This is a genomic window from Nonomuraea sp. KM90, from assembly GCF_052246675.1.
GTDB lineage: Bacteria > Actinomycetota > Actinomycetes > Streptosporangiales > Streptosporangiaceae > Nonomuraea.
On sequence record NZ_JBQQCB010000003.1, the window covers coordinates 339,675 to 386,083 of the forward strand.

The window sequence follows — 46,409 nt, forward strand, 5'->3', positions numbered from 1 at the left end:
CCAAGGACGGCGTGGCCAAGATGGCCGACCGCGACCAGACCGTGGGATACGCCATGATCCCGGCCATGGAGCCCGGCAAGGGCCTCAGGGGCCAGGACTTCGTCAGCATGTCGGGCGGCGCGCTGCGTACGGTCAACCCCAACAGCAAGCACCCGAAGGAGGCCTTCGAACTGCTGGCCTTCACGCTCTCGCCGGAGGCGCTGAAGGCGGAGACCGCGAACGGCAACGTCCGCGTCACGCCGCGCACCGACGTCAACAAGGAGATCCTGGCCGGAGAGCCGCTGCTGACGTACATCTCGGAGAAGGTGCTGCCGCTGACGGCCTACCGGCCGCCGGTCGCGGTCTACCCGCAGGTGTCGGTGGCGCTGCAGGAGGCCACCGCCGCGGTCGTGGGCGGGACCGCGCCCGACCAGGCGGCGGCCGACTACCAGAAGAAGCTTGAGGGAATCGTCGGTGGCGCAGGCAATATCGCCTCCTGAGGTCGAGCTCCCGGTAGAGCAGGAGCCCGTTCGCTACAGCTCGGACGCGGCGGGCCTGGGGAGGTGGCGGGCCGGGGTCTTCGTGGCCCCCGCCCTGCTCCTCATCGCCGTCTTCCTCGTCTTCCCCGCGCTCTGGGTGCTCTACCTCGGGCTCACGAACTACCGCCTGACCGGCATCGCGGCCGCGGAGCCGCAGTTCGTGGGGCTCGACAACCTCCTCGACGCGGTCTCCAACCCCGCGTTCTGGGACTCGACGTGGCTGACCACGCAGTTCGTGCTGGGCTCGGCCGTCATCGGACAGGTCGGGCTCGGCTTCACCATCGCGTGGCTGCTGCGCGACCGGCGCGGCCCGCTGAAGCGGCTGGTCGAGGGCCTGGTCATCCTGGCCTGGATCCTGCCCAGCGCCATCGTGTCGTTCCTGTGGGTGGCGCTGCTCGACCGCGACGGCGGCACGCTGAACGCGCTGCTGGGCATCCCCGGGTTCGCCTGGCTGCTCGACCACCCGATGTTGTCGATCATCGTGTTCAACACCTGGCGTGGCACGGCGTTCTCGATGATGTTGTACGGCGCCGCGCTCGGGAACGTGCCCCCGTCGCACCTGGAGAGCGCCCGCCTGGCCGGGGCCTCCGGCTGGCAGCAGCTCAGGGACGTGGTGTTCCCGCACATCAGGGGCCACATCCTGACGAACCTGCTGCTCATCAGCCTGTGGACGTTCAACGACTTCACCCCCTTCCTGCTCACCGCGGGCGGCCCCGACGGCAAGTCCGAGGTGCTGGCCGTGCACGTGTACAAGGTCGCGCTGCAGGGCGGCGAGCTGGGCTACGGCGCCGCCGTCTCCACGATCATCCTGCTGATCAACCTGGTCGTGGCGGTGTTCTACCTGCGGCTGCTGCGGAGCAAGAAATGACGCGTTTCGTCCTGGGCCGGATCGGGTTCTGCACGCTGATCGCGGTGCTGCTGGCGTTCTTCACGATCCCGCTGCTGTGGCTGGTGACCGCGCCGTTCACCTCGGACCCCACGTACGAGGTGAACGTGCCCGACTTCACCCTGGACAACTTCCGGGCGGTGCTGGAGCACCCGTACGCGCTGCCGTCGTTGTGGAACTCGGTCGTCCTGTCGGCCGGCACCGCCGTGCTGGTGGTCGTCCTGGCGGCGCTGGCCGCCTACGCCCTGAGCCGGGTGCGGCTGCCCGGGCGGGACGCGCTGCTGTACGCGTTGCTGCTGCTGTCGTCGATCATCACGGGGACGGCGGCGATGGTGCCGCTGTTCCAGCTCGCGGTCGAGCTGAACCTCATCGACTCCCAGTTCGGGCTGATCCTCATCCTGACCGGCGGCCTGCTGCCCGCGGCGATCTTCATGCTCAAGGACTTCATGGACTCCACCCCGAAGTCGTACGAGGAGTCGGCGCGGGTCTTCGGGGCCACGCCGCTGCAGATCGTCCGGCACGTGGTCGTCCCCCTGGTACGCCCCGGTCTGGCGACCATCGCCGTCTGGGCCGTGGCCAACGTGTGGGGGAACTTCCTGATGCCGTACCTGCTGCTGAGCGACGTCGAGAAGCAGCCGGCGGCCGTGATCACGTACACGCTGTACACCGAGGGCGGTCAGGCCAACCTGAGCATGTTGTCCACGTTCGGGCTGCTGTACTCGATCCCGGTGGTGCTCATGTACCTGTTCGTCAGCAAGAAGTACGGCTTCCGCTTCCACGGAGGGATCAAGCGTTAATGGCCGCCATCGAACTACGCGGGCTGACCAAGGTCTACCCCGGCGGGGTGAAAGCGCTCGACGCGCTCGACCTGGCCGTCCCCGACGGCGAGTTCTTCGCCCTGCTCGGGCCCTCCGGCTGCGGCAAGACCACGCTGCTGCGCACGATCGCCGGGCTGGAGACCGCCACCGGCGGCGCCGTGGTGATCGGCGGGCGGGACGTCACGGGCGTGCAGCCGGGCGGCCGGGACGTGGCGATGGTGTTCCAGGACTACGCGCTGTTCCCGCACATGGACGTCACAGAGAACATCGCCTACCCGCTGCGGATCAAGAAGGTCCCCAAGGGCGCGCGCCGCGACAAGGCCGTCGAGGTGGGGGCGCGGCTCGGGCTCGAACACCTCATGGACCGGCGGCCCGGCCAGCTGTCCGGCGGGCAGCAGCAGCGGGTGGCGCTGGCCAGGGTGATGGCCACGCAGGCGCAGGCGTACCTGTTCGACGAGCCGCTGTCCAACCTGGACGCCCGGCTGCGGCTGGAGGCGCGCACGTTCCTCAAGAAGCTCCAGCGCGAGCTGGGCGTCACCACCGTCTTCGTCACCCACGACCAGGCCGAGGCGCTGGCCATGGCCGACCGGATGGCGGTCATGGAGGCGGGCCACATCCGGCAGATCGGCACGCCGGCCGAGGTGTTCCAGCGGCCGGCCAACACGTTCGTCGCCGGCTTCATCGGCTCGACACCCATGAACCTGCTGGACGGCACCGTACGAGGTGACACGCTGGAGGTGGCCGGGTGCAAGGTCGCGGTCCCGGCCTCCGCGGAGGGGCTGCTGTCCGACGGGGAGAAGATCGTGTACGGCGTTCGGCCCGAGTACATGACCTACTCCGCCGAGGCCGCGGAGGGGGCGTTCGGCGGGAAGGTGGCGATCGTGGAGAACCTGGGCGCGTCCCATCTCGTGACCCTCGACGTCAACGACACGACCGTGCAGGCCGTCGTGCCTGAGGGCAGTGAACCCGCCGTGGGGGATGACGGTTATGCGCTGCCCCGGCGCGACCGGGCACTCGTCTACCGGAACGGAGAGCTGGTGTGAGAGGGCACTGGTCGCTGGACGACCGGCTGGAGCGGATCCTGCGGGAGGTGCCGTTCGAGGTGCCGCCCGGGGCGGCCGCCGTCACCGTGAAGCTCTCCTACGACAGGTCCCAAGGGGTGATCGACCTCGGGTGCGGCTCCCCCGACGGCTTCCGCGGCTGGTCGGGAGGCGCGCGCGACGAGTACACGATCACCCGCGACTGGGCCACCCCCGGCTACCTGCCGGGCGAGCCGGAGGCCGGGACCTGGCACGTGTGGCTGCGCCTGCACCGGATCCCGTCGCAGGGCCTGGACTACACCCTCGACATCTCGTTCGAGAGCGTGCCCGAGCCCGTCGCCGGGGAGCCGCCGCACGGCGAGCGCCCGCCCCGCCGGGACATTCCCGACGTCGACGGCCTGCGCTGGTACGCCGGTGACTTCCACGCCCACACCCTGCACAGCGACGGCAGCCTGACCATCGCCGAGCTGGCCGAGCTCGCCCACGGGCGCGGGCTCGACTTCCTGGCCGTCACCGACCACAACACCGTCAGCCACCACCCCTGGCTGGGCAAGATCGACCGCGACGTCACGCTCATCCCCGGCCAGGAGGTCACCACCGACCGGGGCCACGCGAACGTGTTCGGCGACGTCGGCTGGGTGGACTTCCGGCAGCCGGCCGACTCCTGGGTGGAGCACGCCGAGCGCGAGGGCGGGCTGATCTCGATCAACCACCCGCTCGGCGGCGACTGCGCCTGGCTGCTGCCGATCAGCCGCCGGCCCCGGGTCGCCGAGGTGTGGAGCTCCGGCTGGTGGGACCGCCGCTGGGGCGCGCCGCTGGCCTGGGCCGACGCCTGGCGCGACGACGTGATCGCGATCGGCGGCAGCGACTTCCACCGCCCCGGCTCCGACGGTCTGCCCGGCGCGCCCACGACCTGGGTGCTGGCCGAGGAGACCGGTGCCGTGCTGGACGGCGTGCGGGCCGGCCGCACCGCCGTCTCCACGGGCCCCGACGGGCCGTTGCTGGTCAGGCTGGGCGATGAGCTGCTCGCGCTGGACGCCGACGGCCTGGTGCTGGTCCGCCCCGACGGCACCCGGCGGGTGGTCCGCGGCGAACGGGTGCTGCTGCCGGCGATCGACGGGCCGCACCGGTTGGAAACCTACGAGAACGAGGTGATCGCCCTATGCGCGTGAGGAAAGTCGCCAACGCCCCTGTGAGCTTCGGCGTGTTCGAGCTGAGTGACGCGCCGCCGCCGCTGACCCCCGACGAGATGGTCCGCGCGCTGTCCGAGGCCGGTTACGAGGGCATCGACTCCGGCCCGATCGGCTACCTGGGCACCGGCTCCGAGCTGGCCGACCGGCTGGCCGGGGCCGGACTGCTGCTCGCGGGCGGCTGGGTGGACCTGCGCTACGGCGACGCCGAGGCGTACGCTCGCGGGCTGCCCGCGCTGGAGGCCGCGCTCGACGTGTTCGCCGCCGCCCCCGCCGGTGACCTGGCGCCGCGGCCCACGCTGGCCTGCTCGGGCTCCCCGGAGCGGTTCGCCCGCCCGGGAGGGAGCGCTCCAGGGCTGGCCGCCTCCGACTGGCCCGCGTACGCCGCCCGCGTCCAGGAGGCCACCGACCGGTGCCGCGAGCGCGGGTTCGAGCCCGCCTTCCACCACCACCTCGGCACGTACGTCGAGACCCCCGAGGACGTCGAGCGCCTGCTGGAGCTGACCGACGTGCCGCTCTGCCTGGACACCGGGCACCTGCTGCTGGCCGGGGGAGACCCGGTCGCCTGCCTGCGCGCGTGGGCGGACCGGGTCGGGCACGTGCACATCAAGGACGGCGACACGAAGATCCTGGCCCAGGCCCTGTCGGACGGCGTGGACCTGCGCGAGCTCATGGGCCGCGGCGGGTTCGCCCGGCTCGGGGAGGGCGAGCTGGACCTGCCCGGCGTCGTGCGGACGCTGGACGAGATCGGCTACGCCGGCTGGATCGTCATCGAGCAGGACACCCTGCCCGGGCGGCGCACGGTCGCCCAGAACATCGCCGATCAAGCGGCCAATCGCCGGAAGCTGAAGGACTTGGGACTTTGAGAATCGCTCTTGTGGGTTGCGGGGCCGTCACCCAGGCGGTCTACGTGCCGCTGCTGTCGAGGCGGCGCGACCTGTTCGAGGTGGTGGCGGTCTGCGACCTGTCGCGCACGCTCGCCGACGTGGTCGGGGACCGGCTGGGCGCCTCCCGGCGCTTCACCGATGTGGCGGAGATGCTGGCCGACGGCGGCTTCGAGGCCGTCGTCGTGCTGGCCTCCGGCTCCCACGGCGAGACCGTGCGGCAGGCGCTGGCCGGCGGGTACGCCGTGTTGTGCGAGAAGCCGCTGGCGCTGACCAGGGCCGAGGTGGCGGCGCTGCCCGAGGGGCGGCTGATGGTCGGCTACATGAAGCAGTACGACCCCGCCGTGCGCCGGGCCGAGGAGCTGCTGGCCGGGCTGGGCGGGCCCGAGGTGATCAGGGCGGTCGAGGTGACGGTGCTGCATCCGAGCGGGGAGTCGCAGCTCGCGTTCGCGAATTTGGCGCAGGCCCGCGACGTGGACGCCGGGCTGCTCGCCTCGCTGCGCGCCGCGGAGACCGATCTGGTGTCGCGGGCGCTGGGGGAGTCGGCGCCCGAGGCGGTGCGGAACCTGTACGGGGTGGCGTTGGGCTCGATATGCCACGATTTGTCGCTCTTGAGGCGCTTTACTGGCTCGCCTACGGAAATTTCGCACGTTGAGACGTGGGGGCCCCCGCCCGGCTCCATCGAGATCTCCGGGCCGCTGCCGATCCGGGGCCGGTTCTCCATCCGCTGGCACTATCTGGAGGACTATCCCGCCTACCGCGAGACCGTGGCCGTCCACCATGACCGGGGCTCGCTCCAGCTGGTCTTCCCCTCGCCTTATCTGATGAATGCCCCGACCAGGCTCACCGTGGTTTCCGACGGCGAGAGCCGGACGCACTGGCGGGACGTGACTGAGGCATTCGAGGTACAACTCGTGGCCTTCCATGCTTACGTGAACGATGGCAAGCCGCCGCTGACCGACGTGGTCGGCGGGCTGGAGGACATCGTCACGGCGCAGCGGATCGCGGCCCGTTACGCCGTACAGCATGATCTGCCCATTGGAGGGGAGGCAGCGTGAGCAAGGAGATCGTCGTCGTACCGCACACGCACTGGGACAGGGAGTGGTACGAACCGTTCCAGCGTTTCCGGCTGCGCCTGGTGGCGCTGCTGGACGAGGTGCTCGACACCATGGAACGTGAGCCGGCCTACCACTTCACCCTGGACGGGCAGCTCGCCTGCGTGGACGACTACCTGGAGGTGCGCCCGGAGAACCGCGACCGCGTGGCGGCTCTGGTGGAGTCGGGGCGGCTGGCGGTGGGGCCGTGGCAGATCCTGCTCGACGAGTTCCTGTGCTCCGGCGAGAACATCATCCGCAACCTGGAGCTGGGCATGGACCGGGCGGACAAGCTCGGTGGCGCCATGCCGGTCGGCTACCTGCCGGACATGTTCGGCCACACGGCCCAGATGCCGCAGATCCTGCGCAAGGCCGGTCTGCTGCACGCCTGCGTGTACCGCGGGGTGCCGTCCTCGGTCACCACCGACGCGTTCGCCTGGGTCGCCCCCGACGGCACGGCGCTGCGCACCCAGTACCTCCCGGCGGGCGGCTACGGCAACGGGGCCCACCTGTTCTACGACGCGCAGGGGCTGGAGGAGCGGGCGGCGGCGTTCGTCAAGACCATGCGGGAGTGGCACGGTCCCGAGGGGTCGCTGCTGGCGATGTACGGGACCGACCACTCGGCGCCCGTGCGCGGGCTGCCGGAGATGGTGACGGCGATCGGCGCCCGCATGGACACCTTGTCCGGATATATCGGCGCCTATTCGGGTGAAGTGGATGGCCTGCCCGAGGTGCACGGAGAGCTCCGCTCCCATGCCCGGGCCAACATCCTGCCCGGCGTCATCTCCGTCCGCGCCCACGTCAAGCAGGCCATGGGCCGCGCCGAGCGGATGGTCGAGCGCTACGCCGAGCCGCTGGCCGCCCTCTGGGGCGACAAGTGGCCGGGCCGCTTCCTCGACATGGCGTGGTGGCGGCTGGTGGACGCCAGCGGCCACGACTCGGTGACCGGGTGCGGCGTGGACGAAACCGCCCAGCAGGTGGCCGCCCGCATCGCGGAGGCCGAGCAGCTCGGGCAGGCCGTGCGCGACATGGTGACCGCCCGCCTGGCGCGGACCGTACCGTCCGACGGGGTGCTCATCGTCAACCCGACGCCGGACGCGCGGGGCGGGGTCGTGATCGTGGACGTCGCCGGGATGGACCCGTTGGTGGACCCGTGGGGCCGGCCGGTGCCCACGCAACCCCTCGAGTACGCGGCCACGCTGCTGCTCGACGAGGAGATGGACCCCGCCACGGCGCTGACCTTCATCCACGGCACCGAGCTGTACGGCCAGCACATCACCGACTGGACGGTCGAGGGCGACACGCTGGTCTTCACCGTGGCCCGCGAGACCTCGGTCGTCTTCGACGTGGACGACCTGCGGGGCGCCCTCGACGGCGTGACCCGCGTCCGCATCGTCGCCGAGCCCCGCCGCACGGTCGCGGCCCTGGTGGAGGCCCCGCCGCTCGGCCACACGAGCATCCGCCCCGTCCCCCACGACCGGGTCTACGGCCCCGCCCGCACCGAGCGGGTCCACCCCATGCTCGGCGAGCACCACCCGTCCTGCTGGCTCCGCTCCGACTCGGCGGCCCTGCCGGTGCGCGGCGACCACGAGGTGCTGGACAACGGCCTGCTGCGGGTCACCATCGAGCCGGAGGGCACGCTGACGCTGGTCGGCCAGGACGGCACCACGGTCACCGGCGCGGGCCGCATCGTCGACCGCGGTGACGTGGGCGACACCTACAACTACGCGCCCCCGCTGGCCGACCTCCTGGTGTCGGAGCCGGAGCGGGTCGAGGTGGAGCTGCTCTGTTCGGGGCCGCTGGTGTCGATCGTGGAGGTGCGGCGTACCTACCGGTGGCCCGTCTCGGGCGAGGGTGTGGACGGCGCTCCGGAGGTGCCCGCCATGACGCGCAGCTCCCAGATGGAGGACATCACCGTCACCACCCAGGTCGAGCTGCGCGCGGGCGAGCCGTTCGTCCGCCTGCGCGTCGAGTTCGACAACCGCTGCGACGACCACCGGGTACGCCTGCACGTCCCGCTCCCGTCGGCGGCCACGCACTCGTACGCCGAGGGCCAGTTCGCGGTCGTCACCCGTGGCCTCACCTCGGAGGGCGGCTGCGGCGAGACTCCGCTGCCCACCTTCCCGGCCTCCTCCTGGGTGGCCGCCGGAGGCGTGGCGGCGCTGCTGGAGCACGTGACGGAGTACGAGGTCGAGGACGGGGAGCTGGCCCTCACGCTGCTGCGCTCGGTCGGCTACCTCTCCCGCAACCGCAACGCCCTCCGCCCCGAACCGGCCGGCCCCCAGCTGCCCACTCCGGCGGCGCAGTCGCGCGGGGTGCGGTCGGTGAACCTGGCGCTGATGCCGTACCAGGGCTCCTGGGAGGAGGTGGTGCCGCAGGCGGAGTCCTTCCGGCACGACCTGCTCGTGGTGCCGGGGCAGGGCGAGCGCTTCCTCCCGCTGCCCTCACCCGCGGCCGGGCTGTCGGTGACGGGCGAGGGCGTGGTGATGACCTCGCTGCGGGACCGGGACGGCTGGAAGGAGCTCCGGGTGGTGGCCCTCACCCCCGAGCCCACCGAGGCGGTCATTTCCGGCGACCTGGTCGAGGCCCGGCAGGCCGACCTGCGCGGGCGTCCGGGAGAGCCCGTGCAGGTCAGGGACGGTGTGGTGCGGTTGCCGCTGGAAGCGTGGGAGATCGCGACCATCCAGTTCCGTCAGCAGTGAGCGATTGAGGTTGGTCGCCGGGACGGCCCGCTAAGGTCCGAGGAGGCCGAGCTGGCGGGCGGCTCGGATGGCGAGCCAGACCTCGGCGAACGCCGCGCTCGACGACAGGTCGCGACCCGTGAGGGCCGCGAAGCGGCGTAGGCGGTAGGCCAGGGTGTTGGGGTGGACGTGGAGGGCGGATGCGGCGTCCTCCACGTGACGGTTGCGTTCCATCCACACCCGAACCGACATGAGCAGCTTCGAGTCGTGCGCCTCGTCGTAGCTCAGCACCCCGCCCAGCACGTGGTCCACCAGGGCCGAGAGGGTCGCCGGGTCGTCCGGCAGCCAGCGGCCCGTCGTGTCCTCGCCGTAGTGGACCAGGGCCTTGCCCGATTCGGCGGCGTGGGTCACCGCCCACACCGCCTCCCTCTGCGCCACCTGCAAGGACTCCCCGGGCGGGAACGGGCGGCTCAGGCCCGCGGCCGCGCCCGGGGCGGCGGCGACGGCGGGGCCGAGGGCGGGCGGGCCCAGGACGTAGTGGTCGTCGCCACGGCGCAGCATCAGGTGGGGCAGGGGGTCGAGGGCGCGGCGGAGGGCGTCGTCGGGGACACCGCGAACCACCAGCAGGACGGTGTCGGCGTCCATGGGCAGGCCGAGCCGGGCCAGGCGGCGGCGGGCGGCCGGCGGGTCGAGGAGGTCCTGGAGCAGCTCGGCCAGCGTCTCCGCGCCCTCCCTGCGCAGCGTCTCCCGTTCGTGCCGGGCCATGGCCACCTGCAGCGCCGCGACCGTGGCGATGTGCTGGACGACGGCCAGGCCCGCCGGGCGGGCGCCCTCGCGCTCGAAGGCCACCAGGTAGCCCGCCGGGCCCCCGGGAGCGGACACCGGGACGACGAAGCCGCCGGGGATCGTCGGCGGCGCGTCGGGCTGGCCGGGAAGGACGTCGAGAGGCGGGACGGGCACGCCGGGCAGCAGGGGACGGCCGTGCCGGGTGGACAGGAAGACGTCGTAGCCGGACAGGCGTTCCAGGCGTTTGAAGAGCGTGGCCGTGTCGAGGTCTTCCGCGGCCAGCCAGCGCAGCGCGCCGAAGACCTGGAGCTGGGCGCCCAGGCGGTGGCTGGCGTCCTCCTGGAGCGCCGCGGCCACCTCCTGGGCGATCGCGATGAACGGGACCGCCAGCGGCACCTCCAGCACCGGCATGCCGCGCTCCTCGGCGGTCTCGAAGAAGGCCGGGTGCAGCGGCGGGACGTGGAGCTGGGCCGACAGGGCGAGGGCCGAGACGCCGGCGTCGTCCAGGCGCTCCAGGTAGGCGCGCTGCCGGGCCGCCGTCCGGGGGACGCCGATGCCCGTGGTCATGATGACCTCGGCGCCCAGCAGCCAGGGGGTGGGGTCGTCCAGCTCGCTCACATGGGCCCACGAGACCGAGCGGGGCAGGCCGGACTCGCCCGCCAGGACGCGGAGCTGCAGGGCGGGGGAGCGGATGAGGTCTTCGACCGTCAGCTTGTGGTCAGCCACAACACACACCGTAATACTTTGTGGTGACCACAATTGTCGCAGGTCAGAGCCATGACGAACACTGTCCGCATGAACACAGGCCCCGTCGACTCCTCCAAGGTCCCCCGCTTCGCCGGGCCCGCCACGTTCGCCCGGCTGCCTCGCCTCGACCAGGTCGGGCGGGCCGACGTGGCCGTGGTGGGCGTGCCCTTCGACACCGGCGTCTCCTACCGGCCGGGCGCCAGGTTCGGTCCGGCCGCGGTCCGGGAGGCGTCCCGGCTGCTCCGGCCGTACCATCCGGGGCTGGACGTCTCCCCGTTCGAGCGGGTGCAGGTGGCCGACGCCGGTGACATCGCGGTCAACCCGTACGACATCGGCGCCGCCATCGAGACCATCGAGGGCGCGGCCGACGAGCTGGACGCCCGGCTGGTCACCATCGGCGGCGACCACACGATCGCGCTGCCGCTGCTGCGGTCGGCGGCCAGGAAGCACGGTCCCGTGGCGCTGGTGCACTTCGACGCGCACCTCGACACGTGGGACACCTACTTCGGGGCCGAGTACACGCACGGCACCCCGTTCCGGCGGGCCGTCGAGGAGGGGATCCTCGACACCGAGGCGCTCAGCCACGTCGGCATCCGGGGCTCCCTCTACGGCAAGAAGGACCTGGAGGAGGACCGGCGGCTCGGGTTCGGCATCGTGACCGCGGCCGACGTGCTGCGGCGCGGGCTGGACGAGGTGATCGACCTGCTGCGGCAGCGGGTCGGCGACCGGCCTCTCTACGTCTCGGTGGACATCGACGTGCTCGACCCCGCCCACGCCCCCGGCACGGGCACGCCGGAGGCCGGCGGGCTCACCAGCCGGGAGCTGCTGGAGATCCTGCGCGGCCTGGCCGGCGCCAACCTGATCGGGGCCGACGTGGTCGAGGTGGCCCCGGCCTACGACCACGCGGAGATCACCTCGATCGCCGCCTCCCACGCGGCCTACGACCTCGTCAGCCTGCTGGCGATCCAGGAGAAGACATGAGCAGCGGCTCCATCACCGAGATCGAGACGTACGGCGTCGAGCGCATCCCCGACTCCGACCGCACCGCCCGCCCGGTCGACCTGTTCCGGGTCGCCTTCGGGGGCGCGAACACGTTCGCCACCTGCGTGCTGGGGGCCTTCCCCATCCTGTTCGGTCTGTCGTTCTGGCAGGGACTGGCCGCCACCGTGCTCGGGCTGGTGGTGGGCGCGCTGATCCTGGCGCCGCTGTCGCTGTTCGGGCCGCTGAACGGCACCAACAACGCCGTCTCCTCCTCGGCCCACCTGGGCGTGCACGGCCGGGTGGTGGGCTCGTTCCTGTCGCTGCTGACCGCGATCGCGTTCTTCTCGATCTCGGTGTGGTCGTCGGGCGACGCGCTGGTGGGCGGCGCGCACCGGCTCGTGGGGCTGCCGGACACCGACCTCTCGTACGGCGCCGCGTACGCGATCTTCGCCGTCCTCGTGCTCGTGGTCTGCGTGTACGGCTTCCGTTTCATGCTGTTCGTCAACAAGATCGCGGTGGCGGCCGCGTCGCTGCTGTTCGTCCTGGGCGTCTTCGCCTTCGCCGGCGACTTCGACCCGTCCTATCCAGGTGCGCTCCCGCCCGGCGCCCCGTTCTGGCCCTCGTTCATCGGCGCGGCCCTGATCGTGCTGTCGAATCCGGTCTCCTTCGGCGCCTTCCTGGGCGACTGGTCCCGCTACATCCCGGCGAACACCCCGCGCCGGCGGGTGATGGCGGCCGCGTTCCTGTCGCAGATCGCCACCATCCTGCCGTTCTTCTTCGGCCTGGCCACCGCCTCGATCATCGCCGCCAAGGCCGCCGAGTACGTGGACCCGGCCGCCCCCAACTACGTCGGCGGCCTGCTGGCCGTCTCCCCCGGCTGGTATTTCGTGCCCGTCTGCCTCATCGCCCTGATCGGCGGGATGTCCACCGGCACGACCTCCCTGTACGGCACCGGCCTCGACTTCTCCAGCGTCTTCCCCCGTTTCTCCCGGGTGCAGGCCACGGTCTTCATCGGCACGCTGTCGATCGTGTTCATCTTCGTCGGCCGGTTCGCCGCGAACCTCACGCAGAGCATCTCCACGTTCGCCACACTGATCATCACGTGTACGGCACCCTGGATGGTGATCATGATGCTCGGCTACGTCACCCGGCGCGGCTGGTACGACCCCGAGGCGCTCCAGGTGTTCAACCGGCGCCAGCGCGGCGGCCGCTACTGGTTCGCCCACGGCTGGAACTGGCGCGGGCTGAGCGCCTGGCTGGTCTCCGCCGGGCTGGCGCTGATGTTCGTCAACCTGCCCGGCCAGTTCGTCGGGCCGCTCGGCCACCTGGCCAGCGAGGTGGACATCTCGCTGCCGGTCGGGCTGGCCGTGGCCGGGTTGCTCTACCTGGCGCTGCTGGCCGTCTTCCCCGAGCCGCGCGAGGTCTACGGTCCCGACGGGCCGCGCCTGGTGCGTTCGGCCGACACCCCGATCCTGCCGATCGTGGACTCCGCGGCGGGCCGGGCGGCGGAGCCGGTCGCGTGAGCGAGCTCGTCGACCTGTCGGTGCCGATCGAGACCGGGATGCCCGTCTACCCGGGCGATCCGGAGGTCTCGGTCGGCCCGGCGCTCACCGTGGCCCGCGACGGCGTCAACGTGCTGGCCCTGCACCTGGGCTCCCAGTCGGGCACCCACGTGGACGCGCCCGTCCACATCGACGACACGCTGCCCGCGCTGGACGAGCTGCCGCTGGAGCGCTTCTGCGGGCCCGCCGTGGTGGTGGACGCGCGTGGCCTGGCGCCGCGCTCGGCCATCGGGGCGGCGGCCTTCGAGGGGGTCGAGGAGGTCAGGGCGGGGACGATCGTGCTGGTCGCCACCGGGTGGTCGGCGTACTGGGGGAGCGCGGACTATCCGGCGCACCCGTACCTCAGCGAGGAGGCGGCCGGGCTGCTGGTCGAGCGGGGCGTCCGTACGGTCGGGATCGACGCGCTGAGCGTGGACCCGACGCCCGCCGAGGACTTCCCGGCGCACCGGGTGCTGTGCGGCGCGCACGCCGTGATCGCGGAGAACCTGACCGGCCTGGACCGGCTGCTGGAGGTGCGGGGGAGGCCGATCGAGGTGTTCCTGCTGCCGCTGCGGCTCCCCGGCGCCGACGGCGCGCCCGTGCGCGCGGTCGCGAGGGTGGGCTAGCGGGTGCCCCAGGAGTACGTCTGCTTGCGCAGCTTCAGGTACACGAACGACTCGGTCGCCCGCACGGCCGGGATGGCGCGGATCTTGCTGAGGATCTCCAGCAGGTGACCGTCGCCCTCACAGACCACCTCCACGATCACGTCGAAGGAGCCCGCCGTGAGCACCACGTAGTCGATCTCCTCGATGGCCGCCAGCTCGTCGGCCACCGACTCCAGGTCGCCCTCGCAGTTGACGCCGATCATGGCCTGCCGGGGGAAGCCCAGCGTGAGGGGGTCGGTGACGGCGACGATCTGCATCACGCCGGCGTCCTGCAGCCGCTGGACCCGCTGGCGCACCGCCGCCTCCGAGAGACCGACCGCCTTCCCGATCGCCGCGTACGGCATGCGCCCGTCAGTCTGGAGCTGTTCGATGATCTGCTTCGACAGGTCGTCGAGCACCACGGGGCCGGAGTTGGCGTGATTTCGGCGTACGCGCGGCGGCGTCGTCATCGAGAGGTTTCCTCCTACCGGTCCGGCGTTACGGGGGCGTTCCCGGTGGGTTGCCGTCCTGGTGCGACATGTTGTCAGTTCTTCGCGGTCTGTCAAGCGAATTCGTAGCAATTTGATATCTTCACCACGAAATCCCTTGTCCGGATGCCATTGCTCTGTCAGAGTCGCGGCATCTCAGCCCACCTCACGAGGAGGTCATCACCTTGACGACCACCCGTCTGCAGAACTTCATCAACGGTGAGTTCGTGGACGCCAAGAGCGGCCGATTCTCCGACATCATCGATCCCTGCACGGGCGCGGCCTATGTCCAGGCCCCGGTGTCGGGTGCCGAGGACGTCGACGCCGCTTTCGCCGCCGCGGCCGCCGCGTTCGAGTCGTGGGGCAGTACCACCCCTGGTGAGCGGGCCAACCTGCTGCTCAAGGTCGCCGACGCGATCGAGGCGCGGGCCGACGAGATCAACGAGGCCGAGTGCCGCAACACCGGCAAGCCCCGCGCCCGCATGGCCGAGGACGAGACGCCGGTCGCCGCCGACCACTTCCGCTTCTTCGCGGGCGCGGCGCGCACGCTGGAGGGGCCGACGGCCGGCGAGTTCCTCGCCGAGCACACCAGCGTGATCAGGCACGAGCCGATCGGCGTCATCGGCCAGGTCACGCCGTGGAACTACCCGATGATGATGGCGGTCTGGAAGATCGCCCCCGCGCTGGCGGCCGGCAACACGATCGTGCTCAAGCCCTCCGACACCACTCCCGTCTCGACGCTCAAGCTGGCCGAGATCCTCGGTGAGGTGCTGCCCGCGGGCGTCTTCAACGTGGTCACCGGCGACCGCGAGACCGGCGCCCTGGTCGTGAGCCACCCGACGGCCGCGATGGTGGCCATCACCGGCTCGGTCGGCGCGGGCATGTCGGTCGCCAAGAGCGCCGCCGACGACCTCAAGCGGGTGCACCTGGAGCTCGGCGGCAAGGCGCCGGTCGTGGTCTTCGACGACGTCAAGGACCTGGGCAAGGCCGCCGCCGACATCGCCACCGCGGGCCTGTACAACGCCGGCCAGGACTGTACGGCCGCCTGCCGGGTGCTGGTGCACGAGAGCGTGCACGACGAGTTCGTGGCCGCCCTCACCGAGGCCGCCGCCGGCACGGTCACCGGCGACCTGGACAACGAGGAGGCCCTCTACGGCCCGCTCAACAACGAGAACCAGCTCGCCAAGGTCCAGGGCTTCATCGACCGGGTCCCCGCGCACGCGAAGGTCCTCACCGGCGGTCACCGCGTCGGCGACCAGGGCTACTTCTTCGCCCCGACCATCGTGGACGGGCTCAGGCAGGACGACGAGATGGTGCAGAACGAGGTCTTCGGGCCCGTGATCACCGTCCAGACGTTCTCCGACGAGGCCGACGCGCTGGCCAAGGCCAACGACGTGAAGTACGGCCTGAGCGGCTCGGTCTGGACCTCCGACCACGGCCGGGCCATGCGCATGTCGAACCGGCTCGACTTCGGCGTGGTGTGGGTCAACACGCACATCCCGTTCGTCTCGGAGATGCCGCACGGCGGCTTCAAGCACTCCGGGTACGGCAAGGACCTCTCGGTGTTCGGTCTGCACGACTACACCAGGGTCAAGCACGTCATGCACTACATCGGCGACTAGCAAGGAAAAATCCTGGATATGACCGGGCTGAGTGCGATTGAGCTTGAAGACGTCGTCAAGGAGTATCACTCGCATGGCGAGGTCGTCCAGGCGGTCAAGGGAGTGACGCTGGACATCGCCGAGGGGGAGTTCTTCTCCCTCCTCGGCCCGTCCGGCTGCGGCAAGACCACGACCATGAGAATGATCGCGGGCTTCGAGGCGCCCTCGAAGGGGCTGGTGAAGCTTCACGGCCAGGACGTGACGAACGTCCCGCCGAACAAGCGCGACATCAACATGGTCTTCCAGTCCTACGCGCTCTTTCCGCACATGAGCGTCTGGGACAACGTGGCCTTCGGCCTCAAGCAGCGCAGGACGCCGCAGGAGGAGATCAGGCGGCGGGTCGGCGAGATGCTGGAGATCGTCGATCTCGGCGGCCGGGAGAAGCGCATGCCGCGCGAGATGTCCGGCGGCCAGCAGCAGCGCGTGGCGCTGGCCAGGGCGCTGGTCAACCGCCCGCGGGCGCTGCTGCTGGACGAGCCGCTGGGCGCGCTCGACCTCAAGCTCCGCCAGGCCATGCAGATCGAGCTGAAGCGCATCCAGCGCGAGGTCGGCATCACGTTCGTGTACGTCACGCACGACCAGAACGAGGCGCTGACCATGAGCGACCGGATCGCCGTCATGAACGACGGCCTGGTCGAGCAGCTCGCCGGTCCGCGCGAGATCTACGAGCGGCCCGCCACGCCGTTCGTGGCCGGCTTCATCGGCACCTCCAACCTGCTCGCCGGTGCCGCGACCGGCGGCGAGCTGAAGGTCGGCGGCGGCCGGGTGCTGGTGCCGGGGCGCGACGGCGACGTGACGGTGACCGTGCGGCCCGAGAAGATCACCATCGGCACCGAGGAGCCCGGCCGGGAGCTGAGCGCGGTGCGCGGCACCGTGGGTGAGGTCGTCTACCTGGGCACCTACAACAGTTACGCCGTGAGCCTCCCGGACGGGGCGGAGATCACGGTGTTCCAGCAGAACGCGCACGACGCCACGGCGACGGCGGAGCGGGGCGACTCCGTGTGGCTGTCCTGGCAGGCGCAGCACTCGTATGTGATTGGAAGTTGATAGCACCTCATGAACCCCTTCATGCGTGGAATGACCCAGCCCCGTACCCGTCGTGACGTCTTCAGGCTCGCCGGTTTCTCCGCCGCCGGCCTCGCTCTGGCCGCCTGTGGCGTGCAGGGGCAGAAGGCCGCGCCGCCGAAGGCCGACGCCGTCGCCGACTTCTGGGCCAAGCAGAAGCAGAACGGCAAGGTCGTCTTCGCCAACTGGCCCGAGTACATGCCGGAGGACAAGGGGCCGCTGGAGAAGTTCAAGAAGGACACCGGCATCTCCTACGAGTACAAAGAGGTCATCCAGGAGAACGCGGAGTTCTTCGGCAAGGCCGACCCCGTGCTGCGCGCCGGGCAGCCGCTGGGCTACGACATCGTCGTCATGACCAACGGCATCCAGCTCCAGCACATGATCGAGCTCGGCTACGCGGTGACGCTGGACCACTCCAAGCTGCCGAACTTCCAGGCCAACGCCGGGCAGAAGTACAAGGAGCGGTCCTACGACCCGGGGAACAAGTACACGATCCCGTACACGTCCGGGGTGACCGGGATCGCGTACAACACCGACTACGTCAAGGACGACATCACCAGCATCGAGTCGCTGTTCGATCCCAAGTACAAGGGGCGGGTCGGCATGATGGCCGACGCCCAGGAGATCGGCAACTTCGGGATGTTCGCGCTGGGCATCGACCCCGAGAAGTCGACCGAGGCGGACTGGAAGAAGGCCGGGGAGAAGCTCAAGGCGCAGCGTGATGCCGGACTTGTCCGGAAATATTACGATCAGTCGTATATTGATGCCGTGTCCAAGGGTGACGTCTGGCTGACCATGGCCTGGTCCGGCGACGTGTTCCAGCGGCAGCTCGCCGGCGAGCCCGTGAAGTTCGTGGTGCCCGCCGAGGGCGGCACGATCTGGACCGACAACATGCTCATCCCCAAGGGCGCGGCCAACCCGGTGGACGCCCTCATGCTGATGGACTACCTCTACCAGCCGGCCGTGGCCGCCGAGCTGGACGAGTACATCCAGTACGTGACGCCGGTCCCGGCCGTGCAGGACCTGCTGCGGGAGAAGGCCAAGACGGCCAAGGGCGATGACAAGAAGGCCCTGGAGGACATGGTCGACAGCCCGCTCATGTTCCCCACCGAGGCCGACTACGCCAAGCTGCGCAGCTACACCCAGCTCACCACCCAGCAGGAGCAGGTGTTCAACCCGATCTTCCAGTCCATCACCCAGGCATAAGCGATGAGGCGGCTCACCCCCTACCTGCTCGCGTTGCCGAGCTGGATGTGGCTGGCGATCTTCCTGGTCGTGCCCATGGTGGCGATGGCGTCGGTGTCGCTGCAGACCGGCAACGCGATCGACGGCTTCGCCATGACGTTCAGCTTCTCCAACTACAGCGACGCGATCGGCCGCTACAGCACCCAGCTCGCGCGCTCGCTGCTCTACGGCGGGCTCGCGACCGTGGCCATGCTGCTGATCGGGTACCCGGTGGCGTACTGGATCGCCTTCAAGGGCGGCCGGCGCAAGTCCATGTACCTGTTCCTGCTCCTGCTGCCGTTCTTCGTGTCGTTCGTGCTGCGGACGATCTCGTGGAATTTCCTGCTGGCGGACAACGGCATCCTGTTCGGCACGCTGAAGGACTGGGGGGTGCTGCCGGCCGACTTCCACGTGCTGGCCACGACGGTGGCCGTGGTCGGCGGCCTGACGTACAACTTCCTGCCGTTCATGATCCTGCCGATCTACGTGTCGCTGGAGCGGGTGGACCCGCGGGTGGTCGAGGCGGCCCAGGACCTGTACGCGACCCGGGCGGCGGCCTTCCGCCGGGTGGTGCTGCCGCTGTCGCTGCCCGGGGTCTTCGCCGGGGTGCTGATGACGTTCGTGCCCGCCACGGCCGACCCGATCAACGCCGCGATCCTGGGCGGGACGGGCAACACGATGATCGGCAACATCATCCAGACCGAATACCTGACCAACCTCCACTACCCGACCGCCTCGGCGCTGTCGTTCACGCTGATGGCGGTGCTGCTGGTGGGGATCTTCATCTACGCCAGGGTGCTCGGGACGGAGAACGTGCTCGAGGCGGCGGCCCGATGAGAGGGACGAGGCTCGGGGACCGCCTGCTGCACATCTACACCTGGGTGATCATCGTCTGGCTGTCGTCGCCGATCGCCGTGATGATCCTGTTCGGCTTCAACGACAAGCAGAGCAAGTCCAACACCACCTGGCAGGGCTTCACGCTGCGCTGGTACGCCGAGCTGTTCGACATCTCCGACCTGACCGTGGCGCTGCGCAACTCGCTGGTCATCGCCCTGGTCAGCACGATCATCACGGTCGTGATCGGGACGATGCTGGGCCTGGCGCTCGGCCGGCACCGCTTCCGCGGCAAGGGCGTGACGAACTTCCTGGTCTTCGCCGCCATCTCCACGCCCGAGCTGGTCATGGGCGCGTCGCTGCTGTCGTTGTTCGTCTCGGGCAACGTGCCGCGCGACGCGAACACGATCATCATCTCCCACGTGCTGTTCTCCCTGTCCTTCGTGGTGGTCACGGTGCGGGCCCGGGTCGTCACCCTGGATCCGTCGCTGGAGGAGGCCGCCAAGGACCTGGGGGCGTCGGCCTGGGGCACGTTCCGCCAGGTGACGCTGCCGTCGATCATGCCGGGCGTGATGGCGGGGGCGATGTTGTCGTTCGCCCTGTCCGTCGACGACTACGTGGTGACGAGCTTCGTCAACGGCTCGACCGTCACCTTCCCGCTGTGGATCGTCGGCGCGGTCAAGACCGGCATCCCGCCGCAGGTCAACGTCATGGGTACGCTGATCTTCGGCGTCGGGGTGCTCATCGCGATCGCCAACGCGGTCGCGGCGCGCCGCCGTACCTGAGAGCATTCATCCGGCTTCCCCTCCGCAGGTCGCGGAGGGGTTTTCCACCTGCCCGAGAACCAGTCAAGAACAGGGAGGCGAGATCGGATTCCGGCGGGGGGAACCCGCGCGTGATCACCTATTTGGTCCCGCAATTTCAAAACTCAGACTTTCGTAAGGGAAGTGGGATTTGTGGATCCGCTGAAGGCGCTGGCTGATGCGGAGCGCAAGCCGTACTGGCTGGACAGCCCGGCCAGACCCGAGCCGCGACCGCGGCTCTTCGGAAACACCACCGCCGACCTGGTCGTCGTCGGCGGGGGCTTCTCGGGGCTGTGGACGGCCCTGATGGCCAAGGAGCGCGACCCCTCGCTCGACGTGGTCCTGCTCGAAGGCCGCAGGATCGGCTGGGCGGCCACCGGCCGCAACGGCGGGTTCTGCATGGCGACCCTCACCCACGGCCTGGCCAACGGGCTGGAGCGGTGGCCGGAGGAGATCGACCGGCTGGAACGCATGGGCGTCGAGAACCTCGACGAGATCGAGGCGACGCTGGAGCGCTACGGCGTGGACTGCTCGTTCGAGCGCACCGGCGAGCTGCACGTGGCCACCGAGCCGTGGCAGGTCGAGGGCCTGAGCGAGCACCTCGACCTGATCTCCGACCTGGGGCTCGACTACCTGCCGCTGGATCAGGAGCAGGTGCGGGCCGAGGTGAACTCGCCGACCTACCTGGGCGGGCTCTGGGAGCGCAGCGGGTGCGCCATGCTCGACCCGGCGCGGCTGGCATGGGGCCTGCGCGAGGCGTGCCTGCGCCTCGGGGTGCGCGTCCACGAGCGCAGCCCGGTCCGCTCGATGCACGACGACGGCACGACGATCAGCCTGCGCACGCCGCACGGCGCGGTGGGCGCGCGCCAGGTGGCGCTGGGCACCGGGGTGTTCCCGCCGCTGCTGCGGCGGCTCAAGCACTTCGTGGTCCCGGTGTACGACTACGCGCTGATGACCGAGCCGCTGACCGAGGACCAGCTCGCATCGGTGGGCTGGCGCAACCGGCAGGGAGTGGGCGACTCGGGCAACCAGTTCCACTACTACCGGCTGACCGGCGACAACCGGATCCTGTGGGGCGGCTACGACGCCGTCTACTACAACGGGGGCCTGGTCAAGCCGGAGTACGACCAGCGCGACGAGACGTTCGTCAAGCTCGCGCGGCACTTCTACGACACCTTCCCGCAGCTCGCCGAGGTGCGCTTCACCCACAGGTGGGGCGGCGTGATCGACACCTGCAGCCGGTTCAGCGCCTTCTACGGGCAGGCGCACGGCGGCCGGCTGGCCTACGCCGCCGGCTTCACCGGCATGGGCGTCGGGGCCACCCGGTTCGGCGCGAACGTCATGCTGGACCTGCTGTCGGGCGAGCCCACCGAGCGGACCGAGCTGCGGATGGTGAAGGAGAAGCCGATCCCGTTCCCGCCGGAGCCGGTGCGGTCGGGGGTGATCCAGTTCACCCGCTGGTCGATCGCGCAGGCCGACCAGCACCAGGGCAAGCGCAACCTGTGGCTGCGGGCGCTCGATCGGATGGGGCTCGGGTTCGACTCATAGCGCACACTTGTGCCTATGAGAGTTGAGTTCGTCGCGGACGGCCTCACGCTGGCCGGGGACCTCCGGGTGCCGGCCGGCGCGGGGCCGTGGCCGGGGCTGGTGTTCACGGGGCCGTTCACCGGGGTGCGTGACCAGGTCACGGGCCTGTACGCGGCCCGGCTCGCGGAGCGGGGATACGCCACGCTGGCCTTCGACCATCGCAACTGGGGCGAGTCGGACGGCCAGCCGCGCCGCCACGAGGATCCGCAGGGCAAGCTGCACGACCTGCGGGCGGCGGTGTCGTTCCTGCGGTCGCGATCCGAGGTGGACCCGGAGCGGATCGGGGCCGTCGGGATCTGCCTCGGCGGGGGATACGCACTGAAATTTGCTGCCTTCGAGCCCAGGGTGCGGGTGTTCGCGGGCATCGCGGGGGCGTACAACAACCCCTACGCGATGCGGTCCGGCATGGACTACCAGGCCGCGCTGCGGTCCTTCGCGGAGGTGCAGGAGCGGCGGGACCTCGGCGGGCCGGTCGAATACCTGCCCGCCGTCGCGGAGCGGGGCGAGGCCGCGATGCCGGGCGACGAGCCGTACGCCTACTACGGCACCGAGCGCGGCCTCTCGCCGCTCTGGTCCAACGAGGTGACCAGGGCAAGCGTGCTGGAGCTGCTCACGATGGACAACATGATGGGCAGCGACTTCCTGTCTCCGAAGCCGGCGCTGATCGTGCACGGGGTCGTGGACCGCTTCTGCACGCCCGAGGGGGCCGAGGAGGTGTTCAAGCGGCTCGACCAGCCGAAGAAGATCGTCTGGGTGGACGCCAAGCAGCACATCGACCTCTACGACCGCGAGCCGTACGTCACGCAGGCCGTGGACGCGACCGCCGACTTCCTGGCCGAGCACCTCTGAGCGCGGTCGGCAAGGTCGTGCTGAAGGTCTGACCAGGAAAGCGCCTGGTGCGATGGGCCCGGCCGCCGGTCCGGGCATGATCCGTACGACCCCCGACGACATCTCGGGGGTTTGCGGGTGCGTGCGAAGTGGATGCTCTGGGCAGGGCTGGCACTGGCGACGGCGTGCGGGGCCGAGCGGGCGCCGGTCGTGCCCGTCGCGGTGCGGGCGCCGGTCAAGGTGGCGCGGTGCCTGCTGAAGTTCCCGGACAACCGCGCCGGGAGCGTGGCCCGCGCCCGGCTCGAACGCGACATCGCCCGGTACGTGAGCCGCCGCCCGGGCCGCGTCGTCTACGGCGCGCTGGACCTGGTGACGGGGGCCAGGCTGGGCCACGGCGAGCACGAGCACGACATGATCACCGCGAGCGGGGCCAAGGTGGACATCCTCGCCGCGCTGCTGCTCCAGCGGGACGGCCGCCTCGGCGAGGGCGAGCGGGACCTGGCGGCCCGCATGATCAGGGAGAGCGACAACAGCGCCGCGGACGCGCTGTGGTCGCGCGTCGGGGGTGGCGGGGCCATGAGCTCCTTCTACCGCAGGATCGGGCTGAAGGAGACCACGCCGGGGCCGAGCAAGTTCTGGGGCGGCACCAACACCAGCCCCGCCGACCGGATCCGGCTGCTGAAGGTGCTGGTCAACGGGGGCAAGGGGCTGACCGCGGCCGATCGGGGGATGGTGCTCGGGCTGATGGGGCGGGTGCAGAGGGACCAGGCGTGGGGCGTCAGCGCGGCCGCCCGGCCGGGGGACCGGGTGGCGCTCAAGAACGGGTGGACGCCGCGGCCGTTCATCCACAACACGTGGGCCGTGACCAGCTACGGCCGGGTTGAGGGGCCGGGGCGGGACCTGCTGCTGGCGGTGCAGACGGACCGGCAGCCGGGCGAGGGGACGGGGATCCAGACCATCGAGGGCATCGCCCGCCTCATCGGCGCCCGGCTCGACGGCCTCTCCCCGACGACCACCCGCCCCTGCCCGACGAACCCCATCGCCTGAGCCCCGTCGCCTGAGCCCCGTCGCCCGAGGCTCAGGAGCGCGCCGCGGTCAGGACCTCCTCCGGGATCTCCTTCGGCACGCCGCGCAGCCCCACCAGCGCGAGCACGGTCACCACGGCCAGCAGGCCCGCCGTGACCACCGACGTCAGGTGCATGCCCGCGAGGAAGGCGTCCTGCGCCGCCCGGACGAGCTGCCCGCCCTGCTCGGCGGGCAGCGCCGCGGCCGTGCTCAGCGCCCCGGCGAGCGACTCCCGCGCGGCCTCACCCGGCACCGCGGCGGGCAGCTCCAGGTTGGCCCGGTAGGCGCTGGTCAGCACCGTGCCCAGGATCGCGATGCCGAGCGCCCCACCCAGCTCGAACGCCGTCTCCGACACCGCCGCGGCGGCCCCCGCCCGCTGCCTCGGCGCGGTGGCCAGCACGTTGTCGTTGTTGACGGTGAAGGCGAACCCGACGCCCATGCCCTGGATCACCATCACGGGCAGCAGCATCAGGTAGTTCAGCTCGGCGCCGAGCGTGGCGTAGTAGAGGAACCCACCGGCGTTCATGGCCATGCCCAGCGCGACCACGCCGTTCCTGCCGATGTGCTGGATGAGCTTCGCGGCCAGGACCCCGCCCACCGCGCCGCTCAGGCCGCCGGGCAGCTGGGCCAGCCCCGCCTGCAGCGGCGACCAGCCGAGCACGAGCTGCAGGTACCAGGCGAACATCAGCATCATCGCCGACATGGCGAAGATCGCCAGCAGGTTCGTCAGGATGGACGCGCTGAACGCCCTGCGCCCGAAGAGCCGCACGTCGATCAGCGGCTCGGCCAGCCGCGTCTGCCGCCACACGAACAACGCCAGCAGCGCGATCCCGGCCGCGCCCGCCCCCAGCACGTCGGCGTGCTCCAGCCCCTTGTGCGCGGCCTCCTTGATCGCGTAGATGGTGGTCACGATGCCGGCGACGGACAGGGCCACGCTGACCAGGTCGATCCGGCCCGCGTGCGGGTTTCTCGACTCGGGCAGCATCGCGATGCCGCCGACGATCACCAGCACCATGATCGGCACGTTGATCAGGAAGACCGAGCCCCACCAGAAGTGGTCGAGCAGCAGGCCGCCGACGACCGGGCCGATGGCGAAGCCGGCCGCGCTCATCCCGCTCCAGATGCCGATGGCGGCGGTCCGCTCGCCGGGTTCGGTGAACACGTTGCGGACGATCGACAGGGTCGAGGGCATGATCGTGGCGGCGGCGACGCCCAGCAGGGCCCTGGCCGCGATCAGCAGCTCGGCGCTCGGCGCGTACGCGGTGACCACCGAGGCGGCGCCGAACGCGGCCGCGCCGATCAGCAGCAGGCGCTTGCGGCCGATGCGGTCGCCCAGGTTGCCCATGGTGACCAGCAGGCCGGCCAGCGCGAAGCCGTACATGTCGCCGATCCACAGCAGCTGCGTGGAGGTCGCGCCGAGATCGGCCACCAGGCTGGGCAGGGCGAGGTGCAACACCGTGAGGTCGAGCGAGAGCAGGAGCGTGGCCAGGCAGGCGATGGCCAGGCAGGACCATTTGTTCTTCATGCCGCCCACTCTCGGGAGGGCGGCTGACGGCGGGCCTACCGTTCGCTGACGGCCCGGCTGACCTCCGCCAGCGCGGCCGTGATGCGGGCGCGGGTCTCCTCGGTGCTGTACCAGCCGACGGGGCACGTCTCGCGGGCCAGCGTGAGGAGCTCGTGCGCCTCGTCCAGGTCGCCGCGGGCCAGCGCCACCTCGCCCAGGCCGAGGTAGGCCCAGGCCAGGTTCTCCGTCGAGCCGTTCCTGCGCGCCAGCTCGGCCGCGCGCTCGTAGTCGGCCCGCGCGCCCTCCGTGTCGTCCAGGTGGATCAGCGCGTCGCCCCTGCGGCACAGGCCCTCGGCGATCTCCGTGTTCGCCCCGAGCTCGCGGGCCAGCGCGAGCGCCTCGTTGGTCAGCGCGTGCGCGGCCCGGTAGTCGCCCTGCAGCTGGCGCAGGGAGCCGAGCCCGGACAGGATCAGCACCATGCCCCACCGCTCCCCGATGGCCTTGAACGCCGCCAGGCTCGACTCGAACTGGGCCACCGCCTCGTCGAGCCGGCCGATGACCTGCAGGACGAACGCCTGCCCGCCGAAGGCCAGCGCCTTCTGCCAGGGTGGCAGATCTCGCACCCGCTTGTGCTTGAGCAGCTCGTACGTCATCTCGAAGTCCGCGGGCGGCCCGGTGAACATCGACAGCAGCATCATGAGGAACTCCACCCGCGCCGGCAGGTAATCGATCGGCAGCAGGTGCCGCACCTCGTCCAGCCGCGCGCGCAGGAGCTCGTCCAGCCCTCCGGTCCACGCCGAGACGAGCACGCACATGACGTACTCCTCGTCGAGCGCCGGAAAGCGGGTGTCGCCGAGCGCGGCCAGCAGCCCGGTGGCCAAGTTCGCGCTGGTGACGCGGTGGCCGCGCATCCACCAGTAGCAGGCGCTGTGCGCCAGCAGCCGCAGCCCCAGCTCGAACCGCTCCGTCTCGGTCGCCCAGCGCACGGCCGCGTCGAGCTCGCCGCTCTCCTCGTCCAGCCGGGCCAGCCACTCCAGCTGGTCGGCGGTGCGCAGCTTCGGGTCGGCCGTGAGCAGCAGGTCGAGGTAGTACGCGGCGTGCGCGTCGCGGAGCGTGTCCCCTTCGCCCGACTCCATCAGCCGCTCCGCGCAGAACGCCCGGATCGTCTCCAGCATCCGGAACCGGCCGTCCACGAACTCCACCAGCGACTTCTCCGCCAGCGAGAACAGCAGCTCCTCCGGCAGCCCGCACACCCGCTCGGCCGCCTCGGCCCGTGCGCCGCCCGCGAACGCGGTCAGCCGCCGGGCCATCCGCTGCTCGTCCTCGTCCAGCAGGTCCCAGCTCCACGCGACGACCGCGCGCAGCGTCTGGTGCCGCGGCAACGCCGTACGGCTGCCTCGGGTCAGCAGCCGGAACCGGTCGTCGAGCCGGGCCGCGACGTCGGACACCGGCAGCGTCCGCAGCCGCGCCGCCGCCAGCTCGATCGCCAGCGGCAGCCCGTCGAGCGCCCGGCAGATGCGTACGACCTGCGCGCCGTTCCCCGCGTCCACGGCGAAACCCGGCCGGACGGCGGCGGCACGGTCGGCGAACAGCCGCACCGCCGGGTAGTCCAGCGGGTTGACCGTCTCCGGCGGCGGCAGCCGCAGCGGCGCCACGGGCAGGATGGACTCGCCCGTGATGCCCAGCGCCTCCCGCCCGGTCACCAGCACGCGCAGCCCCGGGCACGTGGCCAGCAGGTGGTCGGTCAGCTCGGCGGTGGCCGCGACGAGATGCTCGCAGTTGTCCAGGACCAGCAGCAGCTCACGCCCGGCCAGCGCGGTGACCAGCCTGGTCACGGGGTCCAGGGTGGGCCGGTCGGGGGCGTGCAGGAAGGCGTCGCGGATGTCGAGCGCGGCCAGCACGGCGTGCGGCACGCCCTCCGCGTCGGAGACGGGCGCGAGCGGCACGAAGCACACGTCGCCCGGCGCCCGGGCGGACGCCTCGATCGCCAGCCGCGTCTTGCCCGCCCCGCCCGGCCCGATCAGCGTGACGAGCCTGTTGTCCCGGAGCCGGTCGCCCAGCCGGGCGAGCTCCTCGGTCCGGCCCACGAAGCTGGTGAGCTGGGCCCGCAGCCCCTGCCGGGAGCGTTGCCCGGACGCCGGGGGTGGCGGGGCCCCGAGCGCCGGGTCGGCCCTGAGCACGGCCAGGTGCGCGGCGGCCAGCTCGGCTCCCGGCTCGACGCCCAGCTCCTCGTCCAGCAGCTTCCTGGCCTCGTCGTAGACGGCCAGCGCCTCGGCCTGGCGGCCGCTGCCGTACAGGGCGCGCATGAGCTGGGCGCGCAGCCGCTCGCGCAGCGGGTGGGCGGCGATGAGCCCGCGCAGCTCGGCCACCAGATCGCGGTGCCGGCCCAGGTCGAGGTCGGCCTGCACGCGGTCCTCCGTGGCGGTCAGGCGCAGCTCCTCCAGGGCCGCCGCGGCGGCCTCGGCGTGCGGGGCGTCGGCCAGCGGCGCGCCCCGCCACAGCTCCAGCGCCTCGCGCAGCAGCGTCGCCGCCCGCCCCGGTTCGCCGCCGGCCAGCGCCTGCCGGCCCTCCCGGGCCAGGAGCTCGAACCTGCGCGCGTCCACGTCCCGGGGATCGGCGACCAGCCGGTATCCGGCCGGATGGAACTCCACCAGGTCCCGGCCCAGCGCCCGGCGCAGCCGGGACACCTGTGACTGCAGCGCGTTGGCCACGCCCTCGGGGGGCCTGGGGCCGTACATGCCGTCCACGAGCTGCTCCGCGCCGACGATGCGGCCGGCGTGCAGGGCGAGCAGCGTGAGCAGGGCACGCACCCGCGGGCCGCCGAGCGTGACCGGCTCGCCGTCCTCGCCCAGTGCGGTGGTGGGCCCGAGGATCTGGAAGCGCATGCCTCGATTATCGCGGCAAGCTATCGGCGATCTCGGCATATGTCGGCATCCGTGGTGCGGGCTCGTCCCGGACCGCCAGCACCGTCGCGAGCGCCGCCCGCAGCGAGGCCCGGTAGAGCAGCGACCCGGTGCTCACCCGGGCCACGCCGGCCTCGGCGAGCCGTGCCAGCGAGGGGCCGCCCGGCTGGTAGAGCACGTTGAGCGGCAGCGGCGTGCTCGCGGCCACCTCCGCGATCTCGTCCGGGTCGCTCAGCCCGGGCACGAAGATCCCGTCGGCGTGGACGTAGGCGCGCACCCGCTCGCGCGTGTCGCCGGTCCGCAGCCAGCACGTGTCCGTACGCGCGTTGACGAACACCCCGTGTCCCCTGGCGGCCTCGATGATCCGCTGGTGCAGCCCGATCGGGCGCAGCGTGCCGTCCGGGCGGCCGTCCTCCAGGTTGACGCCCGCGACCCCGAGCGCGGCCAGGCCCGCGACCAGGTCGGACACCTCGGCCGGGTCGTCGCTGAACCCGCCCTCGACGTCCACGGTCACCAGCACGCCCAGGCCGCTGATGGCCTCGGCCAGCTCGATCGTCTCGGCTCTGGTGGCGCCGGCCGCGTCCGGCCTGCCGTGCACGGCGGCTACGCCGAGGCTGGTCGTGCCGATCGCCGGGAACCCGTGCGCGGCCAGGAACGCGGCCGAGCCGTAGTCCCACGCGTTGGGCAGCACCAGCGGGTCGCCGGGGCGGTGCAGATCGTGGAAGTTCACGTGAGCAGGCCCTCCAGCACCCCGGCGGCCAGCGCGAGCGCGTGGGCGGGCGCGGGACAGGGGCGTACGCCGTGGCCGAAGGTCAGGTGCGGCGTCCGGCCGCGCGTCGGGTCGAACCGCTCCGGCTCGGCGAACACGTCGCCGTCCCGGTTGACGGTTACCAGGTCGATCGTCACCTCGTCGCCGGTGAGCTGATCCAGCCTGCGGGTGGCCTTGAGCGGCGGGTTCCCTCTGAGCGTCTCGTGCAGCAGCGCGTCGATGTCGTCGCCGGGGCGGGCCCGCTCCAGGGTGTTCTCGACGAGGCCCTCCGTGGCGGCGTGCGCCTGCAGCAACAGCGTGATCGTGGGGAGGCCGGTCCGCTCCAGCAGCTCGGCGACGGCGGCGTCGGCCCGCGGGCTCTCCTCGCCCGACAGGTAGCCGGCCGCGGCGGCGGGCACGGCGCGGGTGTCCTCGACCCCGAGCGCGGCGCCGAGCACCGCTGTGGGGACTCCGCGCCAGTCTCCGCCGCGTCGCCTGGTCATGGTTTCGGCCTCCGCGCGCAGTGCGCCGGGGTCGACCTGGTCCAGCAGCTCGACCAGCTCGCGGCGCCGGCCGGCGTGCGTCTCGCCGGTGCTGAACCGCGACACCCGGGCGCGCAGCCAGGCCAGCGTCCCCTGCGCGCCGTCCTGGCGTACGGGAGGCGGCACGTACCTGGGGTCGGCGAGGACCGCCACTGCTTCGGCATGACGTGTGATGAGCATGGGTTCACGCTAGGACGAGATCCTTTCGGCGGCGGTCGAAGTGTTCCGGCGGTAAGTCGTCAGGCGGCGAGCCGCTCCTGCTGCCCGGGGTGCTCCGGCCGTCGTTCCGCCTCGGCCGGCTCCGCCGGGGCCACCTCGGTGCGTACGCCGCTCCGGCCCGCGGCGATGGCCAGTGCCATGGCCGTGAGCAAAACCATCTCGGCCAGCACCACGGCGCGCTCCAGCAGCCCGTAGTAGGCGCCGCCGTTGATCAGTGTCGACGTGATGGTGGCCGGATGGGCCGCCAGGTAGATCGCCAGCGTCACCGCGGAGGCCACGCTCATGGCGCGCACCGCGTTCCACCGGGGCGCCGCCGCGCGGCCCCGGGCCAGCACCCAGCCGGCGACCGGCAGCGAGGTGAAGACGACCGCCGCCGACCAGCGGTGGATCTCGCCGGACAGCGAGCCCACCTGCGAGGTGCCGGGGTCGGTGGGGAAGATCGCGCTCATCATCAGCCCGGCCGCTCCGGCGATCAGCAGCACCCTGGTGGGCGCGGTGCGCGCCGGGTCGGTGGCCGCCAGGCCGTAGGCGAGACTCAGGCACGCCCCCGCGAGTGCCAGCATCCCGACCAGCACGGGCATCAGCCCGCCGGAGACCAGCGCGTAGTCGCTGAGCAGAACCTGCGTGGGCAGCGCGACCTGTGCGTACGCGAGCGCGCCCGCGGACACCGCCGTGCCGATCACGGTGCCCCAGACACTCTGGCCTGGCGTCATTGAGCCACCTCATCGTAGATCCGCTCGAACCGGGCGAGCGACGACTGGTCGTCGTGGGTGAGCGCCAGCTCCCTGCTGGCCTTGCCGAGCCTGACCCGCAGGTCCTCGTCGGTGAGGATGGTCGTCAGGTGCCGGGCCAGGCCGACCACGTCGCCCGGTTCGTACAGGTAGCCGTTCTCGTCCACCAGGTGCGGCAGCGCCATCGCATCGGCGGCCACCACGGGCAGCCCCGAGGCCATGGCCTCCAGCGTGGCGATGCTCTGCAGCTCGGCGACGCCGGGCATGGCGAACACGTCGGCGGCGGCGAACGCCTGCGGCATGTTCTCGTCGGGGACGAAGCCGAGGAGGAACACCCTCTCGCTCACGCCGATGCGCTTGGCCAGCCGCTCCAGCTCGCCCCGCTGGTTACCCTTGCCGACCAGCGCCACCTGCGCGTCGGTCTCGTTGAGGACGAGCGGCAGCGCGCGGATCAGCTCGTCCAGGCGCTTCTCCTCGTCGAGGCGGCCGACGAACAGGGCCGTGGGCCGGTCGGGCAGGTCGAACATCTTGCGCGCCCACGCCTTGGGCTCGGCGTGCGGGTGGAACCTGGTCAGGTCGATCCCGCAGGACACCGGCTCGACCTCGCGCGCGAACCCCTGGTCGGCCAGCAGCTTGGCGGCCAGCGGGGTGGGCGTGGTGATGTGGTCGGCCCGGCTGAAGATCCGGCTGAAGTCGCGCCAGGCGAGCTGTCCCGCCTTCGTCCGCAGGCGGTCGGGGATGTGGGCGAACTGGAAGAGGTTGTCGGGCATGAAGTGGTTGGTCGCCACGATCGGCACGCCGGCCCGGCGGGCGGCGGCGATGGCGGCCCGGCCGACCACGAAGTGGCCCTGGGTGTGCAGCACGTCGGGCTTGATGGAGGCGACCAGCCGGTCGAGCCGCGTCGGCACCGTGACCCGCATGGTCGGGTGGACCACCAGCGGCGCCGAGCGCAGCCGGTGCACGACGACGCCGTCCACCACGTCGGCGCTGGCCGGGCCCTGGTCCGACTGGCAGACCACGTGCACCTCGTTGCCGCGCGCGGCCAGGCCCGTGGCCAGGCGGTGGGTGAAGTAGGCGGCGCCGTTCACGTCGGGGGGATAGGTGTCGGACGAGATCAGGATCCGGCGGGGACGTTCGGGGGCGGGTGAGAGGGAGGCGACGTCGGGGACGGTGTGGAGGGGCATGGCCATTTCGGTGAACTCCGATTTCGCAGCGGCTTGGGGAGAGCCGGAAGGAAGGGACAGGAAGGGGAACATCAATGGGCCTCCAGCGGGCTGGTCCGCGCCAGGGCCACGGTGCCCGCCGCGGTCAGCAGGGCCGCCATGACCGGCAGGATCCCGGTCGGCAGCGGCTCGCCCAGCAGCAGCGCGCCGAACGCCACCGCGGTGAGCGGGTCGGCGATCTGCAGCGAGGCGAAGGAGACGCCGAAGTGCCCGACGGCGTAGGCCCGCTGGAGCATCATCAGCGCCAGCAGGGCCGGGATCGGCAGCGCCAGCAGGTACCACCAGTTCCAGGCGCCGTCGACCAGCACCCGCATGAGGGTGGCGGTGGCGCCGTACAGCACGCCGGAGCTGGTCGCCAGCAGGGCCGCCCGCCAGGCGGGCGAGGCGGCCTTCGAGCCGGCCCACAGCAGCACCGCCGCCACCCCGGACACCCCCAGCAGCGTGAGCACGCCGTCGGGGCTGAGGTAGGTGGGACCGTCGGACTCGGGGACCAGCAGCACCAGGCCGATCAGCCCGGCCGCCACCACCCCCGCCGCCGCCAGCTCCTTGCGCTCCGGCCTGCGGCCGTGCAGCGTGGCGGCCAGGGGCAGCGCGAACAGCAGGCTCGCCACGCCCATGGGTTGGACGATGGTCAGCGGGCCGAGTCCGAGCGCGACGATGTGCAGGCCACCACCCGCCAGGATGGACACGCCGCCGAGCAGCCAGCGCGGCCTCCGCAGCAGCGCGAGCAGCCCCGGCTTGGCGGTGCCGACCGCCTCGAACTGTTGCAGGGCGGCCCCGAGCGCGAAGAACAGCGAACCGACCAGGGCGATCACCGCGGCCAGCACAGTCATGCGCACTCCTTTCAGACGGATAGTTGCCAGGCAGGGTCAAACGGACGTGTCCGCCGGAAGACGTTCTGAGGAAGCCTGGATGGCGCGCCGCTTCCGCAGCCATCGCACGACCTCCACGGCGGCGGTGATGGACAGCGCGATGCCCAGCCCGAGCAGCAGTCCCTTGATCGGGTCGTTCTCGAACGCCATCCCGCCGAAGAAGCCGATCAGCCCGGAGTACACCGCCCACGAGCCGGCCGCGATCGCGTCGAAGAAGGTGAACGAGCGCCGCGGATACCGGACCGCGCCCATGGTGAGCGTGGTCGCGGTCCGCCCGCCGGGGATGTACCTGGCCACGACCAGGACGAGCCCGCCCCGCTCGGCCAGGGCCTGCCGCGCCCAGACGAACGCCTTCTTCTCCCGCAGCCTCCCGCCCGACTTCTTGCCGATCAGGTAGGAGATGTGGTCCCCGGCGAACGCGCCGAGCGCCGCGACCACGATCACCAGCGCCAGGTTCGTCTCACCGGACGCGGCGAAGACCCCCGCCGTGATGACGGACGTCTCGGCGGGCACGACGGGGAAGAACCCGTCGAGCAGCGCGAGGGCGAAGATCGCGGCGTACAGCCACGGTGACGACATGGCCTGCTGGACCAGGTCGAGGATGGCGTGCGACATAAGAGAGAACTCCGATCGTCAGGGCACCCACACAGCGTCTCGGTGCGGGACGGCCGGGCACATCGGGGATGCCCCGGGTCGAACGCGGCCCTTTCCCTTACAGGGGTCAGGGCCGGTACCCCATGAAGGTAGAAACTCCGCAGGTCACGGCACATCGGACGATCGGCACGCGCTACCCCCTACTTTCGTCGGGGGCCCGCCCGCCACCTCCGGGTGACACCATCGATCAAACCGGTTTCCGCAGGCGGACACAGGAGTGGAGGTAGGCGCTTTCGGGGTGGGGTTAGCCCTACCGTGACGGGTGGCTCGTACTCCACCCTGACTTTCGTCAGGGGATACGCCTGACTTCGGACGGCACCCGCCCGCGAGCGCGGCGGATAACGTCGGTGCGGTGAAGCGTCTGCGCCCTCTCCGCCGGGAAAGCCGCCGCCAGGTGGTCTACGACCTGCTGCTCTGGGTCGTGCTCGGCATCTTCGTCGCCGCCATGGGGCCCGATCCGTTCCAGGATCCGGCCGGGTTCGGCATGGTGACGGCGCCCAGGGTGGGGCTCGCCGCGGTGGCCGTGCTCGTCGGCCGGCCCTGGCCGCTGGCCGCGCTGGTGCTGCTGCTGCCGCTGGGGCCGTGGCAGTTCAGCGAGGGGTTCGCGACCGTGGACCTGAGCTGGCTGCTGCCCCGGCGGAACGTGAAGATCTTCCCGCTGCTGGCGACGTCTCCGTTCATCATCTGGTACGCGTACCTGACCGGGCGGCGCATGGCCCGCGCGTGGCCGGCCCTGCTGGCCTTCTGCCTGATCTCGCTGGTCGGGGTGACCGTGGTGCTGAGGATGGGCGGTGACCTGGCTCTGTGGGTGTCCATGGTCACCGCGCTCGTCGGCACCTATCTCGTGCCCTACCTGTGCGGCGTGCTGCGCCGCAAGCTGCTGCAGCAGCGGCGGCAGACCAGGCTGTCGGCGGAGGCGCAGGCCAGGCTGCGCGAGCGGGCCAGGATCGCGCGGGACATGCACGACTCGCTCGGCCACGACCTCGCCCTGATCGCGGTCCGGGCCGCCGGTCTGGAGCTGGCCCCCGGGCTGGCCCCGGCACAGGTCAAGGCGGCGGGGGAGCTGCGGATCGCGGCGGCGGACGCCACGGAGCGGCTGCGGCAGATCATCGGGCTGCTGCGCGAGGACGCCGACGCGGCGCCGCTGTCCCCCGTGGGGGAGGACGTGTCCGAGCTGGTCCGGCGGGCGACGGACTCGGGCATGTCGATCACGCTGGACCTGTCGCCGGGGCCGGTGCCCGGCCTGGCCCGCGCCGTGGTGCAGGAGGGCCTCACGAACGCCGCCAAGCACGCGCCGGGGGCCGCCGTCGAGGTGTCGGTCTCGCCGCTGCGCGTCCGCGTACGCAACGGGCCGGCCCGCTCCCGGCCCACGGGGCGGTCCGGCGGGCTGGGGCTGGCGGGCCTGCGCGAGCGCGTACGCCTGGCCGGTGGCACGCTCGCGGCGGGCCCGGTGGGCGACGGCTTCGAGCTGACCGTGACCCTCCCCCGCGAGGGGGAGAAGGATCCCCACCGGTCGGGAGGGAACCCGCCGCCGGACGAGCGACGCTCGGGACATGGCTGAACACACACCGGGCATCGGCCGCCGCACCGCCGCCGTCGTGGCGGTCGCCGCCATGCTGCCCTACCTCACGCTGAAGGTCCTCTGGCTGGCCGGCAGCCCGATCGGCGTGAGCGATCCGGACCTGATGAGCGATCCCGCGATGGCCGGGCTCAACGCGATGACCTTCGGCATGGACGCGGTGGGCCTGGTGCTGGCGACGGCCTTCACCATGAGCTGGGGCGCGCGGCTGCCCGCCTGGCTGGTGCTGCTGCCGCTGTGGGTGGGCACGGGCCTGCTGTCGGTGGTGGCGGTCAGCGCGCCGATCGTCGTGGCGGCCGCCGGGACGGCCGTCTTCGCCGGCGGCCCCATCGAGCCGTGGGTCTACCTGATGGTCTACGGCGGGTTCGTGGGGCAGGGCGCCGGTCTGATGACGGCCTTCGCCCTCTACGCCCGCGACCGCTGGCCGGCCGTCTTCACCACGGGTGTCTGCCACGCCTTCCCCAGCCCGACGAGGTCCCTGCAGGCGGTCGTCGCCTGGGGCGCGCTGCCGGTGGCCGCGCTGATCGGCGGGGTCAGGCTGTGGTGGGTGTTCGACGGGCCGGTCGCCGCCGCGGTGCAGAACGGGTTCAAGGGCCTGCTGGCGATCGGCGGTGCCGCCGCGCTCGTCGCGGTCGTCGGGCGATGGGGCCGGGGGCCGTTCTGGCGCCCGCTGGTCCTGGCCTGGCTGGGCTCGGGCTCGCTGTTCGCGTGGGGCCTCTACGCCATGATCGTCAGGTCCGCGGGCGGGCCGCTCAGCGCGGGGGCGGGCGGCGCGGCCGACTTCGTGGAGCTGTTCGGTCTGCTGGCCGGGCTCGTGATGGGGATGTGCGGGGCGTTCCTGCTGGCCGAGCGGTCAGGCGTGGGAGACGTGCAGCCGGTGCAGGAGCCGCTTGAAGGCGATGATCGAGAACGTGATCGCCGTGCCGCTTATCACGGCCACCGCTGAGGTGCGCAGCACCATGAACGCGCCCAGCGAGCCGGCCAGCGACTCGTAGACCGCCAGGAAGATGCTCAGCGTCGAGTTCATCAGCAGCACGAACGCCCACAACAGCGTGATCCTGGCGAAGAACCGGCGCACCCGCTCGTGCTTGAGCACCGCCGACGGCAGATGGATGTAGTCGAGCGTGAGCTTCTGCACGAGCGGCCTGTTCAGCCGGACGGAGGCGAGGAAGGCGATGCTGATGCAGATCGTGCCCATCTCCGGCTGGATGAAGAACCACATCCACGTGCCGGTCCAGAACGCCACGATCGCCCGGATGGTGATCGCGAACGCGGCCAGCCACATGGTGGCGGGCACCTTGACCCGCTTGACCAGCCGCCAGGCGACTCCTAGGTAGACCCAGGCGACGGTCAGGGCTAGCGCCCATTTGAAGCCGAGGATGACCATGGCCAGGTAGAACACGGCCAGTGGGGCCACGACGCCCTCGAGCAGCCGGGGAGTCGCCTGCCGGGCGAGCGCGGTGAGGCGTGGGAGGGTAACCGGAGAATGGTTCAAGGCTGCTCCGCAGATAGGCCGACGATCAGCGTCTACCCGGGCTTCGGGGGACCAGGCTTTCCGGATGGACCGCTCGGTGTCACCAGAGCGTCATCACCGTTGTCCCGGGAAGCACGCCGGTGGCCTACCGTACCCGAGGCGGGGTGGTGCGACTGCCTCTTTTGACTCGTTCCATCTGTCTCCACGAAAACAGTGCTGCCTTGAATGCGGCTTTCATCCGAGTGACGCGGTGGCAAGTTTCGCGCCAAACCCCAGGAAAACGGCACCGACGCCGGAGGTCAGGCCGGCGCTGAGCCTGCGGCGGCGGCGGAACTGCCCGGCCAGGAAAGAGCCCCCGAAGATCAGCGCGGTCAGGTAGAGGAAGCTGAAGAGCTGGATGACCGAGCCCAGGATGACGAACGACAGCGCGGGGGTGGCGTAGCCGGGGTCCACGAACTGGACGAAGAACGAGACGAAGAACAGGATCGCCTTCGGGTTCAGCAGGCTGATCGTCAGGGCCTTGCGGAACGGGCGGCCCTCCGCCCCGGGTACGGGCGCCTCGGCCGGTGCCGCCGTCTCGTCGGAGCGCCAGGCCTTCCAGGCGCCGCGGATCATCTGGAAGCCGATCCACGCCAGGTAGCCGGCGCCCGCGTACTTGACGATCGTGAACAGCAGCGGGTTGGAGCGCAGGAGGGAGGCGGCGCCGGCGGCGGCGAGGAACATCAGCACGGTGTCGCCGGCGAAGACGCCCGCGGCGGCCCGGTAGCCCCGGCGGACGCCGTTCCGGGCGGCGAAGGTGAGGACGTACAGGGAGTTCGGGCCGGGCAGGAGAATGATCAGGAAGGCGCCGACGACGTAGGCCCAGAAATCCTTGATACCGAAGAACATGCCGCTCGCTCCTGGGTGAGGACAGGTGACATATCACGGTATCGCGTGATTAATCCCCGGGGGCGTACCAGATCCCCCCGTAGGCCTGCCGGTAGCCGAGTGCCCGATATGTCGCGTCCACCAGGGCCTGGCCCCGCGGGTTGATGCCGAGCCCGGCGAACTGCTTGTTCATGGTGTAGCCGAACGCCAGCCGCGCCGCCGGATCGCAGAACCCGACCGACCCGCCCATCCCCACGTGCCCGAACGCGGTGTCCGACATGAGCGCGCCCTCGCTGTCGGGCTGCGGGAGATGCCGGTTGTCCACCGACTTCACGAAGCCCAGCGCGAAGTGCGTCGGCGCGAGCAGCACCGCGTCGGTCCCCGCCGAGGCGGTCTGCGCCATGAGGGCCAGGTGCTCCCGGCTCACCAGGTCGCCGCCGCCCAGCGACAGCGGCCGGTACATGCCCGCCAGCCCCCGCGCGTTCGTGATCGCCCCGACGGCCCCGATCTCGGCGGCGTGCGCGGCCCGGCTGTCCGACTCGCCGAGCGCCATGTACCCGCCCTCGTGGGCCAGCACCAGCGCGGACATCGAGGAGGGATCGCTGAACGCCTTGAGGTAGAACGACGGCGGCGCCTCCGGCGGATCCGCCGGAATCGTCGGCGCGACTCTGCTTTCTCGTTCCTCCGGTAGCAGCCCGATCCAGAAGGCCAGCCCGAGCGGCTCGGCCACCTCCTCGCGGAAGAACGTGCCGAGCGAGCGCCCGCTCACCCGCCGCACGACCTCCCCGACCAGGAAGCCGAACGTCAGCGCGTGGTAGCCGTGCCTGCTCCCCGGCTCCCAGAACGGCTCCTGCTCGGCCAGCCGCCCGGCCATCAGCTTCCAGTCGTAGAACGCGCCCGGCGGCAGCGGCTCGCGCAGCGCGGGCAGCCCGGCCTGGTGTGCCAGCAGGTGCCGCACCAGCGTGCCGCCCTTGCCGCAGGCGCCGTACTCGGGCCAGTAGCGGATGACCGGCGCGTCCAGGTCGAGGTCGCCGCGCGCGGCCAGCATGTGGGCGCAGAGCGAGGTCGCGCCCTTGGTGCACGACCAGACGTGCCCGATCGTGTCGTCCGCCCAGGGAACGCCGGGCGCTGCCTGCCCGCCCCACAGGTCGACGGCCACCTCACCGCCGACGATCACGCACACCGACGCCCCCACCTCCCCACGCTGGGCGAGATTGGCCTCGAACTCCTCCGCCACCTGGGAGAACCGGGGATCGCAAGTGCCGTGCACGGTCATTTCCCGAATGCATCACGAAAGAGGCCGCCTGTAAACCGATGACTTTCCGGCCCACTCAGGGTCGGATACGAAGACAGGAAGGAGCTGGACATGGACTTCGGAATCGGCCTCCCGACGTCGGGACGGCACGCCGACCCGGAACAGATCGTGCGGATGGCGCAGGACGCCGAGCGCGCGGGGCTCGGGGCGGTATGGACCTACGAACGGCTGCTGCGGCCCGCCCAGCCGTGGATGCTGGGGCTGGACCAGCCCGTGCCGCTGCCCGACCACAGCGGCTCCGTCTACGACCCGCTCGAGACGCTGGCGTACGTCGCGGGCAGGACCAGCACCATCCGCCTCGGTACGAGCGTCGTCGACGCCCTGTTCCACAACCCGGTCGTGCTCGCCAAGCGGCTGGCCACCCTCGACCGGCTCAGCGGCGGCCGGGCCATGATCGGGCTGGGGCAGGGCTGGATGGCGCAGGAGTTCGAGGCGGCCGGCGTGCCCGCCAAGCGGCGCGGGGCCGGCTTCGAGGAGCACCTCCAGGCCATGCGGGCATGCTGGGGCCCCGACCCGGTGAGCTTCTCCGGCCGCTTCTACTCGATACCCGAGGCGGAGATCGGCCCCAAGCCGTCGGGGCTGACCCTGCTGGCGGGCGTGGCGGCGCCGGCGGCGATCGAGCGGGCGGTCGCGCTCGGGCTGGGGCTGTCCGTGGTGGTGTTCGCCTGGGACCAGCTCAGGCAGACCGTCGAGGCGTACGGCAAGGGCCCCGGCCCGCTCGTGCTCCAGGTGAACGGCCCGATCACGGACCGGCCCCTGGACGAGCGCATGCCCCTGACCGGCTCGCCCGAGCAGGTGGCCGAGGACCTGGCACAGGCGCGGGCGCTCGGCGCCGACCACGTGTTCTGGCAGCCGTTCGAGACCGACGCGGAGGAGCTGATCGGCCGCATCCAGGAGATCATTACCTATTGACCGTGTAGGGAATCGGTCTATATCTGGAGAGATGACTCTCTGGACTCCCGATCCCACGTTCTACCCCTCCCCGAGGGACGCCGCCGCCGCTCCGGAAGAGAAACTCGCCTACGTCGCCGCGTTCGACCGGGCCGCCGCCCGGCCGGACGCGCTGGCCGTCATCGACACCGACCAGTCCTCGCCCGGCTACGGCACGGTCGCGGGCTGGACCGATCTGCCCAACACCGGTGACGAGCTGCACCACTTCGGCTGGAACGCCTGCAGCAGCGCCCTGTGCCCGAACGCGCCCCACCCGCACGTCGAGCGCCGCTACCTCGTCGTGCCGGGGCTGCGCTCCTCGCGCATCCACATCTACGACACCAAGGACCGGATCAGCCCGGAGCTGGTCAAGGTCATCGAACCGGAGACGCTGGCCCGGCGCGCCGGCTACTCGCGCCCGCACACCGTCCACTGCGGCCCCGAGGGGCTGTACGTCTCCGCCCTCGGGGGCGCCGACGGCCAGGACGGGCCGGGCGGCATCGCGGTGCTCGACCACACCTCCTTCGACGTGGTCGGGCAGTGGGAGCTGGACCGCGGGCCGCAGTACCTGGCCTACGACTTCTGGTGGCACATCAACCAGGACGTGCTGATCTCCTCGGAGTGGGGCACGCCGTCGATGATCGAGGACGGGATCGTCGGGGAGCTGCTGCTCGGCCGCAAATACGGCCACAAGCTGCACTTCTGGGACCTGCGCAAGCGCGCGCACCTGCAGGAGGTGGACCTGGGCGACGAGCACCAGATGCCGCTGGAGCTGCGCCCCGCCCACGACCCGACCCGCCTGTACGGCTTCGTCGGCGTGGCCATCAGCGTCGAGGACCTGTCGGCGTCCGTCTGGCTCTGGTTCCACGAGGACGGCCGGTGGCAGGCGCGCAAGGTCATCTCCATCCCCGCCGAACCGGCCGACGCCGACCGCCTGCCGCCGCTCCTGCGGCCGTTCGGCGCGGTGCCGCCGCTGGTGACCGACATCGCGCTGTCGGTGGACGACCAGCGCCTGTACGTGTCGTGCTGGGGGACCGGGGAGCTCAAGCAGTACGACGTGTCGGACCCGTACAAGCCGGTGGAGCTGGGCTCCCTGCGGGCGGGCGGCATCGCGCGCCAGGCCACGCACCCGGCCCAGCCCGGGCTCCCGCTGCGCGGCGGGCCGCAGATGGTCGAGGTCAGCCGCGACGGCCGCCGCGTCTACCTGACCAACTCCCTGTACGGCGCCTGGGACGACCAGTTCTACCCGGACGGGGTGGGCGCCTGGATGGCCAGGATCGACACGGAGTCGTTCACCTTCGACCCCCGCTTCTTCCCGCACGGGGACGACTTCCGCGGCCTGCGCCCCCACCAGGTGCGCCTGCAGGGCGGTGACGCCTCCTCCGACTCCTACTGCTACCCGTGACCCTCGCCGCGGTGCTCCTGCTCGGCGCCTTCCACGGCCTCAACCCCGCCATGGGCTGGCTCTTCGCCGTGGCCCGCGGTCTGCAGGAACGCAGCCTGGACCGGCTCCTGCAGTCGATCCCCATGATCGCCCTGGGCCACCTCGCCTCGGTGGCCCTGGTGGCGCTCGTGGTCGCCGCGACCGGCTCCCTGGTCACCGGCACGGTGCTGTCGGTCGGCGGCGGGCTGGTGCTGGTGGGCTTCGGCCTGTGGCGGCTGCTGTCGCGCCGGCACTTCCGGTGGGTGGGGATGCGGCTGTCGTTGTGGCAGCTGGCCGGCTGGTCGTTCCTGATGTCGTCGGCGCACGGGGCCGGGCTGATGCTGCTGCCGGTCTTCACCGGTCTGCGGGCCGAGGGTCACGCGGGCCACGCCGCCTCCGGCGGCCTGGGGGTGGCGGCCCTCCACACGCTGGCCATGTTCGTGGTGGCCGGGGGGATCGCTGTGATCGTCTACAAGGTGGCCGGGCTGACGGTGCTCCGGCGCGCCTGGTTCAACGTGGACCGCATGTGGGCGGCGGCCCTGGTGGCTGCGGGGATCATCACGCTGGTCCAGGTCTGACCGGCCGCCGGTCGCTTCCCTGGCGGCCAGCGGGAGTACGCGGTGCGGCACCACGGTCGACAGCGTGATGACGGTCGTGCTGCGCCGCACCCCCGGGATCGTCAGCATGGCGTCGATGACCTGCTGGATGTGCTCGTGGTCGCGCCCCGCGATCCGGCACCACACGTCGCCGGGCCCCGTCACGATGTACGCCTCCAGCAACTCGGGGATGGACTCCAGGGTCCTGGAGATGTGCTCGCGGGCCGCCTGCTCGACCTCCAGCGTGGTGAACGCCTGCACGGGGTGGCCGAGGGCGGCGGGGGACAGGTCCGGGCCGAAGCCGGTGATCACGCCGTCGGCGGTCATGCGGTCCAGCCGGGCCTGTACGGTCCCGCGCGCCACCCCCAGCAACCGGGCGAACTCCAGCAGGCCGCTGCGCGGGCGCTCGGCGACCAGGCGGAGGACGCGGAGGTCGAGATCGTCGAGGCCACGCCGGCGTGCTGGCATATCCGTCTCCAGAAGTCCGCTTCGACTGTCGAATAGGCAGCACGCGAAGGAAGCTGTTGTCAGATTCGCCACCCGTGCCGAGACTTCGGATCTTATGGAGCACCAGTATCCCCACGTTCGCTACACGCCGGAGCGCTACGAGCCAGAGGAGATGGTCAGGCGCGGCGAGGAGTTCCACCGGCTGGTGGACCGGCGGCGCAGCGTGCGGGCGTTCAGCCCCGAGCCGGTGCCGTACCGGTGCGTCGAGCTGGCCGTGCGCGCCGCCAACACCGCGCCGTCGGGGGCGCACCAGCAGCCGTGGAAGTTCGTGGCGATCGGCGACCCGCAGACGAAGCGGCGCGTGCGCGAGGCGGCCGAGGCGGAGGAGCGGCAGAACTACGAGGGCGGCCGGCTGCCGCCCGAGTGGCGCTCGGCGCTGGAGCCGATCGGGACCACCTCGGACAAGGGCTACCTGGAGGTGGCGCCGTGGCTGGTGGTGTGCTTCGCCGAGAAGTACGGCCCGACCCCCGGCGGCGGGAAGGTCCGGCACTACTACGTCAACGAGAGCGTCGGCATCGCCTGCGGCCTGTTCATCACGGCGCTGCACGTGATGGGCCTGTGCACGCTCACCCACACGCCGAACCCGATGGCCTTCCTCAGCGAGATCTGCCGGCGCCCGCCCAACGAGCGGCCCTACATCCTGTTCCCCGTCGGTTACGCGGCCGAGGGTGCCGAAGTGCCCGACCTGATCCGGAAACCCCTCCGGGAAGCCCTTGTCACCATGTCCGGAAATTTGGGCCTTTCCTAGGGCAACCAACGTCATCACTCTTCGTTCAGGCGCCGGTTGACAACCCGAGCCCGAGCGCCTGGGGAGGACGACGTGAAACGCCGTTTTGTCATCCTGCTGGCAGCCCTCAGCCTGATCAGCCTGACCGGCATGACCGGGGCGGGCGCCTTCGCGGAACCGCCACCGAACAAGCAGTATCGCGTGGCGGGCCCGGCGAACGCGCAGCAGCGCAGTGCGGTGGCGGCGACCGGAGCCGCCATCGAGGAGGTGGCCACGGACTCGGTCCTGGTCACGGCCACGGAGGCCGAGGTGTCCGCGATCAAGCGGCTCGGCTACCGGGTGTCGGAGGTGCCGCGCCCGACACCCCCGTCCGTCGACGCGTTTGACTTCCCGCCGGCGGACTCGGGATATCACAACTACGCCGAGATGACCGCCAACATCAACGCCCTGGTCGCGGCCCGGCCGAACATCGTCAGCCAGACGACGTACGGCACGTCGTACGAGGGCAGGCAGTTACGCCTGATCAAGATCAGCGACAACGTGGGCACGGACGAGAACGAGCCCGAGGTCCTATTCACCGCGCACCAGCACGCCCGCGAGCACCTCACGGTCGAGATGGCGCTGTACATCATGCACCTGCTCGCCGACAACTACGGCACCGACTCCCGGATCACCAACCTGGTGAACACCAGAGAGATCTGGATCATGCCGGACATGAACCCGGACGGCGGCGAGTACGACATCGCCACCGGCTCCTACCGCTCCTGGCGCAAGAACCGCCAGCCGAACTCCGGCTCCTCGGCCGTCGGCACCGACATGAACCGCAACTGGGCCTACAACTGGGGCTGCTGCGGCGGCTCCTCCGGCACGACGTCCAGCGAGACCTACCGCGGCGCGAGCGCGGAGTCGGCCCCCGAGGTCAGGGCGGCGGCCAACTGGGTACGCAGCCGCGTGGTCGGCGGGGTCCAGCAGATCAGGTCGCACATCGACTGGCACACCTACAGCGAGCTGATCCTGTGGCCCTACGGCTACACCTTCAACGACACCGCGCCCGGCCTGACCCAGGACGACCGCGACGCGCACGCCACCCTCGGCCAGAACATGGCCTCGACCAACGGCTACACCCCCGAGCAGGCCAGCGACCTCTACATCACCGACGGGACCATCGACGACTGGATGTGGGGCGTCTACAAGATCTTCAGCTTCACGTTCGAGATGTACCCGACCGGCTCCAGCCCCGGCTTCTACCCGCCGGACGAGCAGATCGGCCCGCAGACCACCCGCAACAGGGAAGCGGTGCTGCGCTTCCTCGAGTACTCGGACTGCGTCTACCGCATCATCGGCAAGGAGGCCCAGTACTGCGGGACCGGCAACCCGCCGGTGACCGTCTACTCCGACACGTTCGAGACGGCCACGGGCTGGACGGTCAACCCGGGCGGCACCGACACCGCCACCCTCGGCCAGTGGGAGCGCGGTGACCCCGAGGCCACCACCTCCAGCGGCGCCAAGCAGCTCGGCACTGCGGTCAGCGGCACGAACGACCTGGTCACGGGCCGGCTGGCGGGCTCGTCGGCGGGCGCGTACGACGTCGACGGCGGCGTCACCTCGATCCAGTCGCCACCGATCACGCTCCCCACGACGGGCGCGCTGAACCTGTCCTTCTCCTGGTATCTGGCGCACGGCTCGAACGCCTCCAGCGCCGACTACTTCCGCGTCCGCGTGGTCGGCAGCACGACCACCACGGTGCTCAACCAGGCCGGCGCGGCCTCGAACCGCAACGGCGCCTGGGCCACGGCCACGGCGAGCCTGAACGCGTTCGCGGGCCAGACCGTCCGCATCCTCGTCGACACGGCCGACGCCTCGGGGGCCTCCCTGGTGGAGGCGGGCGTGGACGACGTCCGGATCACCCAGCAACCGTAGACCGGCGCCGCCGCTCCGCCGCACGGGATTCCGATCCTGTGCGGCGGAGTCGTGTTTTGGGTCTTGTAAGCATCCGGTGTCAAAGCTACGATCGCGACAACTCTTAGGAAACTTTCCTAAAAGTAATCTTCAATCGGACAAAGCCTGACAGCCTCTGCAAGGTTAACCCGCGCCGACACCCCCCAAGGCCCGTGTTTCACCTCCGCGGGCCGTGCCGTACGGCTTGCGCTCTCACCCCCCGGTGCAAGCCGTACGGCACGCAACACCCCCCGAAGGACGAACCCGTGAGATTACGCGCGATCCTCCTGGCGCTCGCGACCGTCGTACTCAGCCTCCAGGCCCTGCCCGCCCACGCCGCCACCGCCACCGCGACCTTCGTCAAGGTCGCCGACTGGGGCTCCGGCTTCGAGGGCAAGGTCACCGTCACCAACGGCACCACCACCGCCATGTCCGGCTGGAACGTCCAGTTCGACGTCCCCACCGGCTTCACCATCCCCTCCGCCTGGGACGCCGTCATGGCGCGGAACGGGCAGCACTACACGTTCACCCCGCCGAGCTGGGCCTCCCCGCTGGCACCCGGCGCCAGCGCGAGCTTCGGCTTCAACGGCAGCCCCGGCAACTTCCCAGGAATCACCGGCTGCACCCTGAACGGCGCCTCCTGCGGGGGCGGCACGAACCCCGGCGTCCCCGGGCGGCCCGGCACCGCGACCGCGTCCGTCACCAACTCGAGCATCGCGCTGAGCTGGGGCGCCTCCAGCGGTACGGTGACCGGCTACCGCGTCTACGAAGGCAGTGCTGTCAAGGCCGCGGTCACGGCCACCACGGCCACGATCTCCGGGCTCGGCACCTGCGAGACGCACACCTACACCGTCAAGGCGTACAACGCCCAGGGCGAGTCCCCGGGCCAGGACGTCACCGCCACCACCTCCGGGTGCACCGGCGGGGGAGGGACGCTGCCCCGGCACTTCCTCACCGGCTACTGGCACAACTTCGTCAACCCCGCCGTGGAGCTCAAGCTGTCGGCGGTGCCGAACGAGTACGACCTGGTCGCGATCGCGTTCGGCGAGGCCACGGCCACCGCGGGCGAGGTCGTCTTCGCGGTCGACCCGGGCCTGGCCACGGCCGTGGGCGGCTACACCGACGCCCAGTTCAGGGCCGACGTGCAGGCCCTGCACCAGCGCGGCAAGAAGGTGATCCTGTCCGTCGGCGGCGAGGCCGGCCGGGTGCAGGTCGCGAGCGCCGCCGCGGCGACGAGGTTCGCCGACTCGGTGTACGCGCTGATGCAGAGCTACGGCTTCGACGGCGTGGACATCGACCTGGAGAACGGCCTCAACGCCACCTACATGGCCCAGGCGCTGCGGTCGCTGCGGGCCAAGGCCGGCTCCGGGCTGATCATCACCATGGCCCCGCAGACCATCGACATGCAGTCGACCGGGATGGAGTATTTCAAGCTCGCCCTGTCCATCAAGGACATCCTCACGGTCGTCCACACGCAGTTCTACAACTCCGGCTCCATGCTCGGCTGCGACCAGGCCCAGGCGTACGCGCAGGGCTCGGTCAACTTCATGACCGCGCTGGCCTGCATCCAGTTGGAGAACGGCCTGCGTCCCGACCAGGTGGCGCTGGGCCTGCCGGCCGGACCGGGCGCCGCCGGCGGCGGCATCGTCGCCCCCTCCCTCGTCAACCAGGCACTCGACTGCCTGGCCAAGCGCACCGGCTGCGGGACCTTCGTGCCACCGCGCGCCTACCCGGACATCAGGGGCGCGATGACCTGGTCCATCAACTGGGACGCGAGCAACAACTGGTCGTTCTCCAAGACCGTCAAGCCCCACCTCCAGGGAATGCCATGAGACTTCGCAGCAGACTCACCGCCTTGGCGACCGGCCTGGTCCTCGCGCTGACCGGCGCCGGGCTCGCGACCGGCGCGCCCGCGGCGTACGGAGCGGTGCAGCAACTGGCCGCCGCCTGGGCCCCGTGGACCGCGTACGCCACCGGCGCGGTCGTCACCTACAACGGCGTCGACTACGTGTGCCTGCAGGCGCACACCTCCCAGCCCGGCTGGGAGCCGCCCAACGTGCCCGCGCTCTGGAAGGCCGGCTCGGGCGGCGGCACCGACACCGCGGCGCCGTCCGTGCCCGGCAATCTCCGCTCGACCGGCGTCACCTCCAGCAGCGTCTCCCTGGCCTGGAACGCCTCCACCGACAACGTGGGCGTCACCGGCTACAACGTCTACCGCGGCGGCACCCTGGTGACCACCGGGACCGGCACGACCTACACCGACAGCGGCCGCGCCGCGAGCACCAGCTACAC

General features: G+C 71.3%; 41 protein-coding genes and 1 pseudogene (1 of these 42 only partly in view). 28 read left to right on the forward strand and 14 right to left on the reverse strand.

Translation table 11 applies throughout. The features are described from left to right. The 8 genes in view from ACTWPW_RS06065 to ACTWPW_RS06100 are tightly spaced (each overlapping or abutting the next) and all read left to right on the forward strand, a layout consistent with a single transcriptional unit that may run on beyond the window. A protein-coding gene (locus tag ACTWPW_RS06065) for an extracellular solute-binding protein (RefSeq protein ID WP_375115075.1) crosses the window boundary here: on the forward strand, window positions 1-479 show its 3' portion. 910 nt of this gene lie to the left of the window's left edge; the window shows 479 of its 1,389 coding nt (coding positions 911-1,389); its start codon lies beyond the left edge, outside the window; the stop codon is at window positions 477-479. Further along, window positions 454-1,386 (forward strand): carbohydrate ABC transporter permease, encoded by a 933-nt coding sequence (locus ACTWPW_RS06070; RefSeq protein ID WP_375115076.1) that lies wholly within the window; start codon window positions 454-456, stop codon window positions 1,384-1,386. The genes ACTWPW_RS06065 and ACTWPW_RS06070 overlap by 26 nt, the downstream gene beginning before the upstream one ends. After that, the gene (locus tag ACTWPW_RS06075) at window positions 1,383-2,201 is read left to right on the forward strand and encodes a carbohydrate ABC transporter permease (RefSeq protein ID WP_364127003.1); all 819 of its coding nucleotides are present in this window, start codon (window positions 1,383-1,385) and stop codon (window positions 2,199-2,201) included. Before ACTWPW_RS06070 ends, ACTWPW_RS06075 begins: the two co-directional genes overlap by 4 nt. Continuing rightward, on the forward strand, window positions 2,201-3,265 hold the full coding sequence (locus ACTWPW_RS06080; RefSeq protein WP_375115077.1) for an ABC transporter ATP-binding protein: 1,065 nt from the start codon (window positions 2,201-2,203) through the stop codon (window positions 3,263-3,265). The genes ACTWPW_RS06075 and ACTWPW_RS06080 overlap by 1 nt, the downstream gene beginning before the upstream one ends. After that, window positions 3,262-4,434 carry a CehA/McbA family metallohydrolase gene (locus ACTWPW_RS06085; RefSeq protein ID WP_375115078.1) on the forward strand — a complete coding sequence of 391 codons (1,173 nt, stop codon included), beginning with the start codon at window positions 3,262-3,264 and terminating at the stop codon, window positions 4,432-4,434. Before ACTWPW_RS06080 ends, ACTWPW_RS06085 begins: the two co-directional genes overlap by 4 nt. After that, window positions 4,425-5,318 (forward strand): TIM barrel protein, encoded by an 894-nt coding sequence (locus ACTWPW_RS06090; RefSeq protein WP_375115079.1) that lies wholly within the window; start codon window positions 4,425-4,427, stop codon window positions 5,316-5,318. The genes ACTWPW_RS06085 and ACTWPW_RS06090 overlap by 10 nt, the downstream gene beginning before the upstream one ends. Beyond that, window positions 5,315-6,394, forward strand: a complete 1,080-nt coding sequence (locus ACTWPW_RS06095; RefSeq protein WP_443168138.1) for a Gfo/Idh/MocA family protein — start codon at window positions 5,315-5,317, stop codon at window positions 6,392-6,394. Before ACTWPW_RS06090 ends, ACTWPW_RS06095 begins: the two co-directional genes overlap by 4 nt. Further along, window positions 6,391-9,132, forward strand: coding sequence for a glycoside hydrolase family 38 N-terminal domain-containing protein (locus ACTWPW_RS06100; RefSeq protein WP_375115081.1), 2,742 nt, complete (start codon window positions 6,391-6,393; stop codon window positions 9,130-9,132). Before ACTWPW_RS06095 ends, ACTWPW_RS06100 begins: the two co-directional genes overlap by 4 nt. A 30-nt stretch (window positions 9,133-9,162) precedes the next feature. Here the strand turns inward: ACTWPW_RS06100 and ACTWPW_RS06105 are convergent, their stop codons facing one another. Further along, window positions 9,163-10,623, reverse strand: coding sequence for a PucR family transcriptional regulator (locus ACTWPW_RS06105; protein ID WP_375115082.1), 1,461 nt, complete (start codon window positions 10,621-10,623; stop codon window positions 9,163-9,165). Between the two features lie 69 nt (window positions 10,624-10,692). Between ACTWPW_RS06105 and speB the strand changes: the two genes are divergently transcribed. Genes speB through ACTWPW_RS06120 form a run of 3 tightly spaced genes read left to right on the forward strand, consistent with a single transcriptional unit; the run spans window position 10,693 to window position 13,792 of the window. Continuing rightward, on the forward strand, window positions 10,693-11,625 hold the full coding sequence (gene speB, locus ACTWPW_RS06110) for an agmatinase (RefSeq protein ID WP_443168139.1): 933 nt from the start codon (window positions 10,693-10,695) through the stop codon (window positions 11,623-11,625). Continuing rightward, window positions 11,622-13,148, forward strand: coding sequence for a purine-cytosine permease family protein (locus ACTWPW_RS06115; protein WP_375115084.1), 1,527 nt, complete (start codon window positions 11,622-11,624; stop codon window positions 13,146-13,148). The genes speB and ACTWPW_RS06115 overlap by 4 nt, the downstream gene beginning before the upstream one ends. Beyond that, entirely contained in the window at window positions 13,145-13,792 is a 648-nt protein-coding gene (locus ACTWPW_RS06120; RefSeq protein ID WP_375115085.1) for a cyclase family protein, read from the forward strand. The genes ACTWPW_RS06115 and ACTWPW_RS06120 overlap by 4 nt, the downstream gene beginning before the upstream one ends. Here ACTWPW_RS06120 and ACTWPW_RS06125 read toward each other — a convergent pair. Beyond that, on the reverse strand, window positions 13,789-14,280 hold the full coding sequence (locus ACTWPW_RS06125; RefSeq protein ID WP_375115086.1) for an Lrp/AsnC family transcriptional regulator: 492 nt from the start codon (window positions 14,278-14,280) through the stop codon (window positions 13,789-13,791). The two genes, ACTWPW_RS06120 and ACTWPW_RS06125, sit on opposite strands and share 4 nt — an antisense overlap. 197 nt (window positions 14,281-14,477) lie before the next feature. Between ACTWPW_RS06125 and ACTWPW_RS06130 the strand changes: the two genes are divergently transcribed. The 8 genes from ACTWPW_RS06130 (at window position 14,478) to ACTWPW_RS06165 (ending at window position 23,347) form a co-directional block, all read left to right on the forward strand. Continuing rightward, window positions 14,478-15,920, forward strand: coding sequence for a gamma-aminobutyraldehyde dehydrogenase (locus ACTWPW_RS06130; RefSeq protein ID WP_364127130.1), 1,443 nt, complete (start codon window positions 14,478-14,480; stop codon window positions 15,918-15,920). A gap of 18 nt (window positions 15,921-15,938) precedes the next feature. Further along, a complete protein-coding gene (locus ACTWPW_RS06135; RefSeq protein WP_443168140.1) occupies window positions 15,939-17,006 on the forward strand; it encodes an ABC transporter ATP-binding protein in 1,068 nt (355 codons plus the stop codon). 21 nt (window positions 17,007-17,027) lie between these two features. Continuing rightward, window positions 17,028-18,230 carry a polyamine ABC transporter substrate-binding protein gene (locus tag ACTWPW_RS06140; protein ID WP_375115088.1) on the forward strand — a complete coding sequence of 401 codons (1,203 nt, stop codon included), beginning with the start codon at window positions 17,028-17,030 and terminating at the stop codon, window positions 18,228-18,230. Between the two features lie 3 nt (window positions 18,231-18,233). Further along, the gene (locus tag ACTWPW_RS06145) at window positions 18,234-19,085 is read left to right on the forward strand and encodes an ABC transporter permease (RefSeq protein WP_443168141.1); all 852 of its coding nucleotides are present in this window, start codon (window positions 18,234-18,236) and stop codon (window positions 19,083-19,085) included. Further along, a complete protein-coding gene (locus tag ACTWPW_RS06150; protein WP_443168142.1) occupies window positions 19,082-19,867 on the forward strand; it encodes an ABC transporter permease in 786 nt (261 codons plus the stop codon). Before ACTWPW_RS06145 ends, ACTWPW_RS06150 begins: the two co-directional genes overlap by 4 nt. A 171-nt stretch (window positions 19,868-20,038) precedes the next feature. After that, window positions 20,039-21,433: an NAD(P)/FAD-dependent oxidoreductase gene (locus ACTWPW_RS06155; protein WP_375115126.1), complete on the forward strand. Its 1,395-nt coding sequence runs from the start codon at window positions 20,039-20,041 to the stop codon at window positions 21,431-21,433. 15 nt (window positions 21,434-21,448) lie between these two features. Further along, window positions 21,449-22,321, forward strand: a complete 873-nt coding sequence (locus ACTWPW_RS06160; RefSeq protein ID WP_375115091.1) for an alpha/beta hydrolase — start codon at window positions 21,449-21,451, stop codon at window positions 22,319-22,321. 117 nt (window positions 22,322-22,438) lie between these two features. Then, window positions 22,439-23,347 (forward strand): serine hydrolase, encoded by a 909-nt coding sequence (locus ACTWPW_RS06165; protein ID WP_443168143.1) that lies wholly within the window; start codon window positions 22,439-22,441, stop codon window positions 23,345-23,347. A gap of 31 nt (window positions 23,348-23,378) precedes the next feature. Here the strand turns inward: ACTWPW_RS06165 and ACTWPW_RS06170 are convergent, their stop codons facing one another. From ACTWPW_RS06170 to ACTWPW_RS06205, 8 genes are all read right to left on the reverse strand, one after another. Continuing rightward, window positions 23,379-24,890, reverse strand: a complete 1,512-nt coding sequence (locus ACTWPW_RS06170) for a DHA2 family efflux MFS transporter permease subunit (RefSeq protein WP_443168144.1) — start codon at window positions 24,888-24,890, stop codon at window positions 23,379-23,381. A gap of 35 nt (window positions 24,891-24,925) precedes the next feature. Beyond that, a complete protein-coding gene (locus ACTWPW_RS06175) occupies window positions 24,926-27,754 on the reverse strand; it encodes a BTAD domain-containing putative transcriptional regulator (protein ID WP_443168145.1) in 2,829 nt (942 codons plus the stop codon). A 7-nt stretch (window positions 27,755-27,761) separates the two neighbouring features. Further along, window positions 27,762-28,502: an isocitrate lyase/PEP mutase family protein gene (locus ACTWPW_RS06180; protein WP_443168146.1), complete on the reverse strand. Its 741-nt coding sequence runs from the start codon at window positions 28,500-28,502 to the stop codon at window positions 27,762-27,764. Next, the gene (locus ACTWPW_RS06185) at window positions 28,499-29,242 is read right to left on the reverse strand and encodes a hypothetical protein (RefSeq protein WP_443168147.1); all 744 of its coding nucleotides are present in this window, start codon (window positions 29,240-29,242) and stop codon (window positions 28,499-28,501) included. Before ACTWPW_RS06185 ends, ACTWPW_RS06180 begins: the two co-directional genes overlap by 4 nt. 59 nt (window positions 29,243-29,301) lie before the next feature. Next, window positions 29,302-29,994, reverse strand: coding sequence for a DUF998 domain-containing protein (locus ACTWPW_RS06190; RefSeq protein WP_375115096.1), 693 nt, complete (start codon window positions 29,992-29,994; stop codon window positions 29,302-29,304). Continuing rightward, window positions 29,991-31,196: a glycosyltransferase gene (locus ACTWPW_RS06195; protein ID WP_375115127.1), complete on the reverse strand. Its 1,206-nt coding sequence runs from the start codon at window positions 31,194-31,196 to the stop codon at window positions 29,991-29,993. Before ACTWPW_RS06195 ends, ACTWPW_RS06190 begins: the two co-directional genes overlap by 4 nt. A gap of 71 nt (window positions 31,197-31,267) precedes the next feature. Beyond that, window positions 31,268-32,068, reverse strand: coding sequence for a DMT family transporter (locus ACTWPW_RS06200; RefSeq protein WP_375115097.1), 801 nt, complete (start codon window positions 32,066-32,068; stop codon window positions 31,268-31,270). Window positions 32,069-32,104: 36 nt separating this feature from the next. After that, window positions 32,105-32,722, reverse strand: a complete 618-nt coding sequence (locus ACTWPW_RS06205) for a DedA family protein (protein WP_375115098.1) — start codon at window positions 32,720-32,722, stop codon at window positions 32,105-32,107. Between the two features lie 391 nt (window positions 32,723-33,113). Between ACTWPW_RS06205 and ACTWPW_RS06210 the strand changes: the two genes are divergently transcribed. Beyond that, a complete protein-coding gene (locus ACTWPW_RS06210; protein WP_443168148.1) occupies window positions 33,114-34,322 on the forward strand; it encodes a sensor histidine kinase in 1,209 nt (402 codons plus the stop codon). Next, a complete protein-coding gene (locus ACTWPW_RS06215) occupies window positions 34,315-35,286 on the forward strand; it encodes a hypothetical protein (protein ID WP_443168149.1) in 972 nt (323 codons plus the stop codon). Before ACTWPW_RS06210 ends, ACTWPW_RS06215 begins: the two co-directional genes overlap by 8 nt. Here ACTWPW_RS06215 and ACTWPW_RS06220 read toward each other — a convergent pair. The 3 genes from ACTWPW_RS06220 to ACTWPW_RS06230 all read right to left on the reverse strand — a co-directional run bounded on the left by ACTWPW_RS06220 (window position 35,194) and on the right by ACTWPW_RS06230 (window position 37,957). Next, the gene (locus ACTWPW_RS06220; RefSeq protein WP_375115101.1) at window positions 35,194-35,835 is read right to left on the reverse strand and encodes a VC0807 family protein; all 642 of its coding nucleotides are present in this window, start codon (window positions 35,833-35,835) and stop codon (window positions 35,194-35,196) included. The genes ACTWPW_RS06215 and ACTWPW_RS06220 overlap by 93 nt on opposite strands. Window positions 35,836-36,048: 213 nt before the next feature. Beyond that, window positions 36,049-36,702, reverse strand: coding sequence for a leucine efflux protein LeuE (leuE, locus tag ACTWPW_RS06225; RefSeq protein ID WP_375115102.1), 654 nt, complete (start codon window positions 36,700-36,702; stop codon window positions 36,049-36,051). A 49-nt stretch (window positions 36,703-36,751) separates the two neighbouring features. Next, the gene (locus tag ACTWPW_RS06230) at window positions 36,752-37,957 is read right to left on the reverse strand and encodes a serine hydrolase domain-containing protein (RefSeq protein ID WP_375115103.1); all 1,206 of its coding nucleotides are present in this window, start codon (window positions 37,955-37,957) and stop codon (window positions 36,752-36,754) included. A 90-nt stretch (window positions 37,958-38,047) separates the two neighbouring features. On the opposite strand from ACTWPW_RS06230, the gene ACTWPW_RS06235 reads away from it, so the two are divergent. Genes ACTWPW_RS06235 through ACTWPW_RS06245 form a run of 3 tightly spaced genes read left to right on the forward strand, consistent with a single transcriptional unit; the run spans window position 38,048 to window position 40,927 of the window. After that, window positions 38,048-38,908, forward strand: coding sequence for a TIGR03619 family F420-dependent LLM class oxidoreductase (locus tag ACTWPW_RS06235; RefSeq protein WP_375115104.1), 861 nt, complete (start codon window positions 38,048-38,050; stop codon window positions 38,906-38,908). A 31-nt stretch (window positions 38,909-38,939) separates the two neighbouring features. Further along, window positions 38,940-40,331 (forward strand): selenium-binding protein SBP56-related protein, encoded by a 1,392-nt coding sequence (locus tag ACTWPW_RS06240; protein ID WP_375115105.1) that lies wholly within the window; start codon window positions 38,940-38,942, stop codon window positions 40,329-40,331. Next, complete coding sequence (locus ACTWPW_RS06245; RefSeq protein ID WP_375115106.1) at window positions 40,328-40,927, forward strand: hypothetical protein; 600 nt, start codon at window positions 40,328-40,330, stop codon at window positions 40,925-40,927. The genes ACTWPW_RS06240 and ACTWPW_RS06245 overlap by 4 nt, the downstream gene beginning before the upstream one ends. A gap of 114 nt (window positions 40,928-41,041) precedes the next feature. Here the strand turns inward: ACTWPW_RS06245 and ACTWPW_RS06250 are convergent. Beyond that, window positions 41,042-41,413, reverse strand: a pseudogene (locus tag ACTWPW_RS06250) (Lrp/AsnC family transcriptional regulator); the annotation flags it as partial. 94 nt (window positions 41,414-41,507) lie between these two features. On the opposite strand from ACTWPW_RS06250, the gene ACTWPW_RS06255 reads away from it, so the two are divergent. The 4 genes from ACTWPW_RS06255 to ACTWPW_RS06270 all read left to right on the forward strand — a co-directional run. Further along, a complete protein-coding gene (locus ACTWPW_RS06255; protein WP_375115107.1) occupies window positions 41,508-42,200 on the forward strand; it encodes a nitroreductase family protein in 693 nt (230 codons plus the stop codon). A 72-nt stretch (window positions 42,201-42,272) separates the two neighbouring features. Continuing rightward, complete coding sequence (locus ACTWPW_RS06260) at window positions 42,273-44,099, forward strand: M14 family zinc carboxypeptidase (protein ID WP_443168150.1); 1,827 nt, start codon at window positions 42,273-42,275, stop codon at window positions 44,097-44,099. Between the two features lie 284 nt (window positions 44,100-44,383). Continuing rightward, entirely contained in the window at window positions 44,384-45,949 is a 1,566-nt protein-coding gene (locus tag ACTWPW_RS06265; RefSeq protein WP_443168151.1) for a chitinase, read from the forward strand. After that, window positions 45,946-46,409: carbohydrate-binding protein (locus ACTWPW_RS06270; RefSeq protein WP_443168152.1), on the forward strand; the 464-nt coding region annotated here is incomplete at its 3' end. The genes ACTWPW_RS06265 and ACTWPW_RS06270, both read left to right, overlap by 4 nt.

Coding starts and splice junctions, on each gene's coding strand:
- ACTWPW_RS06235 (WP_375115104.1), top strand. CDS start 38,048: ATGGACTTCGGAATCGGCCTCCCGACGTCGGGACGGCACGCCGACCCG.
- ACTWPW_RS06125 (WP_375115086.1), bottom strand. CDS start 14,280: ATGACGACGCCGCCGCGCGTACGCCGAAATCACGCCAACTCCGGCCCC.
- ACTWPW_RS06175 (WP_443168145.1), bottom strand. CDS start 27,754: ATGCGCTTCCAGATCCTCGGGCCCACCACCGCACTGGGCGAGGACGGC.
- ACTWPW_RS06255 (WP_375115107.1), top strand. CDS start 41,508: ATGGAGCACCAGTATCCCCACGTTCGCTACACGCCGGAGCGCTACGAG.
- ACTWPW_RS06140 (WP_375115088.1), top strand. CDS start 17,028: ATGCGTGGAATGACCCAGCCCCGTACCCGTCGTGACGTCTTCAGGCTC.
- ACTWPW_RS06215 (WP_443168149.1), top strand. CDS start 34,315: ATGGCTGAACACACACCGGGCATCGGCCGCCGCACCGCCGCCGTCGTG.
- leuE (WP_375115102.1), bottom strand. CDS start 36,702: ATGTTCTTCGGTATCAAGGATTTCTGGGCCTACGTCGTCGGCGCCTTC.
- ACTWPW_RS06160 (WP_375115091.1), top strand. CDS start 21,449: ATGAGAGTTGAGTTCGTCGCGGACGGCCTCACGCTGGCCGGGGACCTC.
- ACTWPW_RS06150 (WP_443168142.1), top strand. CDS start 19,082: ATGAGAGGGACGAGGCTCGGGGACCGCCTGCTGCACATCTACACCTGG.
- ACTWPW_RS06190 (WP_375115096.1), bottom strand. CDS start 29,994: ATGACGCCAGGCCAGAGTGTCTGGGGCACCGTGATCGGCACGGCGGTG.
- ACTWPW_RS06240 (WP_375115105.1), top strand. CDS start 38,940: ATGACTCTCTGGACTCCCGATCCCACGTTCTACCCCTCCCCGAGGGAC.
- ACTWPW_RS06075 (WP_364127003.1), top strand. CDS start 1,383: ATGACGCGTTTCGTCCTGGGCCGGATCGGGTTCTGCACGCTGATCGCG.
- ACTWPW_RS06170 (WP_443168144.1), bottom strand. CDS start 24,890: ATGAAGAACAAATGGTCCTGCCTGGCCATCGCCTGCCTGGCCACGCTC.
- ACTWPW_RS06185 (WP_443168147.1), bottom strand. CDS start 29,242: ATGCTCATCACACGTCATGCCGAAGCAGTGGCGGTCCTCGCCGACCCC.
- ACTWPW_RS06195 (WP_375115127.1), bottom strand. CDS start 31,196: ATGCCCCTCCACACCGTCCCCGACGTCGCCTCCCTCTCACCCGCCCCC.
- ACTWPW_RS06090 (WP_375115079.1), top strand. CDS start 4,425: ATGCGCGTGAGGAAAGTCGCCAACGCCCCTGTGAGCTTCGGCGTGTTC.
- ACTWPW_RS06205 (WP_375115098.1), bottom strand. CDS start 32,722: ATGTCGCACGCCATCCTCGACCTGGTCCAGCAGGCCATGTCGTCACCG.
- ACTWPW_RS06145 (WP_443168141.1), top strand. CDS start 18,234: ATGAGGCGGCTCACCCCCTACCTGCTCGCGTTGCCGAGCTGGATGTGG.
- ACTWPW_RS06115 (WP_375115084.1), top strand. CDS start 11,622: ATGAGCAGCGGCTCCATCACCGAGATCGAGACGTACGGCGTCGAGCGC.
- ACTWPW_RS06080 (WP_375115077.1), top strand. CDS start 2,201: ATGGCCGCCATCGAACTACGCGGGCTGACCAAGGTCTACCCCGGCGGG.
- speB (WP_443168139.1), top strand. CDS start 10,693: ATGAACACAGGCCCCGTCGACTCCTCCAAGGTCCCCCGCTTCGCCGGG.
- ACTWPW_RS06230 (WP_375115103.1), bottom strand. CDS start 37,957: ATGACCGTGCACGGCACTTGCGATCCCCGGTTCTCCCAGGTGGCGGAG.
- ACTWPW_RS06200 (WP_375115097.1), bottom strand. CDS start 32,068: ATGACTGTGCTGGCCGCGGTGATCGCCCTGGTCGGTTCGCTGTTCTTC.
- ACTWPW_RS06135 (WP_443168140.1), top strand. CDS start 15,939: ATGACCGGGCTGAGTGCGATTGAGCTTGAAGACGTCGTCAAGGAGTAT.